This is a genomic window from Streptomyces sp. CRN 30 (assembly GCF_034105845.1).
Genome location: NZ_JAVRHI010000491.1, coordinates 55609 through 113279 on the forward strand (window position 1 = coordinate 55609; position 57671 = coordinate 113279).

General features: G+C 71.7%; 51 protein-coding genes (2 of these 51 only partly in view). 12 read left to right on the plus strand and 39 right to left on the minus strand.

All coding sequences use genetic code 11. The annotated features are described in order from the left end of the window. On the plus strand, positions 1–220 hold the final stretch of the coding sequence (locus UW392_RS55540; protein WP_320783109.1) for a glycosyltransferase. 1196 nt of this gene lie to the left of the window's left edge; 220 of the gene's 1416 nt are visible here — the last part of the coding sequence; its start codon lies beyond the left edge, outside the window; it ends in the stop codon at positions 218–220. A gap of 89 nt (positions 221–309) precedes the next feature. Continuing rightward, a complete protein-coding gene (locus UW392_RS55545; protein ID WP_320783208.1) occupies positions 310–1065 on the plus strand; it encodes a polysaccharide deacetylase family protein in 756 nt (251 codons plus the stop codon). A 19-nt stretch (positions 1066–1084) separates the two neighbouring features. On the opposite strand, the gene UW392_RS55550 is transcribed toward UW392_RS55545, so the two are convergent. The 5 genes from UW392_RS55550 to UW392_RS55570 all read right to left on the minus strand — a co-directional run bounded on the left by UW392_RS55550 (position 1085) and on the right by UW392_RS55570 (position 8957). Further along, the gene (locus UW392_RS55550; protein ID WP_320783110.1) at positions 1085–2203 is read right to left on the minus strand and encodes a glycoside hydrolase family 26 protein; all 1119 of its coding nucleotides are present in this window, start codon (positions 2201–2203) and stop codon (positions 1085–1087) included. Continuing rightward, positions 2200–2619 (minus strand): hypothetical protein, encoded by a 420-nt coding sequence (locus tag UW392_RS55555; RefSeq protein ID WP_320783111.1) that lies wholly within the window; start codon positions 2617–2619, stop codon positions 2200–2202. Before UW392_RS55555 ends, UW392_RS55550 begins: the two co-directional genes overlap by 4 nt. Further along, positions 2616–4526 carry a glycosyltransferase gene (locus UW392_RS55560; protein ID WP_320783112.1) on the minus strand — a complete coding sequence of 637 codons (1911 nt, stop codon included), beginning with the start codon at positions 4524–4526 and terminating at the stop codon, positions 2616–2618. The genes UW392_RS55555 and UW392_RS55560 overlap by 4 nt, the downstream gene beginning before the upstream one ends. A 563-nt stretch (positions 4527–5089) precedes the next feature. Beyond that, positions 5090–7612, minus strand: a complete 2523-nt coding sequence (locus tag UW392_RS55565; RefSeq protein ID WP_320783113.1) for a lipopolysaccharide biosynthesis protein — start codon at positions 7610–7612, stop codon at positions 5090–5092. Next, complete coding sequence (locus UW392_RS55570) at positions 7605–8957, minus strand: DegT/DnrJ/EryC1/StrS family aminotransferase (protein WP_320783114.1); 1353 nt, start codon at positions 8955–8957, stop codon at positions 7605–7607. The genes UW392_RS55565 and UW392_RS55570 overlap by 8 nt, the downstream gene beginning before the upstream one ends. Positions 8958–9300: 343 nt before the next feature. On the opposite strand from UW392_RS55570, the gene fahA reads away from it, so the two are divergent. Together fahA and UW392_RS55580 are read left to right on the plus strand one after the other, a co-directional pair. Beyond that, positions 9301–10524 carry a fumarylacetoacetase gene (gene fahA, locus UW392_RS55575; RefSeq protein WP_320783115.1) on the plus strand — a complete coding sequence of 408 codons (1224 nt, stop codon included), beginning with the start codon at positions 9301–9303 and terminating at the stop codon, positions 10522–10524. Positions 10525–10788: 264 nt separating this feature from the next. Continuing rightward, on the plus strand, positions 10789–11727 hold the full coding sequence (locus UW392_RS55580) for a M56 family metallopeptidase (protein ID WP_320783116.1): 939 nt from the start codon (positions 10789–10791) through the stop codon (positions 11725–11727). Positions 11728–11751: 24 nt separating this feature from the next. On the opposite strand, the gene recQ is transcribed toward UW392_RS55580, so the two are convergent. The 15 genes from recQ to UW392_RS55655 form a co-directional block, all read right to left on the minus strand. After that, positions 11752–13791 (minus strand): DNA helicase RecQ, encoded by a 2040-nt coding sequence (recQ, locus tag UW392_RS55585; RefSeq protein ID WP_320783117.1) that lies wholly within the window; start codon positions 13789–13791, stop codon positions 11752–11754. 208 nt (positions 13792–13999) lie between these two features. Then, entirely contained in the window at positions 14000–15649 is a 1650-nt protein-coding gene (gene nuoN, locus UW392_RS55590; protein ID WP_320783118.1) for an NADH-quinone oxidoreductase subunit NuoN, read from the minus strand. Beyond that, entirely contained in the window at positions 15646–17229 is a 1584-nt protein-coding gene (locus UW392_RS55595) for an NADH-quinone oxidoreductase subunit M (protein ID WP_320783119.1), read from the minus strand. The genes nuoN and UW392_RS55595 overlap by 4 nt, the downstream gene beginning before the upstream one ends. Before the next feature lie 5 nt (positions 17230–17234). After that, positions 17235–19199, minus strand: a complete 1965-nt coding sequence (nuoL, locus tag UW392_RS55600) for an NADH-quinone oxidoreductase subunit L (protein ID WP_320783120.1) — start codon at positions 19197–19199, stop codon at positions 17235–17237. Between the two features lie 14 nt (positions 19200–19213). Continuing rightward, positions 19214–19513: an NADH-quinone oxidoreductase subunit NuoK gene (gene nuoK, locus UW392_RS55605; RefSeq protein ID WP_004927567.1), complete on the minus strand. Its 300-nt coding sequence runs from the start codon at positions 19511–19513 to the stop codon at positions 19214–19216. Further along, complete coding sequence (locus UW392_RS55610; RefSeq protein WP_320783121.1) at positions 19510–20382, minus strand: NADH-quinone oxidoreductase subunit J; 873 nt, start codon at positions 20380–20382, stop codon at positions 19510–19512. The genes nuoK and UW392_RS55610 overlap by 4 nt, the downstream gene beginning before the upstream one ends. Beyond that, the gene (nuoI, locus tag UW392_RS55615; RefSeq protein WP_320783122.1) at positions 20379–21029 is read right to left on the minus strand and encodes an NADH-quinone oxidoreductase subunit NuoI; all 651 of its coding nucleotides are present in this window, start codon (positions 21027–21029) and stop codon (positions 20379–20381) included. Before nuoI ends, UW392_RS55610 begins: the two co-directional genes overlap by 4 nt. Next, entirely contained in the window at positions 21022–22398 is a 1377-nt protein-coding gene (gene nuoH / locus UW392_RS55620; protein ID WP_320783123.1) for an NADH-quinone oxidoreductase subunit NuoH, read from the minus strand. Before nuoH ends, nuoI begins: the two co-directional genes overlap by 8 nt. Beyond that, positions 22395–24899: an NADH-quinone oxidoreductase subunit G gene (locus UW392_RS55625; protein ID WP_320783124.1), complete on the minus strand. Its 2505-nt coding sequence runs from the start codon at positions 24897–24899 to the stop codon at positions 22395–22397. The genes nuoH and UW392_RS55625 overlap by 4 nt, the downstream gene beginning before the upstream one ends. Next, positions 24896–26248, minus strand: coding sequence for an NADH-quinone oxidoreductase subunit NuoF (nuoF, locus tag UW392_RS55630; RefSeq protein ID WP_320783125.1), 1353 nt, complete (start codon positions 26246–26248; stop codon positions 24896–24898). The genes UW392_RS55625 and nuoF overlap by 4 nt, the downstream gene beginning before the upstream one ends. Continuing rightward, positions 26245–27105: an NADH-quinone oxidoreductase subunit NuoE gene (gene nuoE / locus UW392_RS55635; protein ID WP_320783126.1), complete on the minus strand. Its 861-nt coding sequence runs from the start codon at positions 27103–27105 to the stop codon at positions 26245–26247. Before nuoE ends, nuoF begins: the two co-directional genes overlap by 4 nt. Next, on the minus strand, positions 27102–28427 hold the full coding sequence (locus UW392_RS55640) for an NADH-quinone oxidoreductase subunit D (RefSeq protein WP_320783127.1): 1326 nt from the start codon (positions 28425–28427) through the stop codon (positions 27102–27104). Before UW392_RS55640 ends, nuoE begins: the two co-directional genes overlap by 4 nt. Next, positions 28424–29158: an NADH-quinone oxidoreductase subunit C gene (locus UW392_RS55645; RefSeq protein ID WP_320783128.1), complete on the minus strand. Its 735-nt coding sequence runs from the start codon at positions 29156–29158 to the stop codon at positions 28424–28426. Before UW392_RS55645 ends, UW392_RS55640 begins: the two co-directional genes overlap by 4 nt. Further along, entirely contained in the window at positions 29155–29709 is a 555-nt protein-coding gene (locus tag UW392_RS55650; RefSeq protein ID WP_029381065.1) for a NuoB/complex I 20 kDa subunit family protein, read from the minus strand. Before UW392_RS55650 ends, UW392_RS55645 begins: the two co-directional genes overlap by 4 nt. A gap of 14 nt (positions 29710–29723) precedes the next feature. Continuing rightward, entirely contained in the window at positions 29724–30083 is a 360-nt protein-coding gene (locus tag UW392_RS55655) for an NADH-quinone oxidoreductase subunit A (RefSeq protein WP_003992243.1), read from the minus strand. 751 nt (positions 30084–30834) lie between these two features. Here UW392_RS55655 and UW392_RS55660 point away from each other — a divergent pair. Next, entirely contained in the window at positions 30835–31668 is an 834-nt protein-coding gene (locus UW392_RS55660) for a C40 family peptidase (RefSeq protein WP_320783129.1), read from the plus strand. 75 nt (positions 31669–31743) lie between these two features. On the opposite strand, the gene UW392_RS55665 is transcribed toward UW392_RS55660, so the two are convergent. Beyond that, entirely contained in the window at positions 31744–33030 is a 1287-nt protein-coding gene (locus tag UW392_RS55665; RefSeq protein WP_320783130.1) for a geranylgeranyl reductase family protein, read from the minus strand. A gap of 99 nt (positions 33031–33129) precedes the next feature. Between UW392_RS55665 and UW392_RS55670 the strand changes: the two genes are divergently transcribed. Beyond that, entirely contained in the window at positions 33130–33636 is a 507-nt protein-coding gene (locus tag UW392_RS55670; RefSeq protein WP_320783131.1) for a GNAT family N-acetyltransferase, read from the plus strand. Between the two features lie 163 nt (positions 33637–33799). Then, entirely contained in the window at positions 33800–34135 is a 336-nt protein-coding gene (locus UW392_RS55675; protein WP_414497574.1) for a PASTA domain-containing protein, read from the plus strand. 16 nt (positions 34136–34151) lie between these two features. Here the strand turns inward: UW392_RS55675 and UW392_RS55680 are convergent, their stop codons facing one another. From UW392_RS55680 to UW392_RS55695, 4 genes are read right to left on the minus strand one after another with little or no spacing between them, the layout of a single operon-like run. Then, entirely contained in the window at positions 34152–34847 is a 696-nt protein-coding gene (locus tag UW392_RS55680) for a demethylmenaquinone methyltransferase (RefSeq protein ID WP_320783133.1), read from the minus strand. Further along, a complete protein-coding gene (locus UW392_RS55685; protein ID WP_320783134.1) occupies positions 34844–35983 on the minus strand; it encodes an acyltransferase in 1140 nt (379 codons plus the stop codon). The genes UW392_RS55680 and UW392_RS55685 overlap by 4 nt, the downstream gene beginning before the upstream one ends. Beyond that, the gene (locus UW392_RS55690; RefSeq protein ID WP_320783135.1) at positions 35983–38256 is read right to left on the minus strand and encodes a bifunctional polysaccharide deacetylase/glycosyltransferase family 2 protein; all 2274 of its coding nucleotides are present in this window, start codon (positions 38254–38256) and stop codon (positions 35983–35985) included. The genes UW392_RS55685 and UW392_RS55690 overlap by 1 nt, the downstream gene beginning before the upstream one ends. A 20-nt stretch (positions 38257–38276) precedes the next feature. Then, complete coding sequence (locus UW392_RS55695; RefSeq protein ID WP_320783136.1) at positions 38277–38609, minus strand: hypothetical protein; 333 nt, start codon at positions 38607–38609, stop codon at positions 38277–38279. Positions 38610–38915: 306 nt separating this feature from the next. Between UW392_RS55695 and UW392_RS55700 the strand changes: the two genes are divergently transcribed. Further along, positions 38916–39935 carry a chitinase gene (locus UW392_RS55700; protein WP_320783137.1) on the plus strand — a complete coding sequence of 340 codons (1020 nt, stop codon included), beginning with the start codon at positions 38916–38918 and terminating at the stop codon, positions 39933–39935. Between the two features lie 88 nt (positions 39936–40023). On the opposite strand, the gene UW392_RS55705 is transcribed toward UW392_RS55700, so the two are convergent. The 5 genes from UW392_RS55705 to UW392_RS55725 all read right to left on the minus strand — a co-directional run bounded on the left by UW392_RS55705 (position 40024) and on the right by UW392_RS55725 (position 45325). Further along, positions 40024–40470 (minus strand): imidazolonepropionase-like domain-containing protein, encoded by a 447-nt coding sequence (locus UW392_RS55705; RefSeq protein WP_320783138.1) that lies wholly within the window; start codon positions 40468–40470, stop codon positions 40024–40026. Between the two features lie 22 nt (positions 40471–40492). Continuing rightward, positions 40493–41692 carry a cyclic dehypoxanthinyl futalosine synthase gene (gene mqnC, locus UW392_RS55710; protein WP_320783139.1) on the minus strand — a complete coding sequence of 400 codons (1200 nt, stop codon included), beginning with the start codon at positions 41690–41692 and terminating at the stop codon, positions 40493–40495. Positions 41693–41874: 182 nt separating this feature from the next. After that, positions 41875–42612, minus strand: coding sequence for an A24 family peptidase (locus UW392_RS55715; protein ID WP_320783140.1), 738 nt, complete (start codon positions 42610–42612; stop codon positions 41875–41877). A 32-nt stretch (positions 42613–42644) separates the two neighbouring features. Next, a complete protein-coding gene (locus UW392_RS55720) occupies positions 42645–44411 on the minus strand; it encodes a serine/threonine-protein kinase (RefSeq protein ID WP_320783141.1) in 1767 nt (588 codons plus the stop codon). 65 nt (positions 44412–44476) lie between these two features. Next, positions 44477–45325 carry a menaquinone biosynthesis protein gene (locus UW392_RS55725; RefSeq protein WP_320783142.1) on the minus strand — a complete coding sequence of 283 codons (849 nt, stop codon included), beginning with the start codon at positions 45323–45325 and terminating at the stop codon, positions 44477–44479. A gap of 299 nt (positions 45326–45624) precedes the next feature. Here UW392_RS55725 and UW392_RS55730 point away from each other — a divergent pair, with 299 nt between their 5' ends. Further along, complete coding sequence (locus tag UW392_RS55730) at positions 45625–45828, plus strand: cold-shock protein (RefSeq protein WP_004984723.1); 204 nt, start codon at positions 45625–45627, stop codon at positions 45826–45828. Between the two features lie 143 nt (positions 45829–45971). Beyond that, positions 45972–46628, plus strand: a complete 657-nt coding sequence (locus UW392_RS55735) for a class I SAM-dependent methyltransferase (RefSeq protein WP_320783143.1) — start codon at positions 45972–45974, stop codon at positions 46626–46628. A gap of 24 nt (positions 46629–46652) precedes the next feature. Here the strand turns inward: UW392_RS55735 and UW392_RS55740 are convergent, their stop codons facing one another. Then, on the minus strand, positions 46653–48584 hold the full coding sequence (locus UW392_RS55740; protein ID WP_320783144.1) for an AMP-dependent synthetase/ligase: 1932 nt from the start codon (positions 48582–48584) through the stop codon (positions 46653–46655). Between the two features lie 308 nt (positions 48585–48892). After that, on the minus strand, positions 48893–50182 hold the full coding sequence (locus UW392_RS55745; RefSeq protein WP_320783145.1) for an acetyl-CoA C-acetyltransferase: 1290 nt from the start codon (positions 50180–50182) through the stop codon (positions 48893–48895). 98 nt (positions 50183–50280) lie between these two features. Here UW392_RS55745 and UW392_RS55750 point away from each other — a divergent pair, with 98 nt between their 5' ends. After that, positions 50281–51582, plus strand: a complete 1302-nt coding sequence (locus tag UW392_RS55750) for a 3-oxoacyl-ACP reductase (RefSeq protein ID WP_320783146.1) — start codon at positions 50281–50283, stop codon at positions 51580–51582. After that, positions 51582–52487, plus strand: a complete 906-nt coding sequence (locus UW392_RS55755) for a MaoC family dehydratase (RefSeq protein ID WP_320783147.1) — start codon at positions 51582–51584, stop codon at positions 52485–52487. The genes UW392_RS55750 and UW392_RS55755 overlap by 1 nt, the downstream gene beginning before the upstream one ends. On the opposite strand, the gene UW392_RS55760 is transcribed toward UW392_RS55755, so the two are convergent. The 7 genes from UW392_RS55760 to UW392_RS55790 all read right to left on the minus strand — a co-directional run. Then, a complete protein-coding gene (locus UW392_RS55760; RefSeq protein WP_320783148.1) occupies positions 52475–53254 on the minus strand; it encodes a TetR/AcrR family transcriptional regulator in 780 nt (259 codons plus the stop codon). The genes UW392_RS55755 and UW392_RS55760 overlap by 13 nt on opposite strands. Before the next feature lie 105 nt (positions 53255–53359). Beyond that, entirely contained in the window at positions 53360–54688 is a 1329-nt protein-coding gene (locus tag UW392_RS55765) for a dicarboxylate/amino acid:cation symporter (RefSeq protein WP_320783149.1), read from the minus strand. 73 nt (positions 54689–54761) lie between these two features. Further along, the gene (locus UW392_RS55770; protein ID WP_320783209.1) at positions 54762–54860 is read right to left on the minus strand and encodes a putative leader peptide; all 99 of its coding nucleotides are present in this window, start codon (positions 54858–54860) and stop codon (positions 54762–54764) included. Between the two features lie 150 nt (positions 54861–55010). Then, on the minus strand, positions 55011–55310 hold the full coding sequence (locus tag UW392_RS55775; RefSeq protein ID WP_320783150.1) for a DUF4229 domain-containing protein: 300 nt from the start codon (positions 55308–55310) through the stop codon (positions 55011–55013). Positions 55311–55396: 86 nt separating this feature from the next. Beyond that, positions 55397–55921 (minus strand): GNAT family N-acetyltransferase, encoded by a 525-nt coding sequence (locus UW392_RS55780; RefSeq protein WP_320783151.1) that lies wholly within the window; start codon positions 55919–55921, stop codon positions 55397–55399. A gap of 133 nt (positions 55922–56054) precedes the next feature. Continuing rightward, positions 56055–57218 carry an aminofutalosine synthase MqnE gene (mqnE, locus tag UW392_RS55785; RefSeq protein ID WP_320783152.1) on the minus strand — a complete coding sequence of 388 codons (1164 nt, stop codon included), beginning with the start codon at positions 57216–57218 and terminating at the stop codon, positions 56055–56057. A 75-nt stretch (positions 57219–57293) separates the two neighbouring features. After that, on the minus strand, positions 57294–57671 hold the 3' portion of the coding sequence (locus UW392_RS55790; RefSeq protein ID WP_320783153.1) for an Lrp/AsnC family transcriptional regulator. Its footprint extends 78 nt past the window's final position; only the last 378 of its 456 coding nucleotides appear in the window; its start codon lies off the right edge, out of view; the stop codon is at positions 57294–57296.

Genomic DNA, 57671 nt, shown 5'->3' on the forward strand with positions numbered 1-57671 from the left:
CCTGCCGGGCGGCCTGGCCCACGCCCGCGCGCTGACCGCCGTACGCGACGCGTCCGGCGACGGGGAGGAGGCGGGGCGCGCGCCCGGCGGGCACGACGACCGGAGCCATCCGTGGCCCCGCCGGCTCTCCCGGCTGCAACGCCGGGGCATGCTGTACGGCCCCCTCGGCTACCTCCGCGCCCGCCGTGCCCTGCGCACGGTACGGCTGGGGTCGCGATGAGCGCCGCGGAGCGGAACGCGCGCGGGGCCGGCGTGGCCGACGGCGACGGGCCGCGCGAGCACGTGCCGGTCTTCCTCTACCACGCGGTGATGGACGATCCGCCCGAGTGGATCGCGGAGTTCACGATGAGCCCGCGGCAGTTCGCCGCGCACCTGGACGCGATCGTCGACAGCGGCCGTACGCCGCTGACGATCGGCGCCCTGGCCGACCACCTCGCCGGGCGGGCACCACTGCCGCCCCGGCCGGTCCTGCTGACCTTCGACGACGGCTTCGCCGATCTCCCCGGCCCGACCGCGCAGGCCGTGGTGGACCGCGGCCTGACCGCCACCGCCTACCTCACCACCGGCGCCATCGCGCCCGGCGGCCGCAGTCTGCTGCCGCCCGCGCCGATGATGACGCTGGACCAGGCGGCCGTACTGGAGGACGCCGGTATGGAGATCGGCAGCCACACCGTCACCCACGCCCAGCTGGACACGCTCTCCACCCGGGCCCTGGGCCACGAACTGAACTCCTCCAAGTCCGTCCTGGAGGACGCCCTCGGCCATCCGGTCGTCCACCTCGCCTATCCGCACGGGTACAACAGCGCCAAGGTGCGGTCCCTCTCGGCGCGGGCCGGTTACGAGACGGCGACCGCCGTGCGGCACGCGCTCAGCTCGGACCGGGACGAGCGCTACCGCATCGCGCGGCTCATCGTCCGCCGCGGCCATACCGTCGCCGACGTCCAGGGCTGGCTCGCGGGCGAGGGCGCGCGGATCGCGCCCTACCGCGACGGCCCGAAGACGGTCGCCTGGCGGTGGTACCGGCGGGGCCGCGCGCTGCTGCGCGGCCCCGAGTTCGCGGGCTGACCCGGTCCCGCCCGGTCCCCTACTTCAGCGGCTGGTTGAAGTAGGGGTCGGCGACCGCCTCGCGCAGGCTGTGCCAGGCCGTGTCGCCGGCCACCGCGAGGTCGCAGTGCGGCCCCGGGTCCCGCCAGTTCCACTGCAACGCGGCCTTGACGCCGTCCAGTTCCTTCACGACCCGGGGCACCTGCGCGTACCAGTCCGCCTGCCGCTCCGGCCGGCCGGGATCGTCCGCGCTGCCGAACTCGGACAGCATCAGCGGCTTGTCGTCGGCTATGTGGGCGCGTATCCAGTCGTGCGTGGCGTGCTGGGTCTGCGCGAAGCTCAGCCAGTCCGCCTTGTGGCAGCGGTAGTAGTTGTACTGGTTGTAGCCGATCCAGTCGACGTAGCCGTCACCCGGGTAGAGCCGCTCGAACAGGTCGGCGTGGTTGAGGTAGCCGGTGATGACCCACGTCCACACCACGTTGTCGACACCCAGGTCACGGAAGCGGTCGTGGATGTGCCGGTAGGCGCGGACGTACTCCTCGGGGCTGCCGCTGGCCGGGGTGCGGGTGTCCATCTCCAGGTCGAAGGAGAGGAACACCTTCTTGCCCGTGCGCTCCCCGTACTCCTTGATCCGCCGCGCCTGGACGTCGATCACGGAGTCGTCCAGGTCGCCGTCGGCTATCTGCTTCCAGGTCGGCTGCTGCTCCTTCGTGCCGCCCCACCACTTGCTCTCCCAGGAGAGCAGCAGCATCCGGGTCTCGCCGACGCGCTGCTCCTGCTCGGTCAGCAACTGGCCTTCCAGCCGGCTGTCCGTGACCGCGGACATGTCGTGGTACGTGTACACGATGTCGAGTTTGCGGCCGACGTTCTCCTCGTAGGCGTGGACCTTCTCGGCCAGGTCGCTCTTGTCGTGCTGCACGAACGCGCCGAACCAGGCGCCGCACGGCGGTTCGAGCAGCTCGGTCGGGCGGCACTCCTCGCCCTGGCCGGACGGCCGCGTACCGCCCTCGTCCGCCGGGCCCGAGGTGTCCCGCAGGACGAGCACCGCGAGCAGCAGGACGAGGGCGACCGTGGCGGAGGTGAGCACCGTACGGCGCCTGCCGCGCCCACCGGAGCGCCAGAAGGGACGGTGGGGGCGGTACGGGCGGGGCACTTTCACGGAGCGGAACCCTTCCGTAGCGGCGACGCGCGCAGGCGCGGGCAGAACGCGGCGAGCGTCGTGAGCAGGGTGAGGATCAGCAGGACGCGCTCACCGCTGAAGGTGTGCGTGGCGATCAGTACCGTGGCGACGAGCATCACGGCACAGACGCTCAGCAGCACCGCCAACATCACCCGTTCCATCAGGTCGGACTGGCGCTCGAAGGCGGCGTCCCGGCGGTCGACGGGACCCTCTGCGGGACGCGAGCGCAGCGCCGGGCCGCAGATCCGGATCAGGGCCGCGCCCGGTCCGGCGGCGAGGAACACCGCGACGGCCGCCCCGCGCGGCGGTGACCCGCCGGGCAGGGCGAGCGCGGCGAGGGCCAGCCAGCCGCCGAACGCCGGCAGCATCCGGATCACGAGATCCTGCGGTGTCATCGGCCCGCCTCCCCCGGTTCCTCCGGTTCCGCCGGGTCTACCGGTTCTCCCGATCCTCCCGATCCCTCCGATCCCTCCGATCCCTCCGGTTCGAGGACGTAGAGCGTTCCCGCGCTGTTCTCCGCCACCAGCCGGAACCGCGGTGACGCGGCCACCGAGCGGCTGATGCGCTCCAGTTGCGCCCCGGCGAGCTGACCGTCCATCTCCGAGTTGGCCACCTGCCCCTGGGTGAGCAGGAGATAGGCCCGCGCGGGCGCTTCGACGGCGCTCATGTCCCGGGCGAGGGTGGCGGCCGGGCTGCGCAGGATGCGCTCGACGTGCGTACGGCCGTCGTCGAGGAACCAGTAGTGGTCGACGCTCCAGTACGAGTCGTACGCGAGCGGGTAGTTGCGGTTGGCGGCGACGACGAGCGACCCCTGCGGCGCCTGGTCGAAGAGCTGCCGTACCAGGGCGACCTCCTCTGGCGGGAAGTAGTTGATCCGGTCCTTGCCGGAGTACGCCGGTACGAAGGCGAGCGTCCCGGCGAGCAGCGCGAGCAGCGGCGCCCACACGCCCCAGCGGAGGTCGGGCAGCACGGACCGGCGCCGGGGCGCGGGCGCCCCGCCTCTCCGTCCGGCCGCCTCCTGCGCGGCGAGGTCGGCGGCCAGGGTGCGCACCTTCGGCAGCAGCGCGGCACCGGCGAAGAAGGCCGCTCCGGGCAGCATGAACATCAGCACTCGGAAGATCATTTCGCTGCCGTAGCTGCTGGCCACGAACATCGGCAGCGGGGCCGCGGCGATCAGCAGCAGCGGCAGCGCGCGGTACCGCAGCACCGGCTGGCGCAGCACGCCGAGCGCCGCCAGCAGCAGGACGGAGCCCGACAGCAGCCGCGCCGCCCAGGAGGTCGCGAGCGCCCCGGTGCCGGTCGGGGTGGCCTCGTACCCGGTCTCGACGTTGGCCCCCACGTCGCCGATGGAACTGATCATGTCGGGCATCGCCGCCGACAGGAAGGGCAGCGCCGCGGTCAGGCACCAGGCCAGGAAGATGACGACCGTGGTGACCGCCGGCACCCAGTCGCGGTAGCGGCGGGCCAGACACAGGGCCACCAGCGAGACGACCAGCATGCCGGGCGTCAGCTGGTGCGAGACGACGATGGCCGTGACCAGCACGGTCAGCAGCACCGTCCAGACGGCCGGCCGCTGCCGCCCGCGCCGCCCACGGGACCCGCCGTACCGGCGCAGCACGACGGCCAGCACGCCCACGTGCAGCGCGAAGGCGACGGACTGCGGCGAGAAGTAGTCCTGGCCGACCCAGTTGGCGACGTAGAAGAGCCAGACGGAGGTCCAGATCAGCCGCCGGTCGGTGGTGAACGTACGGTAGATCAACAGCAGCGGGAGCAGCAGCATCAGGCTGGAGACCAGGGGCCACCACGCCATGTACATCGCGGTGTTGTCCACGCCGAGCAGTCGCACCAGGGCGGCCTGCGCGGCGAAGAAGCCGGGCCACTGGTCGTAGACGGACATGTCCCCCAGCTCGGCCTCGGTCAGGAGTCCGCCGTGGGTCAGCAGGTGGTCGACGACGGCGTCGTGCTTCCACGCCCACGCGTACAGCGGCGTCGGGTAGACCAACGCCTGGGTGGCCCGCTCCATCAGCAGCAGCCCGACGACGTACGCCAGCGACCACCCCTGCCGGCGCCGCGGATCGCGGACCGTGAACCAGAACCCGCCGGTGAGCACCACGAGCCCCGCCCAGAAGGTCGGGTGCAACGCGCTGACCAGTCCGAAGTCGTCGAGGTGCGACACGTCCGTGTGGACGATCGCGTAGGTCCACAGCGCGAGCGCCGCGAGCAGCGGCAGGGCGGGCCAGGCACCGGCCCCGGCACCGCGGCGCCAGGCCCAGACGGGCGAGAGATCGGACAGATCGGTCACGGGATCGGCGGGTTCGACGGTTGCGGTGGATGTGACGGGTGCGATGGATTTGGCGGGTGCGGCGGCGTTGGCCGCTGCGGCGGCGTTGGCCGTGGGGCGCCTCGGGCGCTCCGGCCGCCCCTGTCGTCCGGGGCCCGGCGGTCGTGCGGAGGCGTCCTCGGAGGTGCGGGCCGCCGGCGCCGGGGAGCCGGACGGGGTGGGGGCGGTGGACGGGCCGGGCGAGCCGGGATCGGAGGGCGGGGCTGGGGTCGGGGCGGGGGCGGAGGCCGACCCGTCCGGTGCCGGCTGCGACCTCGGCGTCGACCTCGACACCGACCTCGACCTCGGCGTCGGCGTCGGCGTCGGCGTCGGCTCTGACATCGGCGTCGGCGTCGGTGTCGACTCCGGTGTCGCTTCCTCCGACGGCTGCTCCGCGTCCGGAGTCCTCCGCGCGCCGGACGAGGTCGAGTCGTCCGGGGACGACCCGTCCGGAACGTCCGGCCCCGGCTCGGGTGCGGATCTCTCCCGTGGAGTGGTTGGCGGACGCACGACGTTCCCCCCTGGCGGTTCGGCTCTGTGCTCGATCAGTCCCTGGTTCTGTCGTTCGGTCTGGTGCGGTGCGGGGGCTCGGACGTCGGTGCCGGTCGGCGCCGTGATCGACGCAGTGACAGGAGCAGGACGAGCAGCGCCAGCAGCAGGAGAAGGGGCGGCGCGACCGGCGCGAGCGCCTGCCGCCACACCCAGCCGCCCACCGCGGCGAGATACAGAACCCCCCAGCGTCCCGGCCACGGCAACCGGTCGCCCGCGTGCGCGAGCAGCAGCCACAACGGCACGAGACACAGCAGTAGCAGTACGGGCGGCACCCAGCGCAGCAGCGGGTCGGGCCCGTCGAGCCCCGACGCCGCCGCGAGGATTCCAGCCGTCTTGGTGTAGAACGTCCCGTCCACCGGCTGTGGTTCCCGTCCGAGCGCCACGGGTGCCGCGTACAGCGCGATCATCGCGGAGCCCAGCGCGACACCGGGCAGCCGCGGGTCGCACCGCTCGTACAGGGTCACCGAGGCCACGAACACGACCAGCAGCACCCCGCCCGCGACGAGCGCGGTGAGCGGCAGTCCTTCCAGCAGTTCACGGCCGGTCAGTGCCGCCCGGTCGGCCCCGTCCAGCCAGGGCAGTCCGCGCAGCGCGACCCAGTAGCCGACCGTGGCGAGGACGAGGGACGCCCACAGCCCGTACCACAGCGGTCGGCGGCGAATCGCGTCGACGACCGCCACGAAGGAGGCCGGAGTGGCTCCGCCCCTCCCGGTGAACCCGCCCCTCCCGGTGAACCCGGCCCACCCGGTCAACCCGGTCCACCCGGCGGACCAGGCCGACCCGGCGCCCTGGGACCCCTGCGCGGCCAACGCGTCAGCCTCGGTCTCCCCCTGCTCCTGCCGCCCCTGCCCCTCCCCCGCGGACGCACCGGCACCAGCACCAGCACCAGCACCGGCCGGTCCGCTCCCGCTCCCCTCGCCCGGCCGGACGATCACCGCGAGCGGGTCCGCCTCCAGTGCCTCCCGCTCGTAACCGGGCCGTCCGATGAACAGCGTGACGGTGTCCTCGCGCCCCTCGCCCTTCTCGCCGTCGGCGGGGTCGTGCTCGTAGGCGGCCCGGCGGGCCCAGTTCGTGCCGTACCCGGCGGTGGCGTTCAACCGCGCCCAGCGGGTGCCGTAGGCGGTGGCGCCGGCGCCCTGTCCCCGGTCGCCGCCCGGCGTGGTCCCGCCGCCGGCCCCGGCGATGCCCGGCGCACGCGCGGAACCGTCGCCTCCGCGCAGCGCCCCGCGGAGCCCCGGCACGCACCCGACGGCGACCACCGTCATGCCCAGCAGCACCGCCCAGCCCGCGCCCGCGATCCCGGCCGGGGTGAAGAACAGCATCGCGCTGCCCAGCACCAGCACGCACATCGCGCCCTGCACCGCGGCGAGCACGCCGGTGCGGCCCTGCACGCGCAGTACCCCGATGTACAGCTCCACCACGATGCGCGGCAACGCGCCGAGGGCGAGCAGCCGCAGCACCGTGGAGCCGTGCTCGGCGTAGTCGTCGTCGAACGGGGCGAGTATCTGCGGCGCGAACGCCACCAGGAACGCCACCACCGGCACCAGCAGCAGCGTCATCCGCCGCAGCGCCCCGCGGACGCCGTCGGCGAGGCGGCGCGGATCGTGCGAGGCGTGCGCGGTGAGCGAGGAGGCCATGTTGATGGCCATGAACTCCATGGTGCCGCCGACGGTGTAGGCCACGTAGAAGTAGCCGTTCTCCGCGGCGGTGAAGCGCACGGCGACCATCACCGGCAACAGGTTGATCATGGCCAGGCTGAACAGCGCGCCCAGCGAGTCGCCCGCCAGGAACCGCCCCATGTCCCGGTAGGCGGGTGGCTCCTGGTCACGGTCGGCGGCGGCCTGCCGGGGGATCAGTCTGCGGAAGATCAACCAGCCGAGCGGCACGGTGGAGAACACGATCGCCACCGCCCAGGAGACGAAGATGCCGAGCACCGGCAGCGCGGTGGCGAAGACGGCGAGCAGGATCAGCTTCCCGACCGAGAAGACGGCGTTGCCGGCCGGCACCCACTCGGCCTTGCGCAGCCCGGTCAGCACCCCGTCCTGCAAAGTGAGCAGCGCCCAGGCCACGCACGCCGCGACGAACAGCGTCCCCGCCACCGGCGTCCCCAGCGGGGCGTACGAGTCGCCCCACCGGTCGAGGGTGAGCAGGAAGATGCCGGCCGCCAGCGCGACGATCACCGAACTCGCCGCGTAGGTGCGCCCGACCAGGGCCCCCGTCGCCCGTCCGGCACGCGGCACGAAGCGGACGACGGCGCCGATCATCGTCGTCGCCGTGATGCTGGCGAGCAGCCGCATCGCCGCGATGGCGGCGGAGCCCTGGCCGACGGCCTCCTCGGTGTAGTAGCGCGCGGACACCAGCCAGAAGCCCAGCCCGAGAACGGCCGAGACGCCGGTGCTGAGCATGAGGAAGTAGGCGTTCTTGAACAGCGAGTCGCCGCCGTGCGCCCCGTCATCCGCCCGGCGGCCGCCGTCCGCGCGCGCCTCGGCCGTCTCCTGCACCCGCGTCTCAGCCACGGGACGGACCCGGCCCTTCCGGTAACGGACCCGGCCGTCTCAATCCCCCGGGCAACCGGTCCCCGGACGGCGGTTTCTCAGACAGCGGGTCCTCAGACAGCGGATCCTCAGACAGCGGGTCCTCACGCGACAGGCCCTCCGGCAGCAAGTCCTCCGGCAGCAGGCCCTCGGGCAGCAGGTCCTCCGGCACCTCGGCCGGCCGGACCCCGGACTCCTCCAGGGCCGCGATGACCTCCCGCGCGCGCAGCGGATCGACGGGCAGCGCGTGCCGTGCGAACCAGCGCGCTCCCTCCGGAGCGGGTGACACGTCCGTGAACCGCGCGCCGGCGTAGTCGTCCAGGGGCGGGTCGTAGAGATAGCCGACGATGATGCCCCTGCGGGCCAGGGCGGCGGCCGCCGCGTCCCGGTCCGCCACCAGCAGCGGCACCCGGAACAACGGCTGGACCGCACCGGCCCGCTCCCCCGCCGCCGCTGCTGCCGTCCGGCCCGCGGCGGCCCAGCCCGTGGCCAGCAGCAGTTCCGTCCCCGCGCGGCACGCGGCCAGCACTTCGTCGAGCCGGTCGAGCTTGCGGGCGACACGGCCGAGCCGGAACCGGCCGGATCTCAGCCGGTAGTCGTGCATGTCCACCCGGACCCACGGGTCGTGCGCGTCCAGGTCCGGTGCGGCGGCGACCGCGCGGGCCAGTTCCTCGGGGTGCAGCGGCATCCGGATCTCCTCGCGCTCGGCCTGGCCGAGCCTCCGCAGCACCGCCCAGGCGGCCCGCCGCAGCCTCAGCGCACGAACGGCCGTCTCGGCGTACGGCCTTACCGCGTACGCCAGTTCGGCCGTGGTCCTGCGTGGTACCAGCAGTTCCTCGCAGGCTTTCTCCAGCACGTCCCGCGCGCCCGGGTCGGCGACGGCCAGGATTCCGCCCGCGTGCGCCCCGACGTGCTTGGACAGGCTGAAAACGGAGGCGTCGCCCCAGGCCCCGACCGGACGGCCGCCCACCTCGCTGCCGATGGCGTGCGCCCCGTCCTCGAAGAGCGGGATGCCCAGTTCGTCGCAGCGCGCCCGCAGCTCGGGGGCCGGGTCGGGGTTCCCGTACAGGTTGGTCGTCAGTACGGCCGACAGCGAACCCCACACCTCGTCGGGCACGGCGGCCACGTCGATGGACGCGTCCCACGCCTTCAACGGCGCCTGCACCGGGCGCAGTCCGGCCGCCAGCACGACGAAGAAGATGACGTCGTCGTTGACCGGCGACATCAGCACCCGGCCGCCCGGCGGGCACCAGTGCCGCAGGGCCGCGAACAGGCCGAAGCGGCATGACGGTACGTACACGCATTCCCGGCCGAGTCGGTCGCGCATGGTCTCCGCCGGCCGTCCCGGCCGCGCGCGCAACCACACCGAACCCGGACCGGCCTCCCCAATGGCCATCCGCTCCCCCTGGCGTGCCCCTGGAACGCCCCCTCCCCGAGGCCTTCCGGCACCCGCCCAGAGTCTCCCCGTTCGCACCGCTCCGTCAAGATTGCGGGTCGGCCTGTGGACAACTTCGCGCACACAAGCGGAAGCGGAGCGCGACCGTCGGCGCCGCGCGCCGTGTTCTGCCCGCACGCCCCCCGACCGCCGTACCGTGTGGCCAGACCACGGAACTCGTGGCACAGGCGGTGCACCGCACGCACCCGGCGAGAACGAAAGCGAGGCAGCACCGATGCCCCCCTTCGACGTTCCCGAAGGCCACCCCTTCGGCCCGCACAACCTCCCGTACGGCGTGTTCTCGACCCCCGGCGAGCAGGAACGGACCGTGGGAGTCCGGCTGGGCGACCACGTCCTCGACGCCGGCGCGGCGGCCCGTGCCCTCGGCTCGCCGTACGCCGGCCTCCTCGCCCGGCCGACCCTCAACCCGCTGCTGGCGGCCGGCCGCACCACCTGGTCGGACGTGCGGCGCGCGCTGACGGCCTGGGTGACGGTCCCCGCGCACCGCGAGACCCTCGAACCGCTCCTCCGCCCCCTGGAATCGGTCACCCTCCACCTCCCCTTCGAGGTCGCCGACTACGTCGACTTCTACGCCTCCGAGAACCACGCCCGGAACGTCGGCCGCATCTTCCGCCCCGACGCCGCCGACTCCCTCACCCCCAACTGGAAACACCTCCCCATCGGCTACCACGGCCGCTCCGGCACCGTCGTGGTGTCGGGCACGGACGTCGTACGCCCCGCCGGCCAGCGCAAGTCGCCCACCGAGCCCGAGCCCGTCTTCGGGCCGTCCGTGCGCCTGGACATCGAGGCCGAGGTCGGCTTCGTCGTCGGGACGCCGAGCGAGCAGGGCAGGCCGGTGCCGCTCGGCGACTGGCGCGAGCACGTGTTCGGGCTGTGCCTCCTCAACGACTGGTCCGCGCGGGACATCCAGGCCTGGGAGTACGTCCCCCTCGGCCCGTTCCTCGGCAAGTCCTTCGCCACGTCCGTCTCCGCCTGGATCACCCCGCTCGACGCGCTGGAGGAGTCACGGACCGCCCCGCCGGAGCGGACCCACCGGCTCCTGCCGTACCTGGACGACACGGACGAGGAACCGTGCGGCTACGACCTGCGGATCACCGTCGCCGTCAACGGCCACACCGTCTCCGAACCCCCCTTCGCCACCATGTACTGGACGGCCGCCCAGCAGTTGGCCCATCTGACCGTCAACGGCGCCTCCCTGCGCACCGGCGACCTCTACGCCTCGGGCACCGTCAGCGGCCCCGCCGAGAGCCAGCGCGGCTCCCTCCTCGAACTCACCTGGAACGGCCGCGACCCCCTCGAACTCCCCGACGGCAAGCGGACCTTCCTGGAGGACGGCGACGTGGTCACCCTCTCGGCGTGGGCCCCCGGCCCGAACGGCACCCGGGTCGGCCTGGGCGACGTGACGGGCCGCGTACTGCCGGCCCACCCGCCCCGCTGACCGGACCGGGGCGGCGTGCGCGCGGGACGCCCCGGCAGGGGGCCGCGCGGCGGGCACTCGGCACCCCCGCAGGGGCCGCGCGGCCCTTGCGCGCCGCCCAGATGTGGTCCGCGCAATGGTCCGGGACACCTGACGCACGCGCCCCGCCCCGTCATACTGGCGGCGGACGGCGAGGTGCCCCGCGATCTTCCGGGCTCACGCCTCCGCGTCGCCGCACGATCCCGAGCCGAGCCGCCCTTCCGACCAGGATCCGGAGCCCATGGCATGACCATCAGCCTCATCCTGCTGAGCGTCGTCGCCCTGACCGCCGCCGTGCCGGTCCCCCGCACCCTGACCCGGGCCGCCTGGCCGGAACGCGACCCGGTGGTGGCGCTGTGGGTGTGGCAGTGCCTGGTCGCCACCGTCCTGCTGTGCTGTCTGACGGCACTGGCCCTGGGCGCCGCCGCCGTCTTCGGCACGGTCCGCGCCCAACTCTTCGCCCCGGCGCCGCCCGGCGTGGCCGAGGCGTACGACCTCTCGGCCGGGCCGCTCTGGACGGCCGCCCTCACCGTGCTGCTGGCCTGCGGGGCCGCCTGGACGACGGCCATGCTCGCCCGCGAGCTGGTGGAGGCGCGCCGTCGCCGCGCCCGGTCCCGCTCGCACCTGCGCGAACGCGCGCCCGACCTGCCCGCCGGCCTGCCCACCGCGCGGGGCCCCCTGCTGGTGCTGGAGGACGAGTACCCGGATGCCTGGTGGATGCCCGGCAGCCCGCCCCAACTGATCGTCACCACCGGGGCCCTGCGGCGTCTCACCGACCACCAGGTCGACGCGGTCCTCACCCACGAGCGCGGCCACGCCCGCGCCCACCACGACTGGCTGCTGCACCTGTCCACCGCTCTGGCCACCGGCTTCCCCCGTGTTCCGCTCTTCGCCCACTTCTGCGAGCAGACCCACCGCCTGGTGGAGCTCGCCGCCGACGACACCGCCTCCCGGCGCTGCGGTCACCTGACCACGGCCCTCGCGCTCATCGAGCTGAACCAGCACCGGGGCGTCCTGTCCTGCGCTTCCAGCCACCGCCTCCTCGGCGAACGCGTCGACCGCCTCCTGGAGCCGCAGCCCCGCCTGGGCCGGCGCCACCGCGCCATGACGACGGCGACGGCCGCGCTGGTCCCCCTCGTGCCGCTGCTGATCACCTTTGCCCCGGGGCTGACGGCCCTGTCCTGAGCCCGAGCCGTCCCGCGCGGTCCGCTACAGCCAGTCGTCGGGCTCGGGCTCCGGCTCGTCGTCGGGCCAGTCGTCGAAGCCGGAACCGGCGGAGCCGCGATCCGCGGCCGCCGCACCCCCGGCCGCCGCACCGGTCGACGCGTCCCCGGCCGACGCGTCCCCGGCAGAGGACGCTGCCGGGCCGCCCTGCGCGGCCAGTACCTCCAGCACGCCGTCCCCGTAGGTCGCCAGCTTCTTCTCGCCCACGCCGCTGATGCCTCCGAGCTGCCCGATCGAGGTGGGCCACACCGTGGCGATCTCCCGGAGCGTCGCGTCGTGGAAGATGACGTACGCCGGGACGCCGTTCTCCCGGGCCTGCTCCGCGCGCCAGGAACGCAGGGCCTCGAAGGCCGGCTGGAGCGCCTCGGGCAGCTCCGCCGCCGCGGCCTTGGCCTTGCGCTCGCCCCGTCCCCCACCGGACGCCCGCGCCGTCACCGGCTTCTTCGGCTCCTTGCGCAGCGGCACCTCCCGGCCGCCGCGCAGCACCTCCGCGCTGGCGTCGGTCAGGACGAGCGTGCCGTACTCGCCCTCGACGGCGAGCAGTCCCTGGGCCAGCAACTGGCGGACGACGCCCCGCCACTCGCCCTCGGCCAGCTCCTCACCGATGCCGAACACCGACAGCTGATCGTGGTCGAACTGGATGACCTTGGCCGTGCGCTTGCCCAGCAGGATGTCGACGATCTGCCCGGCACCGAACTTCTGTCCCCGCTCCCGCTTCAGCCGCACCACCGTCGACAGGGCCTTCTGCGCCGCCACCGTGCCGTTCCACGTCTCCGGCGGGGTGAGGCAGGTGTCGCAGTTGCCGCAGCCCGTCGCGCCCGGGTCCTGTCCGAAGTAGGCGAGGAGCTGGCCGCGCCGGCACTGCGCGGTCTCGCAGAGCGCGAGCATCGCGTCCAGGTGGGACTGGGCCCGCCGCCGGAACGCCTCGTCGCCCTCGCCGGACTGGATCAGCTTGCGCTGCTGCACGACGTCGTTGAGGCCGTACGCCATCCAGGCCGTCGACGGCATCCCGTCGCGCCCCGCGCGGCCCGTCTCCTGGTAGTAGCCCTCGACCGACTTGGGCAGGTCGAGGTGGGCGACGAACCGCACGTCCGGCTTGTCGATGCCCATGCCGAAGGCGATCGTCGCCACGACCACCAGGCCGTCCTCGCGCAGGAACCGCGACTGGTGCGCCGCCCTCGTGCCCGCGTCCAGACCCGCGTGGTACGGCACCGCCTCGACGCCGTTACGGGAGAGGAACTCGGCCGTCTTCTCCACGGAGTTCCGGGAGAGGCAGTAGACGATGCCCGCGTCGCCCGGGTGCTCCTCGCGCAGGAAGCTCAGCAGCTGCTTCTTGGGCTCGGTCTTCGGCACGATCCGGTACTGGATGTTGGGCCGGTCGAAACTGGCCACGAAGTGCCGGGCCGTCGGCATGTTCAGCCGCTCGGTGATCTCCTGGTGGGTCGCGTGGGTGGCCGTCGCCGTGAGCGCGATCCGCGGCACGTCCGGCCAGCGCTCGCCGAGCAGGGACAGCGAGAGGTAGTCCGGCCGGAAGTCGTGCCCCCACTGCGAGACGCAGTGCGCCTCGTCGATGGCGAAGACCGCGATCTTGCCCCGCGAGAGCAGGTCGAGCGTGCTCTCCAGCCGCAGCCGCTCGGGCGCCAGGTAGAGCAGGTCCAGCTCGCCGGCGAGGAACTCGGCCTCGACCGTGCGCCGCTCGTCGAAGTCCTGCGTGCTGTTCATGAACCCGGCGCGCACACCGAGCGCCCGCAGCGCCTGGACCTGGTCGTGCATGAGCGCGATGAGCGGCGAGACCACTATGCCCGTACCGGGCCTGACCAGGGAGGGAATCTGGTAGCACAGCGACTTGCCGCCGCCGGTCGGCATGAGGACGACGGCGTCGCCGCCCGCCGCCACATGCTCGATCACCGCTTCCTGCTCGCCGCGGAAGGCGTCGTACCCGAAGACCCGGTGCAGCGTGGCCAGCGCCTCGCTGTCCGTGGACCCCGTCTCTGTCATCTCGCCGATCACGCTCGTCCCGCCCATCGTCCTGTCCCCCGTACGTCCTGCCCGTCTGCCCGGTCCGTCCTGTCCCGACCGATGCCTCCACGATAGGGGTCCGCACCGACAGCCCCCGGAGTTATCCACAGGCTCGTGACGGGACTCTCGCGGCCGGGTCCGGAGAACGGCCGTCGGCCCGGCACCGCGAAGGGTGCCGGGCCGACGGCCGCACAAGGGACGGAGAGGTGTCGCGTCAGCGCACGAACGTCCCCGCCTGTCCCGCCAGGTCCAGGAAGTACTGCGGCGCCACGCCCAGCACCACGGTGACCGCCACGCCCACGCCGATCGCCGTCATGGTCAGCGGCGACGGCACGGCGACCGTCGGGCCCTCCGGCCGGGGATCGCTGAAGAACATGAGCACGATCACGCGGATGTAGAAGAACGCCGCGATCGCCGAGGAGATCACACCGATCACGACCAGCGGCGCCGCGCCGCCTTCCGCCGCCGCCTTGAACACGGCGAACTTCCCCGCGAACCCGGAGGTCAGCGGGATACCGGCGAAGGCCAGCAGGAACACCGCGAAGACCGCCGCCACCAGCGGCGACCTGCGGCCGAGCCCGGCCCACTTCGACAGGTGCGTCGCCTCGCCGCCCGGGTCCCGCACCAGCGTCACCACGGCGAACGCGCCGATCGTGACGAAGGAGTACGCGGCCAGGTAGAAGAGGACGGAGGAGACGCCGTCCGGCGTGGTCGCGATGACGCCCGCGAGGATGAAGCCCGCGTGCGCGATCGAGGAGTACGCCAGCAGCCGCTTGATGTCGGTCTGCGTGATCGCGACGATCGCACCGCCCAGCATGGTGACGATCGCCACGCCCCACATCACCGGCCGCCAGTCCCAGCGCAGCCCCGGCAGGACGACGTAGAGGATGCGCAGCAGCGCGCCGAAGGCCGCCACCTTGGTGGCCGCCGCCATGAACCCGGTGACCGGTGTCGGCGCGCCCTGGTAGACGTCCGGCGTCCACATGTGGAACGGCACGGCGCCCACCTTGAACAGCAGGCCCATGACGATCAGCGCGGCGCCGACGAGGAGCAGCGCGTCGTTGCCCATGGTGTCGGCGAGCGCCGGGGTGACCTCGGTGATCGACCCGTCGACGACCTTCGCGATCGCGCCGTAGGACATCGAGCCCGCGTAGCCGTAGAGCAGGGCGATGCCGAACAGGGTGAAGGCGGAGGCGAACGCGCCGAGCAGGAAGTACTTGACCGCCGCTTCCTGCGACATCAGCCGCTTGCGGCGGGCCAGCGCGCACAGCAGGTACAGCGGGAGTGAGAAGACCTCCAGCGCCACGAAGAGCGTCAGCAGGTCGTTGGCCGCGGGGAAGACCAACATGCCGGCGATCGCGAACAGCAGCAGCGGGAACACCTCGGTGGTGGCGAATCCCGCCTTCACCGCCTTCTGCTCGCTGTCGCTGCCCGGCACGGACGCGGCCTGCGCGGCGAAGGAGTCCACGCGGTTGCCGTGCGCCGCCGGGTCGAGCCGCCGTTCGGCGAAGGTGAAGAGGCCGACCAGGCCCGCCAGCAGGATCGTGCCCTGGAGGAAGAGCGCCGGTCCGTCGACGGCGATGGCGCCCATCGCGGCGATGTGCGCCTTGGTCGTGCCGTAGCCGCCCGCCGCGAGCGCGACGACCGCGGCGAAGGCGGCGACGAGCGCGACGGCGGAGACGAACAACTGCGCGTAATACCGCGACCTGCGCGGCACGAACGCCTCGACGAGGATGCCGACGATCGCCGCTCCGACGACGATCAGGGTGGGCGACAGCTGCCCGTACTCGATCTTCGGCGCGTCGATCTTGGTGATCGGATCGGCCGCCGTTGTCCACAGGCTGTGGACGGCTGATGCGCTCACTTGGCCGCCTCCACCTCGGGCTGGGGGTCCTTCTTATGGACGTCGGACATGGTCTGCTCGACCGCCGGGTCGATGATGTCCGCCACGGGCTTCGGGTAGACGCCCAGGAAGATCAGCAGGACGACCAGCGGCGCCACGACCAGTACCTCGCGCACGCGCAGGTCCGGCATGGTGGCGACCTCCGGCTTCACGGGGCCGGTCATCGTGCGCTGGTAGAGGACGAGGGTGTACAGCGCGGCCAGGACGATGCCGAACGTCGCGATGATGCCGATCACCGGATAGCGCGTGAACGTGCCGACCAGGACCAGGAACTCACTGACGAACGGCGCGAGCCCCGGCAGCGACAGGGTCGCCAGGCTGCCGATCAGGAAGGTGCCCGCGAGCACCGGGGCGACCTTCTGCACCCCGCCGTAGTCGGCGATGAGCCGCGAGCCGCGCCGCGAGATCAGGAATCCGGCCACCAGCATCAGCGCGGCGGTCGAGATGCCGTGGTTGACCATGTAGAGCGTGGCACCGGACTGGCCCTGGCTCGTCATCGCGAAGATGCCCATGACGATGAAGCCGAAGTGGGAGATCGACGCGTACGCCACCAGCCGCTTGATGTCGCGCTGGCCGACCGCGAGCAGCGCCCCGTAGACGATGCTGATCAGCGCCAGGACGAGGATGACGGGCGTCGCCCACTTGCTGGCCTCCGGGAAGAGCTGGAGGCAGAAGCGGAGCATCGCGAACGTGCCCACCTTGTCGACGACCGCCGTGATCAGCACGGCGACCGGGGCGGTGGACTCCTGCATGGCGTTGGGCAGCCAGGTGTGCAGCGGCCACAGTGGCGCCTTCACCGCGAAGGCGAAGAAGAAACCCAGGAACAGCCAGCGTTCGGTGTCGGTCGCCATGACGAGCGAGCCGTCGGCGCGCGCCTGGGCGATCTCCTGGAGCGAGAAGTTCCCGGCGACGACGTACAGGCCGATCACCGCGGCCAGCATGATCAGACCGCCGGCCAGGTTGTAGAGGAGGAACTTCACCGCCGCGTACGACCGCTGCGTCGCCGCCGTCTTCTCGCCGTGCTCGTGGGCCCGGTCGCCGAAGCCGCCGATGAGGAAGTACATCGGGATGAGCATGGCTTCGAAGAAGATGTAGAAGAGGAAGACGTCGGTGGCCTCGAAGGAGATGATCACCATCGCCTCGACGGCCAGGATCAGGGCGAAGAAGCCCTGCGTCGGCCGCCACCGGCTGCTGCCGGTCTCCAGCGGGTCGGCGTCGTTCCACCCGGCGAGCACGATGAACGGGATGAGCAGGGCGGTCAGCGCGATCAGTGCCACCGCGATGCCGTCGACGCCCAGTTCGTAGCGGACGCCGAAGTCGGCGATCCAGGAGTGTCGCTCGGTGAGCTGGAAACGGCCGTCCTCCGGGTCGGCGTTCGGATCGAAGCGGACCAGGATGACGACCGCGAGCGCGAGCGTGGCCAGCGAGAACAGCAGCGCGAGCCATTTGGCCGCGGTGCGCTTCGCGGCCGGCACGGCGGCCGTCGCGATCGCCCCGACGGCCGGCAGTACCGCCGTCGCTGTCAGCAGGGGAAAGGACATCGGTATCAGACCGCCCTCATCAGCAGGGTCGCGGCGACGAGGACCGCCGCACCGCCGAACATCGAGACCGCGTAACTGCGCGCGAAGCCGTTCTGCACCTTGCGCATCCGCCCGGACAGCCCGCCGACGGAGGCCGCCGTGCCGTTGACGACGCCGTCGACCAGGGTGTGGTCGACGTAGACCAGGGAGCGGGTGAGGTGCTCGCCGCCGCGGACCAGGACGACGTGGTTGAAGTCGTCCTGGAGCAGGTCGCGCCGGGCGGCCCGGGTGAGCAGCGACCCGCGCGGGGCGACGGCCGGGACGGGACGGCGGCCGTACTGCGCCCAGGCGAGGGCGACGCCGATCACCATCACGGCGACCGTGGAGAGCGTGACCGTCAGGGCGCCGATCGGCGGGTGGCCGTGTTCGTGCGCGGTGATCGGCTCCAGCCAGTGCAGGAACCGGTCGCCGAGGCTGAAGAACGCGCCGCCCGCGACCGACCCGACGGCCAGCACGATCATCGGGATCGTCATGGCGCCCGGCGACTCGTGCGGGTGCGGAGGTGTGTACTCGCCGCGGGTCTCGGCGGCGGGCTCCACGTCCGGCTCGGCCGGGGACGGCGTCGGTGCCTCGCGCCAGCGCTCCTCGCCGAAGAACGTCATCAGCATCACGCGCGTCATGTAGTACGCCGTGACGGCCGCGCCCAGCAGGGCGCAGGCGCCGAGGATCCAGCCCTCGGTGCCGCCCTTGGCGAACGCCGCCTCGATGATCTTGTCCTTGGAGAAGAAGCCCGACAGGCCCGGGAAGCCGATGATGGCGAGGTAGCCGAGGCCGAAGGTGACGAACGTGACCGGCATGTACTTCCTGAGTCCGCCGTAACGGCGCATGTCGACCTCGTCGTTCATGCCGTGCATGACCGAACCGGCCCCCAGGAACAGCCCGGCCTTGAAGAAGCCGTGCGTCACGAGGTGCATGATGGCGAAGACGTAGCCGATGGGGCCGAGGCCCGCGGCGAGCACCATGTAGCCGATCTGCGACATGGTCGACCCGGCGAGCGCCTTCTTGATGTCGTCCTTGGCGCAACCGACGATCGCACCGAAGAGCAGCGTGACCGCGCCGACGATGGTGACGACGAGCTGCGCGTCGGGCGCGCCGTTGAAGATCGCCGCGGACCGCACGATCAGGTAGACGCCCGCGGTCACCATGGTCGCGGCGTGGATGAGGGCCGAGACCGGGGTCGGGCCCTCCATCGCGTCGCCGAGCCAGGACTGGAGCGGCACCTGGGCCGACTTGCCGCAGGCGGCGAGCAGCAGCATCAGCGCGATCGCGGTGAGCTTGCCCTCGCCGGCCTCCCCGGCCAGGCCGGGCTCCGCCACGGTGCCGAGCACCGGCCCGAAGGCGAAGGTGCCGAACCAGAGGAACATCAGCATGATCGCGATCGACAGGCCCATGTCGCCGACGCGGTTGACCAGGAAGGCCTTCTTCGCGGCCGTCGCGGCACTGGGCTTGTGCTGCCAGAAGCCGATCAGCAGGTAGGAGGCGAGGCCGACGCCCTCCCAGCCGACGTACAGCAGCAGGTAGTTGTCGGCGAGGACCAGGATGAGCATCGCCGCCAGGAACAGGTTCAGATAGCCGAAGAAGCGGCGGCGGCGCTCGTCGTGCTCCATGTACGCCACGGAGTACAGGTGGATCAGCGAGCCGACGCCGGTGATCAGCAGGACGAACGTCATCGACAACTGGTCGAGGCGGAAGGCGACGTCGGCCTGGAAGCCCTCGACGGGGACCCAGCTGAACAGGTGCTGGGTCAGGGTGCGTTCCTCACCGCCCTTGCCCAGCATGTCGGTGAAGAGGACGGCGCCGATCACGAAGGACGCGGCGGCCAGGACCGTGCCGATCCAGTGGCCGACGGCGTCCAGCCGGCGTCCGCCGCACAGCAGGACCGCCGCTCCGAGCAGAGGCGCCGCCACCAGCAGCGCGATAAGAGACTCCACGATTCAGCGACCCCTCACAGCTTCATCAGGCTGGCGTCGTCGACCGAGGCCGAGTGGCGGGAACGGAACAGGGACACGATGATCGCCAGCCCGACCACGACCTCCGCGGCGGCGACGACCATCGTGAAGAAGGCGATGATCTGGCCGTCCAGGTTGCCGTGCATCCGGGAGAAGGCGACGAACGCCAGGTTGCAGGCGTTGAGCATCAGCTCCACGCACATGAACACCACGATGGCGTTGCGCCGGATCAGCACCCCGGTGGCGCCGATCGTGAACAGCAGGGCCGCGAGGTACAGGTAGTTGACGGGATTCACTTCGACGCCTCCTCAGCACGCGCGCGGGCGTCCCGCTCGAAGGCGGCCCGGTCCACGGGACCGCGCTCCAGCCGCTCCTGGGCGCGCTGCTCCAGGGCCTTCAGGTCGTCGAGCGCCTCCGTCGACACGTCCCTGACCTGGCCACGGTCGCGCAGCGTCTGCATGACCGTCAGCTCCGAGGGGGTGCCGTCGGGCAGCAGGCCCGCGATGTCCACGGCGTTGTGCCGGGCGTACACGCCGGGCGCCGGGAGCGGCGGCAGGTACTTGCCCTCCCGGACGCGCTCCTGAGCCAGTTCGCGCTGTGTCTTGGCGCGCTCGGTGCGCTCGCGGTGGGTGAGCACCATCGCGCCGACCGCCGCGGTGATCAGCAGGGCGCCGGTGATCTCGAAGGCGAAGACGTACTTGGTGAAAATGAGGGAGGCCAGGCCCTCCACGTTGCCGCCGGCGTTGGCCTGTCCCACGCCGGTGAACTCGGTGAGGGAGGCGTTGCCGATACCCGCGATCAGCAGGACGCCGAAACCGAGCCCGCAGAGCAGGGCCAGCCAGCGCTGGCCCCTGATGGTCTCCTTCAGGGAGTCCGCCGCGGTGACGCCGACCAGCATCACCACGAACAGGAACAGCATCATGATCGCGCCGGTGTAGACGACGATCTGGACGACGCCGAGGAAGTAGGCGCCGTTGGCCAGGTAGAACACGGCCAGAATGATCATGGTCCCGGCGAGGCAGAGGGCGCTGTGCACGGCCTTCTTCATGAGGACGGTGCACAGGGCGCCGATCACCGCGACGGTGCCGAGGATCCAGAACTGGACGGCCTCCCCGGTGGAGGTGGAGGCGGAGAGAGTCACCGCGGCGGCGAACTGCGCGGTCATCGGCGGATCACCTCCTGCGACGCGGGCTCGTCCTCGCCGGAGGTCGACGCGGCCTCCTGCGGGACCTCGCCCTTGGAGAGCGCGACCTGCCGCTCGGTACCGGGAGCGGCCTCGGTGACCAGCCCTCGGTAGTAGTCCTGCTCGTCGGTCCCCGGGTAGATGGCGTGCGGGGAGTCGACCATGCCGTCGTCGAGACCGGCGAGCAGCTGCTCCTTGGTGAAGATCAGGTCGGCCCGGCTGGAGTCGGCCAGCTCGAACTCGTTGGTCATCGTCAGCGCGCGCGTGGGACACGCCTCGATGCACAGGCCGCACAGGATGCAGCGGGCGTAGTTGATCTGGTAGACGCGCCCGTACCGCTCGCCCGGCGAGTAGCGCTCCTCCTCGGTGTTGTCCGCACCCTCCACGTAGATCGCGTCGGCCGGGCACGCCCAGGCGCACAGCTCGCAGCCGACGCACTTCTCCAGGCCGTCCGGATGGCGGTTGAGCTGGTGCCGTCCGTGGAAGCGCGGAGCGGTGGTCTTCTGCTGCTCCGGGTACTGCTCGGTCAGCCGCTTCTTGAACATGGCCTTGAAGGTCACGCCGAAGCCGGCCACGGGATTCTGGAAACCGGGCTTGGACTGCCCGGCCTCCTTGGGCTCCTCAGCCATCGGACGCCTCCTTTCCATCCGTCGGTCCACCCAGCGGTCCGTCACTCTGAGTATCGGGACCACCACTGACAATCAGCTCCCGCTCGCGGCGGGAACGGCGCCTCGGCACCGGTGGCAACTCCTGTCCCGGCAGCGGCGGCACGGGGAACCCGCCGGCCATCGGATCGAATCCGGCCGGTTCCTCCGCGGGCTGCTCGGCCCGCTTGCCCTTGTCGCGGTACAGGTCGAAGACGAAGGACAGCAGCAGGACGACGATGACGGCACCGCAGACATACAGCGCGATGTCGGCGAAGTCGTAGTTCTCGTTCCTGAGCGCCCGGACGGTCGCGACGAGCATCAGCCACACCAGCGAGACCGGGATGAGCACCTTCCAGCCGAGCTTCATCAACTGGTCGTAGCGGACGCGGGGCAGGGTGCCGCGCAGCCAGACGAAGACGAACAGCAGCACCTGGACCTTGACGACGAACCACAGCATCGGCCACCAGCCGTGGTTGGCGCCCTCCCAGAAGGTGCTGACCGGCCACGGGGCCCGCCAGCCGCCGAGGAAGAGGGTGGTCGTGACCGCCGAGACCGTCACCATGTTCACGTACTCGGCGAGCATGAACATCGCGAACTTGATCGACGAGTACTCGGTGTTGAAGCCGCCGACCAGGTCGCCCTCGGACTCCGGCATGTCGAACGGCGCGCGGTTGGTCTCACCGACCATCGTCACGACGTAGAGCAGGAAGGAGACCGGCAGCAGCAGGATGTACCAGCGGTCCGCCTGCGCCTCGACGATCGCCGAGGTCGACATCGACCCGGAGTACAGGAACACCGAGGCGAACGCGGCGCCCATCGCGATCTCGTACGAGATCATCTGCGCGCAGGAGCGCAGTCCGCCGAGGAGCGGATAGGTCGAGCCGGAGCTCCAGCCGGCGAGGACGATGCCGTAGATGCCGACCGAGGCGACCGCGAGGATGTAGAGCATCGCGATCGGCAGGTCGGTGAGCTGCATGGTGGTGCGCTGACCGAAGATCGAGATCTCGTTGCCGGCCGGTCCGAAGGGGATCACCGCGAACGCCATGAAGGCGGGGATCGCGGCGACGACCGGCGCGAGGATGTACACGGCCTTGTCGGCGCGTTTGACGACGACGTCTTCCTTGAGCATCAGTTTGATGCCGTCGGCGAGCGACTGGAGCATGCCCCAGGGGCCGTGCCGGTTGGGGCCGACGCGCAGCTGCATCCAGGCGACGACCTTGCGCTCCATGACGATGGCGATCAGCACGGTCACCATCAGGAACGCGAAGCAGAACACCGCCTTGACGACGACCAGCCACCAGGGGTCGCGGCCGAACATCGAGAGGTCTTCAGCGGCGAGGTACGGACTCATGCCTCCACCTCCTGGGGGGCCGCGCCGACGGTCGTCGCCGGGCCGATGCGGACGAGGGACCCGGGCAGCACCCCGGCGTCGGAGGCGACGCCCGTCCCGGCGGAGTTCAGCGGCAGCCACACCACGCGGTCGGGCATCTCGGTGACCTGGAGCGGCAGTTCCACGGACCCCTTGGGGCCGGTCACCGCGAGGACGTCGCCGTCCTTGACGCCCGCCTCGGCGGCCGTGGCCGCCGACACCCGCGCGCGTGCGGCGTGCCGGGTGCCCGCGAGCGCCTCGTCGCCCTGCTGGAGGAGACCCTGGTCGAGCAGGAGCCGGTGCCCGGCGAGCACCGCCTCCCCGGCGGCCGGCCGCGGCAGCGCGGCGGCGCTCGCCACGGGACCGGTCGCCCCGGCCCCGGCCCAGGGCCCGAGCCGGTCGATCTCCGCGCGTACGGTGCGCAGGTCCGGCAGCCCCAGGTGGACGTCCATGGCGTCGGCCAGCATCTGCAGCACGCGCGCGTCCGTGGGCGCGACCCGGCGGGTCATATGGTCGGGCTTGAGCGCGGCCTCGAAGAACCGGACCCGGCCCTCCCAGTTGAGGAACGTCCCGGCCTTCTCGGCGACTGCGGCGACGGGCAGGACCACGTCGGCCAGTTCGGTGACCTCACCGGGCCGCAGCTCCAGCGAGACCACGAAACCGGCCTCGGCCAGCGCCGCACGCGCGCGTGCCGGGTCGGGCAGGTCGGTGACCTCCACGCCCGCGACGAGCAGCGCCTGCAGTTCCCCGTCGGCGGCGGCCTCGATGATCCGGCCGGTGTCCCGTCCGTAGCGGTGCGGCAGGTCGGACAGGCCCCAGGCGGCGGCGACCTCGGCGCGCGCCCGCGGATCGCCGGCCGGACGGCCGCCCGGCAGCAGCGACGGCAGCGCACCCGCCTCGATGGCGCCGCGCTCCCCGGCCCGGCGCGGGATCCACACCAGCCGGGCGCCGGTGGCCGACGCGGTCCGCACCGCGGCGGTCAGCCCGCCCGCCACGGCCGCGAGCCGCTCGCCTACGACGATCACCGAACCCTCGGCGCGCAGCGCCTCGGCGGCGAGCGTGCCCGCGTCCTCCAGTCCGACGCCGCCCGCCAGCGCGTCCAGCCACTCGGTCTCGGTGCCGGGCGCGGCGGGCAGCAGCGTGCCGCCGGCCTTGGTGAGACCCCGGGTGGCGTGCGTGGCGAGGGCGAACACCCGCTGCCCGTGCTTGCGCCAGGCCTTGCGGAGCCGCAGGAAGACGCCCGGCGCCTCCTCCTCCGCCTCGAACCCGACCAGCAGCACCGCCGGCGCCTTCTCCAGCGCGTCGTAGGTGACCCCCGTACCGTCGAGGTCCCGGCCGCGTCCGGCGACCCGGGCGGCCAGGAAGTCGGCCTCCTCGCCGCTGTGCACGCGCGCGCGGAAGTCGATGTCGTTGGTGTCGAGCGCCACGCGCGCGAACTTGCTGTACGCGTAGGCGTCCTCGACGGTGAGCCGTCCGCCGGTCAGGACACCGGTCCGCCCGCGCGAGGCGAGCAGTCCCTGTGCGGCGATCCGCAGCGCCTCCGGCCAGGAGGCGGGCTCCAGATCACCCTCGGCGTTGCGCACCAGGGGCGTGCTGAGCCGGTCGCGCTGCTGCGCGTACCGGAATCCGAACCGTCCCTTGTCGCACATCCACTCCTCGTTGACCTCGGGGTCGTAGGCCGCGAGGCGCCGCATGACCTTGCCGCGCCGGTGGTCGGTGCGGGTGGCGCAGCCGCCGGAGCAGTGCTCGCACACCGACGGTGAGGAGACCAGGTCGAAAGGGCGGGAGCGGAACCGGTAGGCGGCCGAGGTCAGCGCGCCGACCGGGCAGATCTGGATGGTGTTGCCGGAGAAGTACGACTCGAAGGGGTCGCCCTCCCCGGTGCCGACCTGCTGGAGGGCGCCGCGCTCGACCAGCTCGATCATCGGGTCGCCCGCGACCTGGTTGGAGAACCGGGTGCAGCGGGCGCACAGCACGCACCGCTCACGGTCGAGCAGCACCTGCGTGGAGATCGGCAAGGGCTTCTCGTAGGTGCGCTTGCGGCCCTCGAACCGGGACTCGGCGTTGCCGTGCGACATCGCCTGGTTCTGCAGCGGGCACTCGCCGCCCTTGTCGCAGACCGGGCAGTCCAGCGGGTGGTTGATGAGCAGCAGCTCCATCACACCCTTCTGCGCCTTCTCCGCGACCGGCGAGGTGAGGTGGGTCTTCACCACCATCCCGTCGGTGCAGGTGATGGTGCAGGACGCCATGGGCTTGCGCTGGCCCTCGACCTCGACGATGCACTGGCGGCAGGCGCCGGCCGGGTCGAGCAGCGGGTGGTCGCAGAACCGGGGGATCTCGATGCCGAGCTGCTCGGCGGCCCGGATGACCAGGGTGCCCTTGGGCACGCTGATCTCGACGCCGTCGATCGTCAGCGACACCAGGTCTTCCGGCGGGACCGCGGCCTCGCCTCCGCCGGAGGGAGCGCTGGTGGTCACAGTCATGCGTTCACCTCCGTACGGTGGTCGGCCCAGGCCGTCGACCTGGCCGGGTCGAAGGGGCAGCCGCGGCCCGTGACGTGCTGCTCGTACTCCTCGCGGAAGTACTTCAGCGAGGAGAAGATCGGCGAGGCGGCACCGTCGCCGAGCGCGCAGAAGGACTTGCCGTTGATGTTGTCGGCGATGTCGTTCAGCTTGTCGAGGTCTTCCATGCGGCCCTTGCCGGCCTCGATGTCGCGGAGCAACTGCACCAGCCAGTACGTCCCTTCGCGGCACGGTGTGCACTTGCCGCAGGACTCGTGGGCGTAGAACTCGGTCCAGCGGGTGACGGCGCGGACGACGCAGGTCGTCTCGTCGAAGCACTGGAGGGCTTTCGTGCCGAGCATCGAGCCGGCGGCGCCCACGCCCTCGTAGTCGAGGGGGACGTCGAGGTGCTCGTCGGTGAACATCGGGGTCGAGGAGCCGCCCGGTGTCCAGAACTTCAGCCGGTGGCCGGGCCGCATCCCGCCGCTCATGTCGAGAAGCTGGCGGAGGGTGATGCCGAGCGGCGCCTCGTACTGGCCGGGGCTCGCGACGTGGCCGGAGAGGGAGTACAGCGTGAAGCCCGGGGACTTCTCGCTGCCCATCGCCCTGAACCAGTCCTTGCCCTTGTTCAGGATCGCGGGAACCGACGCGATCGACTCGACGTTGTTCACCACAGTGGGGCAGGCGTAGAGACCTGCCACAGCCGGGAAGGGGGGACGGAGCCGCGGTTGACCCCGGCGGCCTTCCAGCGAGTCGAGCAGTGCGGTCTCCTCACCGCAGATGTACGCGCCCGCGCCCGCGTGCACGGTGAGCTCCAGATCGAGCCCGCTGCCCAGGATGTTCTCGCCGAGGAAGCCCGCCTCACGTGCCTCGCGCACGGCCTCGTGCAACCGCCGCAGAACGGGGACGACTTCGCCCCGGAGATAGATGAAGGCATGCGACGACCTGATGGCGTAGCACGCGATCACGATGCCCTCGATGAGGCTGTGCGGGTTCGCGAAGAGGAGCGGGATGTCCTTGCAGGTCCCCGGCTCCGATTCGTCGGCGTTGACAACAAGATAATGAGGCTTGCCGTCACCCTGCGGGATGAACTGCCACTTCATCCCCGTCGGGAACCCGGCGCCGCCCCGGCCGCGCAGACCCGCGTCCTTGACGTACGCGATGAGGTCGTCCGGCGACATGGCCAGCGCCTTGCGGAGCCCCTCGTACCCCTCGTGCCTGCGGTACACGTCCAGCGTCCAGGACGCGTCCTCGTCCCAGAAGGCCGACAGCACGGGTGCGAGCAGCTTCTCCGGGCTGTGGTCCTTGATCTCGGCCGCCAACGTCATCACTCCCCCTCCTCCGCGGTCGGCCCCGCCGGATGGGCGGGGTCGGAGGCCGATGTGTCCTGTGGCGCGTCGTGCGAGCTGAGGTGTTCGCTCGGCGACGGCTCGTGCGATGCGCCGTCCTCGGGCGCGGCACCGCGCGGATGCACCACGCGCGCGGCGGACGTCTCGCCCTTCGCCAGCTTCAGGCCGACCAGGGAGGCGGGTCCCGCGCTGCCGCCGGACTCGACCGCGCCCTCCCGCTCGTCGGGGAAGCCCGCCAGGATGCGCGCGGTCTCCTTGAAGGTGCACAGCGGCGCACCGCGCGTCGGCGTGACCTGACGGCCCGCGCGGAGGTCGTCGACCATGCGCCGGGCGCTCGCCGGCGTCTGGTTGTCGAAGAACTCCCAGTTGACCATCACGACCGGCGCGTAGTCGCAGGCCGCGTTGCACTCGATGTGCTCCAGGGTGACCTTGCCGTCGTCGGTCGTCCCGCCGTTGCCGACGCCCAGGTGCTCCTGGAGCTCTTCGAAGATCGCGTCGCCGCCCATGACGGCACACAGGGTGTTGGTGCACACCCCGACCTGGTAGTCGCCGCTCGGCCGGCGGCGGTACATGGTGTAGAAGGTCGCCACCGCCGTGACCTCGGCCGTGGTCAGGCCGAGCACCTCCGCGCAGAACCGCATACCGGTGCGCGTGACGTGGCCTTCTTCCGACTGCACGAGATGCAGCAACGGCAGCAGCGCCGAGCGGGAGTCCGGATAGCGGGCGATGACCTCCCGCGCGTCGGCCTCCAGCCGGGCCCGTACGTCGTCCGGGTAGTCGGGCGCGGGCAGCTCGGGCATGCCGAGTCCGACGCCCCGCTCCGAGGAATGGGTGGTCACCGGTCGACGCCTCCCATCACGGGGTCGATGGACGCCACCGCGACGATGACGTCGGCGACCTGGCCGCCCTCGCACATCGCCGCCATGGCCTGCAGGTTGGTGAAGGACGGGTCGCGGAAGTGGACCCGGTAGGGACGGGTGCCTCCGTCGGAGACGACGTGCACCCCGAGTTCGCCCTTGGGGGACTCGACCGCGGTGTACGTCTGTCCCGGCGCCACCCGGAATCCCTCGGTGACCAGCTTGAAGTGGTGGATCAGGGCCTCCATGGAGGTGCCCATGATCTTCTTGATGTGGTCGAGGGAGTTGCCCAGTCCGTCCGGTCCGAGCGCGAGCTGGGCCGGCCAGGCGATCTTCTTGTCCGGCACCATGACCGGGCCGGGCTCCAGCCGGTCCAGGCACTGCTCGACGATCCGCAGCGACTGGCGCATCTCCTCCAGGCGGATCAGGAAGCGGCCGTAGGCGTCGCAGGTGTCGGCGGTCGGGACGTCGAAGTCGTACGTCTCGTAGCCGCAGTACGGCTGGGACTTGCGCAGGTCGTGCGGGAGGCCGGTGGAGCGCAGGATCGGGCCGGTGGCGCCGAGGGCCATGCAGCCGGCCAGGTCGAGGTAGCCGACGTCCTGCATGCGGGCCTTGAAGATGGGGTTCCCGGTGGCGAGCTTGTCGTACTCCGGGAGGTTCTTCTTCATCTTCTTCACGAACTCGCGGATCTGGTCCACCGAGCCGGGCGGCAGGTCCTGGGCGAGTCCGCCGGGGCGGATGTAGGCGTGGTTCATCCTGAGGCCGGTGATCAGCTCGTAGATGTCGAGGATCAGCTCACGGTCGCGGAAGCCGTAGATCATGATCGTGGTGGCGCCCAGCTCCATGCCGCCGGTGGCGATGCACACCAGGTGCGACGACATCCGGTTCAGCTCCATCAGGAGGACCCGGATGATCGAGGCGCGGTCCGGGACCTGGTCCTCGATGCCGAGGAGCTGTTCGACACCGAGGCAGTACGCCGTCTCGTTGAAGAACGGCGTCAGGTAGTCCATGCGGGTCACGAAGGTGGTGCCCTGCGTCCACGTCCGGTATTCGAGGTTCTTCTCGATGCCGGTGTGCAGGTAGCCGATGCCGCAGCGGGCCTCGGTGACGGTCTCGCCGTCGATCTCCAGGATCAGGCGGAGCACGCCGTGCGTGGACGGGTGCTGCGGACCCATGTTGACGATGAGGCGCTCGTCGTCGGCGCGGGCCGCGGACTGGACGACCTCGTCCCAGTCGCCGCCGGTGACCGTATATACGGTGCCTTCGGTGGTCTCCCGGGGGGAGGCGTGCGAAGTGCTGCTCATGAGTACGACCTCCGCTGGTCCGGAGCCGGGATCTGGGCGCCCTTGTACTCGACGGGGATGCCGCCGAGGGGATAGTCCTTGCGCTGCGGAAAGCCCTGCCAGTCGTCCGGCATCATGATCCGCGTCAGCGCGGGGTGGCCGTCGAAGACGATGCCGAAGAAGTCGTAGGTCTCGCGCTCGTGCCAGTCGTTGGTCGGGTAGACCTCGAACAGCGACGGGATGTGCGGGTCGGCGTCGGGCGCGCTGACCTCCAGGCGGATCACCCGGTTGTGGGTGATCGAGCGCAGGTGGTAGACGGCGTGCAGCTCGCGGCCCTTGTCGTGCGGGTAGTGGACGCCGCTGACGCCGGTACAGAGTTCGAACCGCAGGGCCGGGTCGTCGCGCAGGGTGCGGGCGACGCGGACGAGGTGCTCGCGCTCGATGTGGAAGGTCAGTTCGCCGCGGTCGACGACCGTCTTCTCGATGGCGTTGCCGGGGAGCAGGCCCTGCTCCTCCAGCGCGCCCTCCAGTTCGTCGGCGACTTCGTCGAACCAGCCGCCGTAGGGCCTGTTCGCCGGTCCGGGGAGGCGGACCGAGCGGACCAGGCCGCCGTAGCCGGAGGTGTCGCCGCCGTTGTTCGCACCGAACATGCCGCGCTGGACGCGGATCTCCTCGCCGCCCCGGCCGCGCTGACCGGGCAGGTTCTCCGCGGACAGGTCCCGCTCCGGGTTGGTCCCGTTCGCGTCGCTCATCGCAGCAGCCCCTTCATCTCGATGGTGGGCAGGGCCTTGAGCGCCGCCTCCTCCGCCTCGCGGGCCGCCTCCTCGGCGTTGACGCCGAGCTTGGAGTTCTGGATCTTGTGGTGCAGTTTGAGGATGGCGTCCATCAGCATCTCGGGCCGTGGCGGGCAGCCGGGGAGGTAGATGTCGACCGGGACGATGTGGTCGACGCCCTGGACGATCGCGTAGTTGTTGAACATGCCGCCCGAGGAGGCGCAGACCCCCATGGAGATCACCCACTTGGGGTTCGGCATCTGGTCGTAGACCTGCCGCAGTACCGGCGCCATCTTCTGGCTGACCCGGCCGGCGACGATCATCAGGTCCGCCTGGCGCGGCGAGCCGCGGAAGACCTCCATGCCGAAGCGCGCCAGGTCGTAGCGGCCGGCACCGGTGGTCATCATCTCGATGGCGCAGCAGGCGAGGCCGAAGGTGGCCGGGAAGACCGACGACTTCCGTACCCAGCCCGCGGCCTGCTCGACGGTGGTCAGCAGGAAGCCGCTCGGCAGCTTTTCTTCGAGTCCCATGACTTAAAGGCCCCTCAGTCCCATTCCAGGCCGCCGCGCCGCCATACGTACGCGTACGCGACGAAGACGGTGAGCACGAAGAGCAGCATCTCCACGAGCCCGAAGATCCCCAGGGCGTCGAAGGTGACGGCCCAGGGGTAGAGGAAGACGATCTCGATGTCGAAGACGATGAAGAGCATCGCCGTCAGGTAGTACTTGATGGGGAAGCGCCCGCCGCCGGCCGGCGTGGGGGTCGGCTCGATTCCGCACTCGTAGGCTTCGAGCTTGGCCCGGTTGTACCGCTTCGGACCGATCAGCGTGGCCATGACCACGGAGAAGATCGCAAAGCCTGCCCCGAGGGCTCCCAGTACGAGGATGGGCGCATAGGCGTTCACCGCTCCTCGCTCCTCTCAGTCGGCACTGACTGGCGGTTTGCGTGGACTCACGACCGCCCCGGCCGTCTCACGAGCCCCGCTCGTCCCGGCGAAGATCGCGAACATGTGAAGCGGGTCACAAGCCCAACTGCACGGCATCCTATGCCTGCCGCTCTGTGATCTGCGACACGGGGTATTGCATGAGCTTTGTGATCTCCACCACCTGACGAAGAATCATGAAGTCGGATGAGCGGTGATCTTCACACAGGAAGCTTCCGAGTGATCACCAGAGGTGACATTTTCGCTCATCAGCGCTGCTCAGGGAATGCGTCTCAATATCAAGAAGCTTCCCGTGCATGCAAATTGGCGCTGGACATCATCAGTTGATAGTGCGCGGCATTCACACCTGGGGGTCGTCGCGGGGGCTTCTGTGAACGCGTGCACGCGTTCACGAGCGGTCGAAACGGGCGGACCGCCCAACGGGCGCATCACGGACGCAGTCGGCCGGGTGACCGTTCCGTGACCTCCGCCACATCGATGAGAGCCGCCTGAGAACCGGGCTTGGCCATCTGCCTCAACCGGTGGTAGGCGGGGAGCAATTCGGGCGTAACGATCAAACACCGTGATCACAGCCGTGTTACGGCCGCCCGCAATGTCCGTTAAGGCGTCAAGGAACGGCGACACGCCCGGGTTTCGGGACCCCGATTGAACAACTGTGGCGCAGCCCACGTTTCTTGTAGGTATGGAGGAGCTCCTGATACCGGTTGTACCCATGTCCCACACCGCTCACATACGCAGCCACCGGAAGCCCCGCCGCAGCGCGTCGTCAGCCGCGATGCGGGCCGGAGTTGCCTCGGGTGTGCTCAGCACCCTGGCAGTGGCCGGCGCGTCGGGTTCGGCGCAGGCGGCCGAGCCGGTGACGCAGACGCTGGAGCTGCCCACCCTGACGGCCGACCTGGCCGCCCAGGTCGCGCAGTCCGCGGACGCGACCCAGCAGGCCGCCGCGAGCTACGAGCTGCAGGCCGAGCGCGACGCCGCCGCGGCCAAGGCCGCCAAGGAAGCCAAGGCGGACCTCAAGGAAGCCAAGAAGAAGGCCGCCGAGGCCAAGAAGAAGGCCGAGGAGGAGGCTCGCAAGGCCGCGGCCGAGCGCGCCTCGCGCGACGCCGAGCGCACCACCCTGACCGCCTCCGCCGACACCGGCTCGTCCACGGCCGCCGAGTCGTCGGCGTCCACCGGCTCGTCCACGGCCACCGGTTCGGCCGCCGCGGTCGTCTCCTTCGTACGGGCCGCGGTCGGCGCGGCGTACGTCTCCGGAGCCACCGGTCCCTCCGCCTACGACTGCTCCGGTCTGGTGCAGGCCGCCTACAAGCAGGTGGGCGTCAGCCTGCCGCGCGTCTCCCAGGACCAGTCCGTCGCCGGCACCCAGGTCGGACTGGACAGCCTCCAGCCCGGCGACATCCTCTACTGGGGCGGTGCGGGCAGCGCCTACCACGTGGGCATCTACGTCGGCGACGGCATGTTCGTCGGCGCGCAGAACTCCTCCACCGGCGTCGTCGAGAAGCCGCTCTCCTACGACCCGCCGACCGGCGCGGTGCGCGTGCTGTAGTCCGGCCGCACCACCCACCTGCGTACGAAGGGCCGTTGTCCGTGCGGACAACGGCCCTTCGGTGCTGCCGGACCGTCAGGCCTTCGGCGCCACCTTGGTGAGGCCGTTGATGATGCGGTCCATCGCGTCGCCGCCCGTCGGGTCGGTGAGGTTGGCGAGCATCTTCAGGGTGAACTTCATCAGCACCGGATGGGTCAGGCCGCGCTGGGCGCCGATCTTCATGATCTTCGGGTTGCCGATGAGCTTCACGAAGACGCGGCCCAGGTTGTAGTAGCCGCCGTAGGTGTCCTTCAGGACGCGCGGGTAGCGCTGAAGGGCGATCTCGCGCTGGGCCGGGGTCGCCCGCGCGTGCGCCTGGACGATGACGTCGGCGGCGATCTGGCCGGACTCCATGGCGTAGGCGATGCCCTCGCCGTTGAAGGGGTTCACCAGGCCGCCCGCGTCGCCGACGAGGAGCAGGCCCTTGGTGTAATGCGGCTGCCGGTTGAAGGCCATGGGCAGCGCGGCGCCCCGGATCGGGCCGGTCATGTTCTCCGGGGTGTAGCCCCAGTCCTCGGGCATGGAGGCGCACCACGCCTTGAGGACCTCACGCCAGTCCAGCTCCTTGAAGGAGTCGGAGGTGTTCAGGACGCCCAGGCCGACGTTGGAGGTGCCGTCGCCCATACCGAAGATCCAGCCGTAGCCCGGCAGGAGACGGTCCTCGCCGGGGCCGCGGCGGTCCCACAGCTCCAGCCAGGACTCCAGGTAGTCGTCCTCGTGGCGCGGAGAGTTGAAGTAGGTGCGCACCGCGACGCCCATCGGGCGGTCCTCGCGGCGGTGCAGGCCCATCCCCAGGGAGAGGCGGGTGGAGTTGCCGTCGGCGGCGACGACGAGCGGCGCGTGGAAGGTGACCTCCCGCTTCTCCTCGCCCAGCTTGGCCCGGACGCCGGTGATGCGGCCGGTGCGGTCGTCGATGATCGGGGCGCCGACGTTGCAGCGCTCGTAGAGGCGGGCGCCGGCCTTCTGCGCCTGGTGGGCGAGCTGCTCGTCGAAGTCGTCGCGTTTGCGGACCAGACCGTAGTCCGGGAAGGAGGCGAGGTCGGGCCAGTCCAGCTGGAGGCGGTTGCCGCCGCCGATGATCCTGAGGCCCTTGTTGCGCAGCCAGCCGGCTTCCTCGGAGATGTCGATTCCCATGGCCACGAGCTGCTTGACCGCGCGGGGGGTGAGTCCGTCACCGCAGACCTTCTCGCGCGGGAATGCGGTCTTCTCCAGCAGCAGGACGTCGAGTCCGGACTTGGCCAGGTGGTACGCGGTGGTGGAGCCGGCTGGCCCCGCGCCCACGACGATCACATCGGCGGAGTTGTCGGAGAGGGGCTCGGTCACGGCGGGATCTCCCCAGGGTTCGAGAATCTGCGTGCCGACGGGCACCGGACATGGGCAGTCTATTCAGCGTCATCGATCACCCGGCTGAAGGGCTGTCCCGTGAAACGAGCTCTCCCTGCTGTACGGTTGCGTGTTCCCGTCGACGAGGACGCCTTCGCCTGGCACCGGCTCTTCGACGACCCGGACGTCATGGAGTTCCACGGCGGCCGGGCGGCGGAGCTGTCGGTGTACGAGGAGCTGACCGCGCGCCAGCGCCGGCACGACGCCGAGCACGGGTTCTGCCTGTGGACCATGCTGGACGGACAGGACCAGGTCATCGGCTTCACCGGCGCCCAGCCCTGGCCGGGCACCTGGGGCCCGAAGGGCGAGATCGAGATCGGCTGGCGGCTCGGCCGGGCCCACTGGGGCAAGGGCTATGTCACGGTGGCCGCGCGGGAGACGGTGCAGCGGGTGCGCGCGGCGGGCGTGCCGGGCGTGGTCGCGATGGTCGACGCCGGCAACGAGCGGTCCATCGCGGTCACCAGACGCCTCGGCATGCGGCTGGCGGAGGTCTTCACGACCCCGAAGTCCGAACGGCAGGGGCACTGCTACCGGCTGGAGCTGTGACGCCTCCCGCGTCCCGGCAGCCCCTCACCCACCATTTCGTCACTCTCCGTGACGGTCGGCCATGAAAATGTCACCCAACGCTTCCGGCGGGTACGGGGCGGGGGTTACCCTTCCCGTACCGCTGGGGGTGACGTCTGTGCACCGAAAACCCGATACACCCGTAGTGCGCGTACCGCGCATGGTCGGTCTCATGGCCGTGGACGCGCGCCGGGCGGCCGAGGCGCACGACGTGCTGCTGGCCACGCCCGACCGCGCCGACTTCCACCGGGTGGCGGTGGAGTACGTCGTACGGCAGTACCCGCCGCCCGGCGCCGAGGTGCCGCGCGGCGCCGCGGTCACCGTCTGGTTCGACTTCGGCGAGGGCGAGGGCGGCGGGGGTGCCGGGGTGCGCGAACCCCGGCTGCCGCGGCCGCCGTCCGGCGGCATGCGCCGGGAGCTGGACGAACCGGGCACGCCCGGCACACCGGGCATCCCGTACGCCTTCCTCAGCCCGTCGTGAAGCCCGACGTGACCGGCTACGCCTGCTTGAAGCCGCGGTGCAGTGCCACGATGCCGCCGGTCAGGTTGCGCCAGGCGACCTTCGACCACCCGGCGCCCCGCAGCCGTTCGGCGAGGGCGGGCTGGTCGGGCCACTCGCGGATGGACTCGGCGAGATAGACGTAGGCGTCCGGGTTGGAGGACACCGCGCGGGCCACCGGCGGCAGGGCGCGCATCAGGTACTCGGTGTAGACCGTGCGGAACGGCGCCCACGTCGGATGCGAGAACTCGCAGATGACGACCCGTCCGCCGGGCTTGGTCACCCGGTACAGCTCGCGCAGCGCCGCGTCCGTGTCCTGGACGTTGCGCAGCCCGAAGGAGATGGTGACCGCGTCGAAGACGTCGTCGGCGAAGGGCAGCCGGGTGGCGTCGCCGGCCGTGAACGGCAGCCAGGCGTGCCGCTTCTTGCCGACCTGGAGCATGCCGAGCGAGAAGTCGCAGGGGACGACGTACGCGCCGGTGCGGGCGAAGGGCAGCGAGGAGGTGGCCGTCCCCGCGGCCAGGTCGAGGATCTTCTGCGCGGGGCGGGCGTCGACGGCGCGGGCGACCTCCTTGCGCCACACCCGGTCCTGGCCGAGCGACAGCACATCGTTGGTGAGGTCGTACCGGGCCGCCACGTGGTCGAACATCGAGGCGACTTCGTGCGGCTGCTTGTTCAGGGAGGCGCGGGTCACCCGGCCATTCTTGCAGGGCGGTCCCACGGCAGGAGCCCCGGCCTCTTCCGCGCGGCGACGTCCTCCACCCAGCCGCAGGCCAGCACGGACGCCGCGATCAGCACCCAGCCGACGCCGAACAGGAACCACTGGCTCTCCAGCGGCAGGTACGTCTCGAACGCGGGCACCTTCCAGAACTGGTCGATGAGCGGCACGGCCAGCACCAGCGCCAGTTCGTGCCAGAGGTAGACCGTCACCGCGCGCGCGTTGAAGACGGTGACCACCCGGTCCAGCCGCCGGAACCGGGCCAGCCCCGCGAAGTCCACGCCGAGCCGGGCCTTGGAGTACATCAGCAGCGTCACGAAACCGGCCGACCAGAACGCCTGGGCGAGCGGGATGTCGTCCAGGTCGTAGGTGCCGTACTCGCCCTGGTGGGCGAAGGCGTACCAGCCGCCGTACGCGAGCGCGGCGAGGGAGAGGAGCACCACCGCGGCGGGGCGCAGCCGGGCCAGCACCCCGTCGCGGTGCGCGAAGCCGAGGACCCAGCAGAAGAGGTACGTCGCGAGGTCGAGGAGGCCGGTGCCGAACCGGTTGTCCGGCGGCTGCCAGACGTACTGGAAGACGACGATCGGGGCCAGGGACGCCAGCAGGACCGGGACGGGCGCCAGCCGGAAGACCCGCAGCAGAAGCGGGGAGAGCAGGACGAACCAGAGGTAGGTCCGCAGGTACCAGAGGATCTCCCAGGCCTGCTCGCCCCAGGCATTGCCGGGCGGGTCGCCGAGCGGCACGACCCAGTAGACGATCCGCCAGTCCGGTATCCAGCCGTGGATCAGCATGGCGACGACGACGAAGACGCCCCAGAACCAGAACGGCGGCAGCAGCCGGCGCACCCGGCTCCTGATCACCTTGAGCGCGGGGCGCTCCAGGGACCTGGCCATCAGGGTGCCGGCCAGTCCGAACATGATGCCCATGGAGGGGAAGACCAGCCCGGCCCAGGCCCAGCCGAAGGTGTGGTACGTCACGACACGGATCAGGGCGAGCGCGCGGAGCGTGTCGAAGTAGCGGTCCCGGCCGGACGCCGGACGCCCCCTCGGCGGCGCCGGCGGGGCGGTGGTGGCCCCGGGGGCCACCACCGCACCCTTGCTGTGCGCCCCCATCAGCTCGCCCCCGCCGGGGTGCCGACCTCGCCCGTGCGCTTCAGCTTCTGCCAGCGCAGCCGACCGCCGGTGAGGGCGGTGACGCAGGAGTGGATGAGGACGAGGTACATCATCTGCCGGTAGGCGAGCTGCTGGAGCGGCATCATCAGCAGATAGCGGTACTTCTCCTTGTCCAGGCGGAAGGCGTACGCGGCGCAGAACAGCTGCACGCCGAGGACCGCGAGCCACGCCAGCAGCGACGCCTTGAAGTCGACGAAGATCATCGCGTAGACGGTGAAGACGTCGATGAGCGGCGCGAAGACCGGCGTGACGATCTGGAAGAGGACCACCAGCGGCATGCCGACCCGGCCGAAGCGGCCCGAGGGCCCCTTGTCGGTCAGGGACTTGCGGTGCTTCCACAGCGCCTGCATGGTGCCGTAGGACCAGCGGTAACGCTGCGACCACAGCTGCTTCAGCGAGCCCGGCGCCTCGGTCCAGGCGCGGGCGTGCTCCTGGTAGACGACCCGCCAGCCCGCGCGGTGCAGGGCGATGGTGATGTCGGTGTCCTCGGCGAGCGTGTCCTCGCTCATCCCGCCGACCTGGAGGACCGCCTCGCGGCGGAACGCGCCGATCGCGCCGGGGATGGTCGGCATGCAGCGCAGCAGGTCGTACATGCGCCGGTCGAGGTTGAAGCCCATCACGTACTCGATGTGCTGCCAGGCGCCGATGACCGTGTTGCGGTTGCCGACCTTGGCGTTGCCCGCGACCGCGCCGACCCCGGGGTCGGCGAACGGCTGCACGAGCTGTCCTACGGTGTCCGCCTCGAAGACGGTGTCGCCGTCCATCATCACGACGATGTCGTGACTGGCGCTGCGCACGCCGTTGTTGAGGGCGGCCGGTTTGCCGGCGTTCTCCTGGCGGATGACACGGACGTTGGTCATGCCGAGCGACCGGGCGGCCTCGCGGGCGATCTCGGAGGTGCCGTCGGTGGAGCCGTCGTCGACGACGATGACCTCGATGGGGTGGGTGCTCTGCGCCAGCGACCTGAGGGTGTTGGCGATGCACTCCTTCTCGTTGTACGCCGGGACGATCACGCTGACCGGGCGGGTGACGGTCGGACCCCAGCTGAACCGGCGTTTGTTGCGCTGTCTGTAGTGGCGCCGGGCGAGAAGCAGCATCATGCCGAACCGGCCCATGACGGCGACGCCCACGATGGTCAGCCCCACCGAGAGGGCGGGGACGGTCCACTCGGCGACGCGGACGGCGGCGATGAGCGCCTTGCCCTCGTAGAGGGTGGTGCCGGTGGCCTTGTGGTGGGCGGCCTGGAGCTGGGACGTCCCGTCCTGGGCGGCGCCGCCCTGCGGGGCCTGGCCGGCGTCACCGGCGGGGCCGGCGGCCGGGGCGGTGTCCGCGATCTGTTCCGCCATGACCCCGCTGATGGTGGTGAAGGTGTACCCCTTCGCCTGCATCTTCTCGATGTACTTGGGCAGCGCGGCGATCGTCTGCGAGCGCTCGCCGCCGGCGTCGTGGAAGAGCACGGACGCGCCCTCGTCGTCGTCCGGCGTGGCCCACTTGATGATCTTCGAGACGCCGGGCTTCTTCCAGTCGTCGCTGTCGGTGTCGATGAAGACGCTGGTGTAGCCGTCGGCGCCGAGCTTCTTGTAGACCGGCCAGCTGTAGTTGTCGATGGAGTCCATCTCCGCGGAGTACGGCGCGCGGAACAGCGTGGTGGTGATGCCGGCCGCGCCGGCCAGCGCGAGCTGTGTCTGCTCGATCTCCCGGGTGATCCGGGCGTCGCTCTGGTAGGACAGGTCGACGTGCGTGAACGTGTGGATGCCCACCTCGTTGCCCTGGTCGACCAGGTCGTCCACGATGTCCGGGTAGCGCGAGACCATCGAGCCGACCAGGAAGAACGTCGCGGGGACGTCGTACTCCTCAAGGATCTTCAGCACCTGGGGCGTCCAGGTCGGGTCCGGGCCGTCGTCGAAGGTCAGCGCGATCGTCTTGTCCGGCACCGAGACGGTGGTCGCCTGGCCGCCGGGGAAGGTCAGGATCGGCCCGCCGTCGGTCACGTCGTCGGGGACGTCGCTGGAGCTGGCCCCGGTGCGGACGCGTTCGTCGCCGCCGACCTCGGAGCGCAGATAGCCGTCGAGGAGCATGACGCAGGTCAGCGCCAGCAGGAGCAGCAGAGCGAGGACGGTACGCGGCCTCTGCAGGGCGGCGGCCCGGCCCGCGGCCCGTTCCATCCGGCCGGGGGCGCGGCGGCGGCCGCGCGAAGGGGGTGTCGTGGTCATGGAGTTGGCTGCGCTTCCGGTCAGTCGGCGGTCGCGGAGGCGGCCGGGGCGGAGGCGGAACCGGTGGGGGTTCCGGTAGGGGCTCCGGTGGGGGCTCCGGTGGGCGGGGCGCCGGACGGAGCGCCGCTGGGCGCGCCGCTCGGCACGACACCGCCCTGCGGCTGCATGCCGCCGCCCGGCGCGGAACCGCCGCCGTCGCCGCCGAAGGGCAGCAGCGAGGACGGGTTGACGGAGGTGCCGATGCCCATGAAGGCCAGGCCCAGCACGATCGCGTACCCGATACAGACGACGCCGATCAGGAGGCCGAGCCGGCGCAGCAGCTTGGCCCGGCGTCCGGAGTTGTCAACGAACACAGGACCGTCGACCGGTGCGGCGGACCCGTTACCGCGTTTGCGACGGCGACCGCGCACAGCGGCGCGGCTTTCGATGGCAGGCTCGGAATGCATTCCCCGAATACTAGGGACGCTTTATGTGACCGAAACTCTGACTTACTTGTGAGGCCCCCGTGAGAAACGGCCGAGCCTGTCATTCTCCTGAGAAACCGCAGGAAAAGTGAGGTTCTCGCCCAGGAGAGACACAGTCGCGTGTGGCACCTTTCCGATTCGGAGACGCTTTCTGTTTCCGTCCTGAGACACAATCTTGAGAGCGGGAGCGTAGCGATGAAGGGTTCACGAAAGTCCGCCGTGGGGCTGATCTGCCTGTTCGCCCTGGCAACGGCGGGCTGTTCGACGGGGTCCGACGACGACAGTACGCCGGACGCCGCGCCCACGGCTCCGTCGTCCGGCGCGCCCTCGGCGTCGGCCACCTCCTACGCCCCCTACGTCAGCGCCACCACCGCCTCCGACCTGGACTCCGCGGGCTCCCCGGCGACGTACAACCTGGCGTTCGTGATCTCCTCCGGCAGCGGCTGCACCCCTGAGTGGAACGGCAGCCACGCCATCGACGACTCGACGGTCGCCTCGCGCGTCTCGCAGCTCACCGAGGACGGCGCGCAGGTCCGGGTCTCCTTCGGCGGCGCCTCCGGCGACGAACTGGCGGCGACCTGCGACAGCGCCGAGGACCTGGCCGAGGCGTACGGCGAGGCCCTCGACGCGGCGGGCGGCGCCACCCTCGCCGACTTCGACATCGAGGGCGACGAACTGACCGACTCCGACTCGGTCGACCTGCGCTCGGAGGCGATCGCACTGCTCCAGGAGGAACGCACGGACCTGAAGGTCTCCTTCACCCTCCCCGTGATGCCCTCGGGTCTCGACGACGACGGCATCGCGCTGCTCCAGTCCGCCAACGACCACGCCGTGCAGGTCTCCACGGTCAACCTCATGACCATGAACTACGGCGAGTCCTACGACGGTGACATGGGCGACTACGCCGTCACCTCCGCGAAGGCCGCGCACACCCAGCTCAAGTCGGTCTTCGGCCTCTCCGACGCGAACGCCTGGCGTGGCATGGCGCTGACCTCGATGATCGGCGTCAACGATGTCGACGGGGAGACCTTCACCCTCGACGACGCTGCCGAGGTACGGGCGTTCGCGGAGAAGAAGGAGATCGCCTGGGTGTCGATGTGGTCGACCTTCCGCGACCAGGCGTGCGACGACGACGCCGACTCGGACGACGCGGCGACGGACTGCAGCGGGGTGGACCAGGAGGCGGGCGCGTTCGGCGAGGCGTTCGCGGGCTGACCCCCGTAGCAGGCTGACCCCCGTAGCAGGCTGATCCTCGTAGCAGGCTGATCCCCTGGCAGGCGGACCCCGTACCGTTCCCGGTGTGTCAGCGGCGGCGGTGCACCAGCCGGCCCGCGCACACCGTGGCGAGGCACGCGCCGTCGGCGTCGAGGACCGCGAGGTCGGCCCGCCCTCCGTCGGCCAGGACCGCCGGTACGGACGCGGGCAGCACCAGTACGCCGTTGCGCTCGGCGGCGGCCCGCAGTTCGGCGTCGACGTACCGCTCGACGACCGCCACCGCACCGGACGTGAGCACCGCGTGGACGCGTTCACGCGGGCTGGGCGCGTCGGGCAGCGGCCCCTCGTGCACCCGGCCGGGGCCCAGCGCGCCGGGCCAGCGCCGCACCCGCGCGCCGGGGAAGCGCCGCTCGATCTCCGCGAGCGCCCCCACGGCGGCGATCCGCCCGCCCTCGACGGCGACCGCCGCGCCGGTCAGCGGCACGGCGTCGTCCCAGGCGGTACGGACCTCGTCGGCGGTGTGAACGGTCAGCATCGGGGTGTCGGTTCTCGGCGAGTCAGCTGGTGGCGATCAGCTTCAGTTCGGGGTGGGCCGTGCCGCCCTCGATCGCGGTGGACGAGATGTGGGAGACGACGCGCTCGTCGACCGGGTCGTTGGCCGGGTCGTCGTGGACGACGAGGTGCTCGTAGGTCGTGGCGCGCTGCGCGGGGACCCGGCCCGCCTTCCTGATCAGGTCGATCAGTTCGAGCCGGTTGGAGCGGTGCTTGGCACCGGCCGACGACACGACGTTCTCCTCCAGCATGACCGAGCCGAGGTCGTCGGCGCCGTAGTGCAGGGAGAGCTGGCCGACCTCCTTGCCGGTGGTCAGCCAGGAGCCCTGGATGTGGGCGACGTTGTCGAGGAAGATCCGCGCGATGGCGATCATCCGCAGGTACTCGAAGAGGGTCGCCTGCGTCCGGCCCTTCAGGTGGTTGTTCTCGGGCTGGTAGGTGTACGGGATGAACGCGCGGAACCCGCCGGTGCGGTCCTGCACATCGCGGATCATGCGCAGGTGCTCGATGCGTTCGGCGTTGGTCTCGCCGGTGCCCATGAGCATGGTGGTCGTGGACTCGACCCCCAGGCCGTGGGCGATCTCCATGATCTCCAGCCAGCGTTCGCCGGACTCCTTCAGCGGCGCGATGGCCTTGCGCGGACGCGCGGGGAGCAGCTCGGCGCCGGCCCCGGCGAAGGAGTCGAGACCGGCCGCGTGGATGCGGCGGATCGCCTCCTCGGCGCTCACCTTGGAGATCCGCGCCATGTGCTCGACCTCGCTCGCCCCCAGGCTGTGGATGACGAGCTGCGGGAACTCCTTCTTGATGGCGGAGAAGTGGTGCTCGTAGTACTCGACGCCGTAGTCCGGGTGGTGCCCGCCCTGGAACATGATCTGCGTGCCGCCGAGTTCGACGGTCTCCGCGCAGCGGCGCAGGATGTCGTCGAGGTCGCGGCTCCAGCCCTTCTTGGTGTCCTTCGGGGCCGCGTAGAACGCGCAGAACTTGCACGCCGTGACGCACACGTTGGTGTAGTTGATGTTCCGCTCGATGATGTACGTCGCGATGTGCTCGGTCCCGGCGTACCTGCGCCGGCGGATCGCGTCGGCGGCGGCGCCCAGCGCGTGCAGCGGGGCGTCCCGGTACAGGACGAGGGCTTCTTCCGGGGTGATCCGACCACCGGCGGCGGCGCGGTCGAGGATGGGCTGGAGGTCGGCCTTCTCGGTCACCGGGCGTCCCTTTCGTCAAGGGTTGTGGACAGATCGTCCCGTTGTGGACGGACCGAACCAGCGTACGCCAGCGGCCACAACCGCCCGACGCCAGGCCGTCCGCGCCGGTCACCGTCGGACGTGCGCGCCGGTCACCGTCAAGCGCGTGCGCCGGTCCCCGTCAGACGTGCGCGCCGGTCGCGTCAGGCCGTATACGCCCCCACCAGCAGACCGAGGAAGACCCCGCCGATCAGGAACGGGCCGAACGCGATGTACGTGGGACCCTCGCCGCCCGCGGTCCGCCGGGCGACGACGAGGACCAGCCCGTACAGCGAGCCGAGCAGGAACCCGGCGAAGGCGCCCAGCACGAGGGTGGACCACCCGTACCAGCCGAGGACGGCGCCCGCGCCGAGGGCGAGCTTGACGTCGCCGAAGGCCATGCCGGACGGATTGATCAGGAACAGCGCGTAGTAGCCGGCGCCCAGCGCGAGGGTGCCGTAGAGGGCGGTCGACCACGATCCGGCGTGCTCGGGCACCAGCGTGATCAGGCCGAGCAGGACGAGGGCTGCGCCCGCGAGCGGCAGGGTGAGGACGTCGGGGAGCCGCCGCACCCGGACGTCGACGAGGGTCAGCAGCACGGCGACCGGGGCGAGCAGCAGCCAGACGGCCAGTTCGGGCCGGGTGCCGGTGGCGGCGGCGAGGGCCGCGCAGGCGAGCGCGGTGACGGTGGCGGGGACGGCGGCACCGGGTCCGTACGCCGCACCGCCCCGGGAGCAGCGGGCCGCTCCGAGCCAGCCCTCGACCGGGTGCCCGTCCGGGCAGGTGCTCCGCCACTCCTCGCCGGAGGGCACGGAGAAGCGGTACGCCGCCCGCGGCAGCAACGCCCCCGCGACCGCGCCCCACAGCGCCGCCAGGGCGGCGATCGACAGCTCGGCGCTCACGCCGCGACCCTACCGGGGCGCTTCCCTCCGGGTCACCCGATCTTCGACAGGCGCGCCTCGGGCCGTCCCGACTCGGCACTGTCGGACTCGTAGCGCAGGTCGTCGCCGACGGGAGTGAGGCGGACGGTGTGCTTCGCCTGGCTGCACACGCCCCGGTTGGACTCGTCGCCCACGGCCTCCGCGACGATCCGCTCGTCCGTGACCTCCTTCAGGGTCAGGATGTCGTCGCAGGTGCCGCCGAGGATGTCGGTGTGGCGCATCGTGCCGAGCCGCTGCCCCGCCTTCGCCTCGGCGACGGTCAGCCGGAAGGTGCCCATGGGCAGGCTGCCGTCCCGGGCGGTGGCCTGACCCTCCCAGGTGCCGAGGTAGGCGGCGGGTACGGCGCCGGAGGCGGACGCCGAGTCAGACGCGGACGTTGAGGGCGCGGACGTCGAGGGCGCGGACGTGGCGGCGGGCGGCTTGGCCGCGTCGCTGCCGCCGCTGTCCTCCCCGCCGCCGCCCGGCAGGAGGTCGAACACGAACACCGAGCCCACCGTCACGGCGGCCAACGCGCCCGCGACCGCCAGCGCGACGGTGCAGCTCAGGCGGCGGACCCGGCCGCGCCCCTCACCCCCGTCGCCCTCCGAGACCGCCGCGACGGAGACGGAGACCCGGCCGGGACGCCGGTCGGACAGTTCGGTGGGGGCGTGGGGGTCCAGCTCGGGCGGGGTCGAGGCCGACGGCGGACGGACCGGCGGCGGAGTCGACGGCGGGAGGACCGGCGGCGAGGCAGGCGGCGGATGAGCCGGCGGCGGCGGAAACGGCGGGGCCCCCGGCGACGTCCCCACCGAAGGACTGCTGAACCCCACCGGCCCCGACGCCGCCTCCCCGGTGCGCCCCGCCTCCCCGGCGGGTCCGGACCCCTCCGCCTCCAGGTTCAGCAGCTGTACGGCGCTCCGGCTGACCTGTTCCACCAGCGGACCCGGCAGCCAGCCGCCCGCCACCAGCCGCGCCGCGCCCTCGGGGGCCAGCCGGCGGGCGGCCTCCCGGGGCGCCGGCCGGGCGGCGGCGTCCTTCGCCAGACAGGCGACGGCCAGTTCCCGCAGTTCCCCGTCGAGCGCCCCCAGCTCGGGTTGCTCGTGCACGACCCGGTACAGCATCGCCGCCGAGGAGTCGCCGGGGAACGGCGGCCGCCCCGTCGCCGCGAAGACGAGCACCGCGCCGAGCGAGAACACGTCCGTCGCGCCGGTCACGCCCTTGCCGAGGACCTGCTCGGGCGACATGTAGCCGGGCGAGCCGATCGACACGCCGGTCGAGGTCAGGGACGCCGTCCCGTCGGTCGCGCGCGCGATGCCGAAGTCGATGAGGAGGGGGCCGTCGAGGGTGAGCAGGACGTTGGACGGTTTCACGTCCCGGTGGACGAGGCCCAGGGCGTGCACGGCCGCGAGCGCCTCGGCGAGCCCCGCCCCCAGCGCCCGTACGGTCGGACCGGGCAGCGGACCACCTTCGGTGACCGCCGCCGCGAGGGACGGACCGGCCGCGTAGGCCGTGGCCACCCAGGGCACGGGTGCGTCGGGGTCGGCGTCCAGGACGGGCGCGGTCCAGGCGCCGCCCACCCGGCGGGCCGCGTCGACCTCGCGCCTGAACCGGGCCCGGAACTCCTCGTCGAGCGCGAAGTGCGGATGCACGATCTTCACCGCGACCGTCCGTCCGCCGGCGCTGCGGCCCAGGTAGACCCGGCCCATGCCGCCGGAGCCCAGCCGGCCGAGCAGCCGGTAGGGCCCCACGGCGGCGGGTTCGCCGGTCTCCAGCGGGCGCATGGCGTCCACCCCTCCCCCGTACGCCGGAACCTGCCAGCAGGGTAGTGGGCCGCCGTGGCGGGAGATCAGGGCTGGAGCAGATCCACCCGCACGTCCGCCGGGAAGCCGGTCGTCGGGCCGACCCGGCGGGCGAACTCCGTGACCGCCGCGAGCTGCTTCTCACCGAAGCGGAAGTCCAGGGTGGTGAAGTACTGGGCGAGGGTCTTCTCGTCGAAGTCCTCCCAGCGGGCCGCCTGCTCGGCGACCTTGTCGACCTCTTCCAGGGAGAGGTTGCGGGAGGCGAGGAACGCCTCGTGCACCTTGCGCGTGATGACCGGCTCGCGCTCGGCGTACTCGCGCCGGGCCGCCCAGACGGCGAAGACGAACGGCAGGCCCGTCCACTCCTTCCACAGGGCGCCGAGGTCGTGCACGGCCAGGCCGAAGCGGGGCCCGTCGAGCATGTTGGCGCGCAGCGCGGCGTCGCCGATCAGGACGGCGGCGTCGGCCTCCTGCATCATCAGGCTCAGGTCGGGCGGGCAGGTGTAGTAGTCGGGCCGGACACCGAAGCGCTCGGCGAGCAGCAGCTGGGCGAGCCGGACGGAGGTGCGCGAGGTCGACCCGAGGGCGACCCGGGCGCCGTCCAGCTCCTCCAGCGGTTTCTGCGAGACGATCACGCAGCTCATCACCGGGCCGTCGCAGCCGACGGCGATGTCGGGGAAGGCGACCAGTTGATCGGCGTGCTTGAGGAACTCGACCAGGGTGATCGGCCCGATGTCGAGGTCTCCCTGCACCAGCTGCTCGCTGAGCTTCTCCGGGGTGTCCTTCGTCAGCTCGAAGTCGAGGAGCGTGCCCGTTCTCGCGAGCCCCCAGTACAGGGGCAGGCAGTTCAGGAACTGGATGTGGCCGACGCGCGGCCGGGTGCGAGAATTGTCCACATCGCGAGGCTAGCCCTCGCCCGGCGCCGCCCCTTCACCGGCCCGGTGGCGGGCCCCGGTGTCAGCCGGACGCCCCGCGCGTTCAAACATTCGGGTGAAGTGATCTTGCGCTCTGTTGCTTTCGGCTGCCCTCATGCTAGGCTCGCCGCAAGTTGCAGTTTGGTTTCCCTTGCAGTACAGAGCCTGCGGAGCATGTGACCGCGGGCTCTCGTCATTCTCAGACGTATGCAGTTGTGCGGAATTCTCTTCACACTTGCTGGTTCTGGAGCAGGGCAACCCTTTGGGCCCAAGGAGGGCTTATGGCTACCGGAACCGTGAAGTGGTTCAACGCCGAAAAGGGCTTTGGTTTCATCGCCCAGGAAGGCGGCGGCCCCGACGTCTTCGTCCACTACTCCGCGATCAACGCGACCGGATTCCGGTCCCTCGAGGAGAACCAGCAGGTGTCCTTCGACGTCACGCAGGGTCCGAAGGGCCCGCAGGCGGAGAACGTCACCCCGGTCTGATCTGATCGGAATGATCTGATCACCCGATCCGGATCGAGCGCAGTACCCAAGGAGCCCCGCGCCACCCGGCGTGGGGCTCCTGCCTTTGCCCCCCCCCCGGAATCTCCGGGTGATGTCAGTGGGTGCGACTAGGGTCCCCCGGCATGACGGAACCGACTCCCGACGCCGCCTTCGTCCCCCGTACCCGCGTCTTCTACGACGCCATCGCCGAGGAGTACGCCGGTCTCTTCCGCGGCAACCACCTGGCCAAGCCGCTGGACCGCGCGGTGCTCACCGCCTTCGCCGAGCTGGCGCTGCCGGAGGCGGGGCCGGTGGCCGACCTCGGCTGCGGACCCGGGCGGGTCACCGCCTTCCTCGCCGCGCAGGGGCTGCCGGTGTACGGCGTCGACCTCTCGGAGGGGATGCTGGCGGTCGCCCGGCGCGAGCATCCCGCGCTCCGCTTCGAGCAGGGCTCGATACTGGAGCTGGCCGCCGCCGACGGGTCGCTCGGCGGCGCCGTCTCCTGGTACTCGACGATCCACACGCCGCTGGACCGGCTGCCGTCGCTGTTCGCCGAGTTCCGGCGGGTCCTGGCGCCCGGCGCCCCGCTGCTGCTCGCCTTCCAGGCCGGTGACGTCCCCCGGACCCACGACCGGCCCTGGGGCCACCCCGTCACCCTGGACTTCGAACGGCGGCGCCCGGAGCGGATGGCGGAGCTGCTCGGGGACGCCGGTTTCGAGGTACGGCACCGGCTGGTGAGCGAGCCCGAGCCGTCGCTCGACGAGACCACCCCGCACGCGTACCTGATCGCCCGCCGCTGAGCAGCGGGCCGCCGCCCGGCGCCGTCAGCCGGTCGCGTACAGCCCCTCCACCTCGTCCGCGAAGTCCCGCATGATCGCGTCCCGGCGCAGCTTCATCGACGGGGTCAGATGGCCGCCCCACTCGGTGAAGTCCCGGGCCAGGACGGTGAACCGGCGGATGGACTCGGGCCGGGACACGAGCCGGTTGGCCTCGTCGACCGCCCGCTGGAGCACGGCGTACAGCTCCTCGTCGTCGGCGAGCAGCTCCGGTGGCACCGGGTGCTTGCCGTTCATCCGGCGCCAGTGGGTGATGCCCTCGGGGTCGAGGGTGAACAGGGCGGTGACGTAGGGGCGGCGGTCGCCCAGGACCATGCACTGGGAGATCAGGGGGTGGGAGCGGAGCCAGTTCTCCAGCGGCGCCGGGGCGACGCTCTTGCCGCCCGCCGTGATCAGCAGCTCCTTCTTGCGGCCGGTGATGGTCAGATAACCCTCGTCGTCCAGGCTGCCGAGGTCGCCGGTGGCGAACCAGCCGTCGGGGGCGGCCGGGACGACCCCGCCGGCCGCCGGGTCCCAGTAGCCGTGCAGGACCTGGTCGCCGGCGACCAGGATCTCGCCGTCGGCGGCGATCCGGACACGGGTGCCGGGCAGCGGCCAGCCCACCGTGCCGAGGCGCGGCTTGAGCGGCGGGGTGACCGTCGCCGCCGCCGTCGTCTCCGTCAGGCCGTACCCCTCGAAGATCTCGATGCCGGCGCCGGCGTAGAAGGCGGCGAGGCGGCGGCCGAGCGGGGAGCCGCCGCAGATGGCGTACCTGACCCGGCCGCCCATGGCGCTCCGGATCTTCCGGTAGACCAGCGGGTCGTAGAAGGCACGGGCGGTCTTCAGGGCGCGGCCAGGACCGCCGCCCGAACCGGTCTGCCGGGCCTCCATCGCCTCGCCGTAGCGGACCGCGACCGAGGCGGCGCGGTCGAAGGCCGTCGCCCGGCCGCCGGACTCGGCCTTGGCACGGGCGGTGTTGAAGACCTTCTCCAGCATGTACGGGATGGTCAGCAGACAGGTGGGCCGGAAGGCCGCGAGGTCCGGCAGCAGCTCTTCCGGCTTGAGGCTGGGGGCGTGGCCGAGGCGGACCCGGGCGCGGACGCAGGCGATGGCGACCATCCGGCCGAAGACGTGCGACATCGGCAGGAAGAGCAGGATGGAGGGCTCCTCGCCGGTGGTCGCCTTGAAGACCGGGTAGAGCAGTTCGACGGCGTTGTCGACCTCGGCGAAGAAGTTGCCGTGGGTGAGGGCGCAGCCCTTCGGGCGGCCGGTGGTGCCCGAGGTGTAGATGAGGGTGGCCAGGGTGCTGGGGCTCAGCATGGCCCGGCGGACGCCGATCTCGGCGTCCGGGACCCGCGTGCCCAGCTCCGCGAGCCGGTCCAGGTGGTCCTTCTCGATGACCCACAGGTGCTTGAGGTCGGGCAGCCGGTCGAGTTCCGGGCCGAGGGCCGCCGCCTGCGCGGCCGTCTCGGTGGCGAGGGCGACCGCGCCGGAGTCCTGGAGGATCCAGCGGGTCTGGAAGAGGGAGGAGGTCGGGTAGACCGGGACGGTCACCAGACCGGCGGCCCAGGCGGCGAAGTCCAGCAGGGTCCACTCGTAGGTGGTGCGGGACATGACGGCGACGCGGTCGCCGGGCACCAGGCCCTCGGCGATCAGGCCCTTGGCCAGCGCGGTCACCTGCCCGGCGAAGTCGGCGGCCGTCACGTCGGCCCACCGGCCCTGCGCCGAGCGGCGGCTGAGCACGACCGATCCCGGCGCCGCGGCCGCGTTGTCGAACGGCAGGTCGGCGAGCGATCCGTGCCGCACCGGCGGGGCGAACGGCGGTACGTACGCCTCCCGCACGGTCCCGTCCAGCCGCCGCGTCTCGGGCTCCACGAGGGTGGGTCCGGGCGCGTCGGAGTAGGCCGCGGACGCGGCGAAGGAGGGAAGGGGAGTGGACACGGGCGGCTCCTGGGACGTGCGGCGGCGGCTCGGCCCGCCGCATGACGTACGTGCCTCGCACGCCGGAACGTTCACCGGTTCTTCCCGGTGGCACGGCCGCGGGGAGGTGATCGCCCGCGGTCGGGACGGTGATCGTACGGCTCCCTCGTGAGGGGTTGGTGCGGGTTCGGGGACGGTCCGGGGCCGGGGCTGTGCAACTTGGGGGTTACCCGCGAGTACGCCAGTCGTGTCCCGGAAGCGGGCGCGTCGGGGGCGTCCGAGGGCGGGGGGGCGGGTGCGTCAGGGGTGTCCCGGAGCGGGCGGGTGTGTCAGGGGCGTTCGAGGATCGCCGTGACGCCCTGGCCGCCGGCCGCGCAGACCGAGATCAGACCGCGCCCCGGACCCTCCCGTTCCGACAGCAGTTTCGCGAGGGTCGCCACGATCCGCGCGCCGGTCGCCGCGAAGGGGTGGCCGGTGGCGAGCGAGGAACCGGCGACGTTGAGCCGGGTCCGGTCCACCGGGGCCAGCCCCCGCTTCTCCCAGGCGGCGAGGGTGGCCAGCACCTGGGAGGCGAACGCCTCGTGGATCTCGACCAGGTCGAAGTCCTCGATGCCGTACCCGGTCCGCTCCAGCATCCGCGGGACCGCGTACGCCGGCGCCATCAGCAGCCCGTCCTCGCCGTCGGCGACGTCCCCGGAGACGAAGTCCACGGCCGCCGTCCCGTACGCCGTGAGGTAGGCCAGCGGCCGCAGCCCGCGCGCCTCGGCCCACTCCTCGCTCGCCAGCAGCACGGTCGCCGCGCCGTCCGTCAGCGGTGTGGAGTTGCCCGCCGTCATGGTCGGCTCCGGCCCGTCGGTGCCGAACACCGGCCGCAGCCGGGCGAGTCCCTCCGGCGTCGAGTCGGGCCGCAGGTTCTGGTCGCGCTCCAGACCGCGGAACGGGACCACCAGGTCGTCGAAGAACCCGCGGTCGTACGCCGCCGCCAGCCGCCGGTGACTGGTGGCGGCCAGTTCGTCCTGGGCCGTGCGGGCGATGCCCCAGGCCCGCGCGGTCACCGCGGCGTGCTCCCCCATCGACAGGCCGGTCCGCGGCTCGGCGTTGCGCGGGATGTCGGGGACGAGGTGGCCGGGCCGCACCTTCGCCAGGGCCCGCACCCGGCCCCCGAGGCTCTTGGCGCGCCGCGCCTCCAGCAGGATGCGGCGCAGCGCGTCGTTGACGCCGAGCGGCGCGTCGCTCGCGGTGTCCGCGCCGCCCGCGACCGCCGACTCGGTCTGGCCGAGAGCGATCTTGTTGGCGGCGGCGATCACGGCCTGGAGCCCGGTGCCGCACGCCTGCTGGATGTCGTAGGCGGGGGTACGGGCGTCCAGCGCCGAGCCGAGGACGGTCTCGCGGGCGAGGTTGAAGTCGCGGCTGTGCTTGAGGACGGCACCGGCGACGAACTCCCCGACGGCGCCCGGCTCCCCGAGGCCGTACCGCGCGACCAGTCCGTCCAGGGCGGCGGTCAGCATCTGCTGGTCGGAGGCGGTGGCGTAGGGGCCGTCGGACCGGGCGAAGGGGATGCGCGTACCGCCGACGACCGCGACCCGGCGGGCCGCGGGTGGCTTCAGGGAATTCGTCATCCGGTCCTGCTCCTCATCCGGTCATGTCACGACGCCCGCCTCTTACCTTCGGTAACCTTACTGCAGAGTAAGCATTTCGGAGGAACAGGGAGTCACCCATGGCCGACCGCTATCTGAGCTTCACCGGCACCGCGCCGGGCCGCTTCCTGACCCGGCGGTTCGGTCTGCCGCAGCCGGCCCCGCTCAGGCGCTGGTCCCCCGAGCACCCGGCCCTCGACGGCGACGTCCTGCACCTGACGGCGGGCAGGACCGAACTCGACCTGCCCTCGGCGGGGATGACCCTCGTCACCGCCGCCGAGCGTCCCGCCGCCGTCGTGCTCGACGCCACCGGCGTCCGGGACGTCGACGCCCTCGCCGAGGTGCACGCGGCCCTGCACCCCGTCGTCCGGTCGGTCGCCGCGAGCGGCCGGGTCGTGGTGCTCGGCACCGCGCCCGATCCCGCCGACCACCACCAGGCCGCCGCCCAGCAGGCGCTGGAGGGCTTCACCCGCTCGCTCGGCAAGGAGATCGGCCGCGGCAGGACCGTCAACCTGGTCCGCCTCACCGACGCGGCCGCCGCCGGCTCCACCCTCCGCTTCCTCCTCTCCCCCCGGTCCGCCTACGTCAGCGGCCAGGTCATCGGCGTCGGCACCGGCACCGGCCCGGTCACCGCGCCGGACGACCCGGACCGGCCGCTCGCCGGACGGACCGCCCTGGTCACCGGGGGCGCGCGCGGCATCGGCGAGGCGGTCGCCGGAACCCTGGCCCGGGACGGCGCGCACGTCGTCGTCCTCGACGTACCGGCCGCCGAGGCGGATGCCCGGCGCGTCGCCGAGCGGCTCGGCGGCACCGCTCTCGCCCTCGACATCACCGCCGCCGACGCCGGGGCCCGCATCGCCGACGCGCTGCCGGACGGCCTCGACGTCCTGGTCCACAACGCGGGCATCACCCGCGACCGGCGGCTGGTCAACATGGGCGCCGACCGCTGGAGTCCGGTCCTCGACGTCAACCTGGCGAGCGTGGTGCGCACCACGGACGCGCTGCTCGCCGCCGGAGCCGTCCGCTCCGGCGGCCGGATCGTCGCCACGGCCTCCATCGCGGGGATCGCCGGGAACGCCGGCCAGACCAACTACGGCGCGAGCAAGGCCGGGATCGTCGGCCTGGTCCGCTCCCTCGCGCCGCGCGCGCTGGACGAGCACGAGGTGACCGTCAACGCGGTCGCGCCGGGGTTCATCGAGACCAGGATGACGGCGGCCGTCCCGCTCTTCATCCGCGAGGCGGGCCGCCGCATGAACTCCCTGGCCCAGGGCGGGCTCCCGGCCGACGTCGCCGAGACCACCGCCTGGTTCGCGCACCCGGCCTCCGGCGCGGTCAACGGCCAGGTCGTACGGGTCTGCGGCCAGAGCCTGCTGGGGGCGTGATGGCGGCCGACGCGCGCACCAGCACGCTTACCGGCGTCCCCGCGCTGCCGCCGCTGCTGGCCCGGGGTGCCCTGCTCTCCCCGTTCAAACGGCCGCGTCCGGACGCGGAGTTCCCCCGCACGCGGCTGGTCCTGCCGGGGCTGCGGGCCGACCTCGCCCGGCTGGCGGCGTACGAGCGGGTGTGCGGTCTCCCGGCCGGCGCGCCAACGCTCCCTCTGACGTACCCGCACGTCATGGGCTTTCCGCTGGCCATGCGGCTGATGAGCGGCCGGGACTTCCCGCTGCCGCTGCTCGGCCTGGTCCACACGTCCCTCACCGTCACCCGCCACGCGGCGATGCCGGCCGGCGCGGCCCACGAACTCACCGTCCGCATCGCCGGACTCGCGCCGCACCGCCGTGGCACGGAGGCGACGGTGATCACGGAGGCCCGCACGGGCGGGACCGTCATATGGGAGTCGAGCAGCACGTACCTGGCCCGACACCGGACGGCCCCGGACGCCGGGGGCCATGACGAGACGGAGGCCCGGGAACGGCCTCGGGACGAGACTCGGGAGGAGGCCCGGGAGGTCCGTGCGGTGCTGCCCGTGCGGGGCGAGTGGCGGGTGGGCGGGGATCTCGGGCGGCGGTACGGTGCGGCGTCCGGGGACCGCAATCCGATCCACCTGCACCCGCTCACCGCCCGCCTGTTCGGCTTCCCGCGCACCGTCGCGCACGGCATGTGGACGGTGGCCCGCTGCCTGGCCGAGCACGGTGTCCCGGAGGCGGTGACGGTACGGGCGCTGTTCCGGGCGCCGGTACTGCTGCCGGGGACGGTGCTGTACGCGGCCGAGGGCGGCCGGTTCGCCCTGCTCGGCCCGGGGGAACCGGGCCGGACCCACCTGACCGGGGAGGTCTACCCGGCCTGAACGACCGGTTCCCGCAGACCTTCTCCCGCAGCGGCCCCGGCCCCGGCCCCGATGTCCGCGCCACCGCCGGCCCCGATGCCGGCACCACCCCCACCCCCGCCCTCGGCGTCGGCTCCGGCTTCGGCGTCCTCGGGAGCCGTCCACGGCCGGTCCGCCATCAGGTTGCCCAGTCCCGCCCAGGCGAAGTTCATCAGCGTGGCCACCGCCTGCTTCGCGGTGACGCCCTCGGTCGCGCCCGCCCAGTCCGCGAGCGACTCGGCGGCGCCGACCAGCGCCTCGGCCAGCCCCGCGACCTCGTCGCCGGGCAGGTCGGGGTCGCGGTGCGCCTCCCGGGCCGCCGCCGCGATCAGCTCGGTCACGAACGCGACGATCTCCTCGCGCGCCACGGCGACCTCCGCGGCGAACCGGTCGCCGTGCGTACGCGCCTGGAGGTGCAGCACCGCCCAGCCGTCCGGGTTGCCGGCGGTGTGCTCGAAGAAGGCCCGCAGCCCGGACCAGAGTTGGCCGTCGGCGGGCAGCCCGGGGCGGACCCCGGCCCTGACCGCCGCGGTCAGCGCCCGCGCCTCGCGGCGGATACAGGCGGTGAACAGGTCTTCTTTGGAGTTGAGGTACAGGTACACCAGCGGCTTGGAGACGCCCGCGAGTTCGGCGATCTCGTCCATCGACGCGGCCGTGTAACCGCGCTGCCCGAACGTCCGCACGGCGGCGTCCAGCATCTGCTGCTCCCGGACGGCCCGCGGCATCCGCTTGGTCCTCGCTGCACCCATGTGCATCAGCGTACGGTCGAAACGCCCCGCGCCGTGTTCGGCGCGGGGCGTCCGGTCGGGCCGGCCGGGCCCGTACGGCCGTCGGCCGGGCGGCGGCCGGTGCGGTCAGGCGGCGGCCGGAACGGCCTCCCGCCGGTCCTCCGGCTCCGGCTCCGGCTCCCGCTCGGCCTCGTCGAGCGGGGAGCTGTGCGCCTTGTCGTAGGCCGTGCGGTCGAGGATGCCCTCGCGGGCCGAGACGAGGACCGGGATCAGCGCCTGGCCCGCCACGTTGGTGGCCGTGCGCATCATGTCCAGGATCGGGTCGATCGCGAGGAGCAGGCCGACGCCCTCCATGGGCAGGCCCAGCGTGGACAGGGTCAGGGTCAGCATCACCGTGGCGCCGGTGAGGCCGGCCGTGGCGGCGGAACCGACCACCGAGACGAACGCGATCAGCAGGTAGTCGCCGACGCCGAGCTGGATGTCGAAGATCTGCGCGACGAAGATCGCGGCGATCGCGGGGTAGATCGCGGCGCAGCCGTCCATCTTCGTCGTCGCGCCGAACGGCACGGCGAAGGACGCGTACTCCTTCGGCACGCCGAGCCGCTCGGTGACCTTCTGGGTCAGCGGCATGGTGCCGACCGAGGAGCGGGAGACGAAGGCCAGCTGGATCGCGGGCCAGGCGCCCTTGAAGAACTGCAGCGGGCTGGCCTTGGCGACACCGGCGAGCAGCGCCGGGTAGACGACGAAGAGGACGAGCGCGCAGCCGACGTAGATGTCGGCGGTGAAGGTCGCGTACTTGCCGATCAGGTCCCAGCCGTAGGTCGCGATGGCGTTGCCGATCAGGCCGACGGTGCCGAGCGGGGCGAGGCGGATGACCCACCACAGGGCCTTCTGGAGGAGTTCGAGGACGGACTCGCTCAAGGTGAGGATCGGCTTGGCCTTGTCGCCGAGCTGGAGGGCGGCGATACCGGCGACGGCGGCCATGAAGACGATCTGGAGCACGTTCAGCTCGGTGAACGGCGTGATGACGTCGGTCGGCACGATGCCGGTCAGGAAGTCCAGCCAGGACCCGGTGTGCTCGGGCGCGGAGCCGTCCTTCGGGGTGAGGCCGGTACCGGCGCCGGGGTTGGTGACCAGGCCGATGACGAGGCCGATGGCCACCGCGATCAGCGACGTGATCATGAACCACAGGAGGGTGCGGGACGCCAGGCGGGCCGCGTTGTTGACCTTCCGGAGGTTGGTGATCGAGACGAGGATCGCGAAGAAGACGAGGGGGGCGACGGCCAGCTTCAGCAGGCCGACGAAGATGCTGCCGATCTTGTCCAGGGTGGTGACCAGCCAGGCGGCGTCGACGCTGCGGGCGATCCAGCCGAGCAGCACACCGAGGACGAGACCGGCGATTATCTGGACCCAGAAGGGCACCTTGAAGGACTTCGTGCGTGAGGACACGGACATGCTCCGTAGGGGGACGGGAGGAAACGACGACGCGCTGTACTGCCGTGACGGACGGCGTTGAGCGGCTGGGACGTCAGGGGCGACAGTTCGCGGACGCGCACCGGCAGAGGTCCACGTGCAGCCGTGCCACGAGCGGAACGCTCGGGGACAGTGGGGGCGCGGCTGCTGACATCACCGTACGACTTTAACACCAGCACTTTTGGATGCTCAAAGCATGACTTTGGCAGGCGGGAGACCGCTTCCGCCCGCACAACGCAAAGCGCCCCGGTGGTCACCGGGGCGCCGGGGTCTTCCGCGTCCTGCCCTACGAGGTCCGGCCGTCCTACGAGGTCTGGCCCTGCGTGCGGGAGGCGTCGTCGGCGAGGTCCTCCTGGCTGCGGTTGGCGTCCAGGTTGGCCTTCATGCGGTCCACCCTGTTCACGACCTGCACGGAGGCCCGGTCCCGCTCCTTGCGGAGCACGACGAAGCTGATCGGGGCGGAGACCAGCAGGGCGAGCAGGAGGATCCACATGCCGTTGGAGTCGCCGAGGCCGCTGGGGAACACCCCGGCGTAGACGAGGCCCCAGACGACCACGAGGCAGCCCACGAAGATCCCGAGGCGCATCAGCGTGTAGCGGAGCATCTCAATCCACACTTCCGTTTCCGGCACAAAGGGGCGTCCTCCAGTGAAGCACGCCGGGGTACCGGTTCCGCAGGGGGGTACGGGCCTCAGCCGAGCGGCAGCAGCATGATGACGTCGTCGCGGTCGTCACCGGGGGCGACGCGGATCGCGCCGGGGACGCGGCCGACCTCCTTGTAGCCGCAGGAGGCGTAGAACCGCTCCAGGCCGAGGCCGCCGCGGCAGGTCAGGCGTATCGCCTCGATGCCGTCGAGGGTGCGGGCGGCGTCCGCGGCGGCGGCCAGCAGGTCGCGGCCGTAGCCCCGGCCCTGGTGGCGGGGGTGCACCATCACGGTGTAGAGCCACAGCCAGTGCCGCATGAGGCGGTGGGTGTTGAGGGCGAGGAAGGCGGTCGCGGCGACGCGGTTCTCCTCGTCGTGGCCGACGAGGAGTCGGGTGCGGCCCTCTGCCATGGCGGCCAGGTGTTTGACCAGTTCGGGGCGGACCGTCTCCCGGGTGACGGGGGGCACGAAGCCTACGGAGCCGCCGGCGTTCGTGACGTCCGTCCACAGGTCGAGGATGCCGTCGCGGAGGTCTTCGGTGACCGGGGGGTCAAGGGTGAAAGTAAGTGGCACGGCGCCATGTTAATCATTACATCGTGCGGGTGCGTCGTGGCTGGCCGCGCAGTTCCCCGCGCCCCTGAAGGGGCGCGGGTAACTGCGCGGGCAACCCCCCACCCACCCGCACCCGACAACGAACCCGGCGTCGTCAGACCCGCATCGGCTGCGGCGCCTCGCGCCGGTCCGGGTCGGGGCCCTCGAACTCGCGGATGATCTCGTACCGCGTGTTCCGCTCGACGGGACGGAACCCCGCGTCCCGGATCAGGTCCAGCAGATCGTCGCGCGTCAGCTTGTTCGGCGTACCGAAGTCGTCCGCGTCGTGCGTGATCTTGTACTCGACGACCGACCCGTCCATGTCGTCGGCCCCGTGCTGGAGCGCGAGCTGAGCGGTCTGCACGCCGTGCATGACCCAGAACACCTTCACGTGCGGCACGTTGTCGAAGAGCAGCCGCGACACCGCGAACGTCTTCAGCGCCTCCGCGCCGGTCGCCATCTGCGTCCGCGCCTGGAGGCGGTTCCGCACCTTCCCGTCTTTCATGTCCACGAAGTCGTGCTGGTAGCGGAGCGGGATGAAGACCTGGAAGCCGTTCGTCTCGTCCTGCAGCTCACGCAGCCGCAGGACGTGGTCGACCCGGTGGCGGGGCTCCTCGATGTGGCCGTAGAGCATGGTGCACGGGGTCTTCAGGCCCTTCTCGTGCGCCAGGCGGTGGATGCGCGACCAGTCCTCCCAGTGGGTGTCGTGGTCGACGATGTGCTGCCGGACCTCCCAGTCGAAGATCTCCGCGCCACCGCCGGTCAGCGACTCCAGGCCCGCGTCGATCAGCTCGTCCAGGATGTCGCTCGCGCTCATTCCCGAGATCGTCTCGAAGTGGTGGATCTCGGTGGCCGTGAACGCCTTGAGCGAGACGTCCGGCAGCGCCGCCTTCAGCTCCCGCAGCGAGCGCGGGTAGTACCGCCAGGGCAGATTCGGGTGGAGCCCGTTGACGATGTGCAGCTCGGTGAGGTTCTCGCCCTCCATCTCCTTGGCGAGCTTCACCGCCTCCTCGATGCGCATCGTGTACGCGTCCTTCTCCCCCGGCTTGCGCTGGAAGGAGCAGTACGCGCAGGACGCGGTGCACACGTTGGTCATGTTGAGATGACGGTTGACGTTGAAGTGGACGACGTCGCCGTTCTTCCGCGTCCGCACCTCGTGCGCGAGGCCGCCGAGCCAGGCCAGGTCGTCGGAGGCGTACAGCGCGATGCCGTCCTCGCGGGTCAGCCGCTCACCGGAGCGGACCTTCTCCTCCAGCTCGCGCTTGAGCCCGGCGTCCATGCGATACCTCTTTCCGGCTTTCGAGACTGGCCACTGGCCTTCGGGACAGACCCGGTCAACGTTACGCCCCGCGGCTCAGACCTCTTCGGGCAGCTCGCCCACCCGGTTCTCCCACTTGGTGGAGAGCACAACGGTGGTCCGGGTGCGGGAGACGCCCTTGGTCCCGGAGAGCCGGCGGATGATCCGCTCCAGGCCGTCCACGTCGCTCGCGCGCACCTTGAGCATGTAGGAGTCGTCCCCGGCGATGAACCAGCAGTCCTCGATCTCCCGCAGCTCCTTCAGCCGCTGGGCGACGTCGTCGTGGTCGGCGGCGTCGGAGAGGGAGATCCCGATCAGGGCGACGGCGCCGAGACCGAGCGAGGCGGCGTCGACCGTGGCCCGGTAGCCGGTGATGACACCGGCCGCCTCCAGGCGGTTGATGCGGTCGGTGACACTGGGGCCCGAGAGACCGAC

What these genes read in the sequence shown, in the direction of transcription:
- UW392_RS55545 (WP_320783208.1), top strand. Translation starts at nt 310, where the DNA reads ATGGACGATCCGCCCGAGTGGATCGCGGAGTTCACGATGAGCCCGCGG.
- UW392_RS55555 (WP_320783111.1), bottom strand. Translation starts at nt 2,619, where the DNA reads ATGACACCGCAGGATCTCGTGATCCGGATGCTGCCGGCGTTCGGCGGC.
- UW392_RS55570 (WP_320783114.1), bottom strand. Translation starts at nt 8,957, where the DNA reads ATGCGCGACCGACTCGGCCGGGAATGCGTGTACGTACCGTCATGCCGC.
- fahA (WP_320783115.1), top strand. Translation starts at nt 9,301, where the DNA reads ATGCCCCCCTTCGACGTTCCCGAAGGCCACCCCTTCGGCCCGCACAAC.
- UW392_RS55580 (WP_320783116.1), top strand. Translation starts at nt 10,789, where the DNA reads ATGACCATCAGCCTCATCCTGCTGAGCGTCGTCGCCCTGACCGCCGCC.
- recQ (WP_320783117.1), bottom strand. Translation starts at nt 13,791, where the DNA reads ATGGGCGGGACGAGCGTGATCGGCGAGATGACAGAGACGGGGTCCACG.
- UW392_RS55595 (WP_320783119.1), bottom strand. Translation starts at nt 17,229, where the DNA reads ATGTCCTTTCCCCTGCTGACAGCGACGGCGGTACTGCCGGCCGTCGGG.
- UW392_RS55610 (WP_320783121.1), bottom strand. Translation starts at nt 20,382, where the DNA reads ATGACCGCGCAGTTCGCCGCCGCGGTGACTCTCTCCGCCTCCACCTCC.
- nuoI (WP_320783122.1), bottom strand. Translation starts at nt 21,029, where the DNA reads ATGGCTGAGGAGCCCAAGGAGGCCGGGCAGTCCAAGCCCGGTTTCCAG.
- nuoH (WP_320783123.1), bottom strand. Translation starts at nt 22,398, where the DNA reads ATGAGTCCGTACCTCGCCGCTGAAGACCTCTCGATGTTCGGCCGCGAC.
- UW392_RS55625 (WP_320783124.1), bottom strand. Translation starts at nt 24,899, where the DNA reads ATGACTGTGACCACCAGCGCTCCCTCCGGCGGAGGCGAGGCCGCGGTC.
- UW392_RS55640 (WP_320783127.1), bottom strand. Translation starts at nt 28,427, where the DNA reads ATGAGCAGCACTTCGCACGCCTCCCCCCGGGAGACCACCGAAGGCACC.
- UW392_RS55645 (WP_320783128.1), bottom strand. Translation starts at nt 29,158, where the DNA reads ATGAGCGACGCGAACGGGACCAACCCGGAGCGGGACCTGTCCGCGGAG.
- UW392_RS55650 (WP_029381065.1), bottom strand. Translation starts at nt 29,709, where the DNA reads ATGGGACTCGAAGAAAAGCTGCCGAGCGGCTTCCTGCTGACCACCGTC.
- UW392_RS55660 (WP_320783129.1), top strand. Translation starts at nt 30,835, where the DNA reads ATGTCCCACACCGCTCACATACGCAGCCACCGGAAGCCCCGCCGCAGC.
- UW392_RS55685 (WP_320783134.1), bottom strand. Translation starts at nt 35,983, where the DNA reads ATGGGGGCGCACAGCAAGGGTGCGGTGGTGGCCCCCGGGGCCACCACC.
- UW392_RS55690 (WP_320783135.1), bottom strand. Translation starts at nt 38,256, where the DNA reads ATGACCACGACACCCCCTTCGCGCGGCCGCCGCCGCGCCCCCGGCCGG.
- UW392_RS55700 (WP_320783137.1), top strand. Translation starts at nt 38,916, where the DNA reads ATGAAGGGTTCACGAAAGTCCGCCGTGGGGCTGATCTGCCTGTTCGCC.
- UW392_RS55705 (WP_320783138.1), bottom strand. Translation starts at nt 40,470, where the DNA reads ATGCTGACCGTTCACACCGCCGACGAGGTCCGTACCGCCTGGGACGAC.
- UW392_RS55720 (WP_320783141.1), bottom strand. Translation starts at nt 44,411, where the DNA reads ATGCGCCCGCTGGAGACCGGCGAACCCGCCGCCGTGGGGCCCTACCGG.
- UW392_RS55730 (WP_004984723.1), top strand. Translation starts at nt 45,625, where the DNA reads ATGGCTACCGGAACCGTGAAGTGGTTCAACGCCGAAAAGGGCTTTGGT.
- UW392_RS55735 (WP_320783143.1), top strand. Translation starts at nt 45,972, where the DNA reads ATGACGGAACCGACTCCCGACGCCGCCTTCGTCCCCCGTACCCGCGTC.
- UW392_RS55745 (WP_320783145.1), bottom strand. Translation starts at nt 50,182, where the DNA reads ATGACGAATTCCCTGAAGCCACCCGCGGCCCGCCGGGTCGCGGTCGTC.
- UW392_RS55750 (WP_320783146.1), top strand. Translation starts at nt 50,281, where the DNA reads ATGGCCGACCGCTATCTGAGCTTCACCGGCACCGCGCCGGGCCGCTTC.
- UW392_RS55755 (WP_320783147.1), top strand. Translation starts at nt 51,582, where the DNA reads ATGGCGGCCGACGCGCGCACCAGCACGCTTACCGGCGTCCCCGCGCTG.
- UW392_RS55760 (WP_320783148.1), bottom strand. Translation starts at nt 53,254, where the DNA reads ATGGGTGCAGCGAGGACCAAGCGGATGCCGCGGGCCGTCCGGGAGCAG.
- UW392_RS55765 (WP_320783149.1), bottom strand. Translation starts at nt 54,688, where the DNA reads ATGTCCGTGTCCTCACGCACGAAGTCCTTCAAGGTGCCCTTCTGGGTC.
- UW392_RS55770 (WP_320783209.1), bottom strand. Translation starts at nt 54,860, where the DNA reads ATGTCAGCAGCCGCGCCCCCACTGTCCCCGAGCGTTCCGCTCGTGGCA.
- UW392_RS55775 (WP_320783150.1), bottom strand. Translation starts at nt 55,310, where the DNA reads ATGCTCCGCTACACGCTGATGCGCCTCGGGATCTTCGTGGGCTGCCTC.
- mqnE (WP_320783152.1), bottom strand. Translation starts at nt 57,218, where the DNA reads ATGGACGCCGGGCTCAAGCGCGAGCTGGAGGAGAAGGTCCGCTCCGGT.